General features: G+C 72.4%; 43 protein-coding genes (2 of these 43 running past the window's edge). 20 read left to right on the top strand and 23 right to left on the bottom strand.

Annotated features, from left to right (window positions below; genetic code table 11):
- The 7 genes from ACTWPP_RS13460 to ACTWPP_RS13430 form a co-directional block, all read right to left on the bottom strand.
- Nucleotides 1–1,069, bottom strand: the 5' portion of a protein-coding gene (locus ACTWPP_RS13460) for a TetR/AcrR family transcriptional regulator (RefSeq protein ID WP_443104551.1). 128 nt of this gene lie to the left of the window's left edge; 1,069 of the gene's 1,197 nt are visible here — the first part of the coding sequence; the start codon lies at nucleotides 1,067–1,069; its stop codon lies off the left edge, out of view.
- A 213-nt stretch (nucleotides 1,070–1,282) separates the two neighbouring features.
- Nucleotides 1,283–2,536, bottom strand: coding sequence for an ABC transporter substrate-binding protein (locus ACTWPP_RS13455; RefSeq protein ID WP_443104550.1), 1,254 nt, complete (start codon nucleotides 2,534–2,536; stop codon nucleotides 1,283–1,285).
- A complete protein-coding gene (locus ACTWPP_RS13450) occupies nucleotides 2,529–3,692 on the bottom strand; it encodes a branched-chain amino acid ABC transporter permease (protein ID WP_443104549.1) in 1,164 nt (387 codons plus the stop codon). Before ACTWPP_RS13450 ends, ACTWPP_RS13455 begins: the two co-directional genes overlap by 8 nt.
- Nucleotides 3,685–4,575 (bottom strand): branched-chain amino acid ABC transporter permease, encoded by an 891-nt coding sequence (locus ACTWPP_RS13445; protein ID WP_443104548.1) that lies wholly within the window; start codon nucleotides 4,573–4,575, stop codon nucleotides 3,685–3,687. Before ACTWPP_RS13445 ends, ACTWPP_RS13450 begins: the two co-directional genes overlap by 8 nt.
- Nucleotides 4,572–5,387, bottom strand: a complete 816-nt coding sequence (locus ACTWPP_RS13440) for an ABC transporter ATP-binding protein (protein WP_443104547.1) — start codon at nucleotides 5,385–5,387, stop codon at nucleotides 4,572–4,574. The genes ACTWPP_RS13445 and ACTWPP_RS13440 overlap by 4 nt, the downstream gene beginning before the upstream one ends.
- Nucleotides 5,384–6,190: an ABC transporter ATP-binding protein gene (locus tag ACTWPP_RS13435; protein ID WP_443104545.1), complete on the bottom strand. Its 807-nt coding sequence runs from the start codon at nucleotides 6,188–6,190 to the stop codon at nucleotides 5,384–5,386. Before ACTWPP_RS13435 ends, ACTWPP_RS13440 begins: the two co-directional genes overlap by 4 nt.
- A gap of 133 nt (nucleotides 6,191–6,323) precedes the next feature.
- Nucleotides 6,324–7,511, bottom strand: coding sequence for a lipid-transfer protein (locus tag ACTWPP_RS13430; RefSeq protein ID WP_443104544.1), 1,188 nt, complete (start codon nucleotides 7,509–7,511; stop codon nucleotides 6,324–6,326).
- Nucleotides 7,512–7,809: 298 nt separating this feature from the next.
- Between ACTWPP_RS13430 and ACTWPP_RS13425 the strand changes: the two genes are divergently transcribed.
- A complete protein-coding gene (locus tag ACTWPP_RS13425; RefSeq protein ID WP_443104543.1) occupies nucleotides 7,810–9,348 on the top strand; it encodes a class I adenylate-forming enzyme family protein in 1,539 nt (512 codons plus the stop codon).
- Between the two features lie 162 nt (nucleotides 9,349–9,510).
- Nucleotides 9,511–11,094 carry a tannase/feruloyl esterase family alpha/beta hydrolase gene (locus tag ACTWPP_RS13420; protein ID WP_443104542.1) on the top strand — a complete coding sequence of 528 codons (1,584 nt, stop codon included), beginning with the start codon at nucleotides 9,511–9,513 and terminating at the stop codon, nucleotides 11,092–11,094.
- 178 nt (nucleotides 11,095–11,272) lie between these two features.
- Here the strand turns inward: ACTWPP_RS13420 and ACTWPP_RS13415 are convergent, their stop codons facing one another.
- Complete coding sequence (locus ACTWPP_RS13415; RefSeq protein WP_443104541.1) at nucleotides 11,273–11,695, bottom strand: ArsR/SmtB family transcription factor; 423 nt, start codon at nucleotides 11,693–11,695, stop codon at nucleotides 11,273–11,275.
- A gap of 82 nt (nucleotides 11,696–11,777) precedes the next feature.
- Between ACTWPP_RS13415 and ACTWPP_RS13410 the strand changes: the two genes are divergently transcribed.
- Together ACTWPP_RS13410 and ACTWPP_RS13405 are read left to right on the top strand one after the other, a co-directional pair.
- The gene (locus tag ACTWPP_RS13410) at nucleotides 11,778–12,851 is read left to right on the top strand and encodes a flavin-containing monooxygenase (protein ID WP_443104540.1); all 1,074 of its coding nucleotides are present in this window, start codon (nucleotides 11,778–11,780) and stop codon (nucleotides 12,849–12,851) included.
- A gap of 288 nt (nucleotides 12,852–13,139) precedes the next feature.
- On the top strand, nucleotides 13,140–13,439 hold the full coding sequence (locus ACTWPP_RS13405; protein ID WP_443104539.1) for a hypothetical protein: 300 nt from the start codon (nucleotides 13,140–13,142) through the stop codon (nucleotides 13,437–13,439).
- Between the two features lie 263 nt (nucleotides 13,440–13,702).
- Here ACTWPP_RS13405 and ACTWPP_RS13400 read toward each other — a convergent pair whose 3' ends face one another.
- Nucleotides 13,703–18,388 (bottom strand): HAD-IC family P-type ATPase, encoded by a 4,686-nt coding sequence (locus ACTWPP_RS13400; protein WP_443104538.1) that lies wholly within the window; start codon nucleotides 18,386–18,388, stop codon nucleotides 13,703–13,705.
- 175 nt (nucleotides 18,389–18,563) lie between these two features.
- Between ACTWPP_RS13400 and ACTWPP_RS13395 the strand changes: the two genes are divergently transcribed.
- The 7 genes from ACTWPP_RS13395 to ACTWPP_RS13365 all read left to right on the top strand — a co-directional run bounded on the left by ACTWPP_RS13395 (nucleotide 18,564) and on the right by ACTWPP_RS13365 (nucleotide 27,189).
- Entirely contained in the window at nucleotides 18,564–18,758 is a 195-nt protein-coding gene (locus ACTWPP_RS13395) for a hypothetical protein (protein ID WP_443104537.1), read from the top strand.
- Nucleotides 18,759–19,021: 263 nt separating this feature from the next.
- A complete protein-coding gene (locus tag ACTWPP_RS13390) occupies nucleotides 19,022–20,515 on the top strand; it encodes a bifunctional aminoglycoside phosphotransferase/ATP-binding protein (protein ID WP_443104536.1) in 1,494 nt (497 codons plus the stop codon).
- A 37-nt stretch (nucleotides 20,516–20,552) separates the two neighbouring features.
- The gene (locus ACTWPP_RS13385; protein ID WP_443104535.1) at nucleotides 20,553–21,785 is read left to right on the top strand and encodes an acetyl-CoA hydrolase/transferase family protein; all 1,233 of its coding nucleotides are present in this window, start codon (nucleotides 20,553–20,555) and stop codon (nucleotides 21,783–21,785) included.
- Between the two features lie 362 nt (nucleotides 21,786–22,147).
- The gene (gene chvE / locus ACTWPP_RS13380) at nucleotides 22,148–23,278 is read left to right on the top strand and encodes a multiple monosaccharide ABC transporter substrate-binding protein (protein WP_443104534.1); all 1,131 of its coding nucleotides are present in this window, start codon (nucleotides 22,148–22,150) and stop codon (nucleotides 23,276–23,278) included.
- A 62-nt stretch (nucleotides 23,279–23,340) separates the two neighbouring features.
- On the top strand, nucleotides 23,341–24,879 hold the full coding sequence (mmsA, locus tag ACTWPP_RS13375) for a multiple monosaccharide ABC transporter ATP-binding protein (protein WP_443104533.1): 1,539 nt from the start codon (nucleotides 23,341–23,343) through the stop codon (nucleotides 24,877–24,879).
- Nucleotides 24,876–26,117, top strand: coding sequence for a multiple monosaccharide ABC transporter permease (gene mmsB, locus ACTWPP_RS13370; RefSeq protein ID WP_443104532.1), 1,242 nt, complete (start codon nucleotides 24,876–24,878; stop codon nucleotides 26,115–26,117). Before mmsA ends, mmsB begins: the two co-directional genes overlap by 4 nt.
- Before the next feature lie 58 nt (nucleotides 26,118–26,175).
- A complete protein-coding gene (locus tag ACTWPP_RS13365; RefSeq protein ID WP_443104531.1) occupies nucleotides 26,176–27,189 on the top strand; it encodes a LacI family DNA-binding transcriptional regulator in 1,014 nt (337 codons plus the stop codon).
- Here the strand turns inward: ACTWPP_RS13365 and araB are convergent.
- From araB to ACTWPP_RS13340, 5 genes are all read right to left on the bottom strand, one after another.
- Nucleotides 27,186–28,820 carry a ribulokinase gene (gene araB, locus ACTWPP_RS13360; protein ID WP_443104530.1) on the bottom strand — a complete coding sequence of 545 codons (1,635 nt, stop codon included), beginning with the start codon at nucleotides 28,818–28,820 and terminating at the stop codon, nucleotides 27,186–27,188. The genes ACTWPP_RS13365 and araB overlap by 4 nt on opposite strands.
- A 41-nt stretch (nucleotides 28,821–28,861) precedes the next feature.
- Nucleotides 28,862–30,358: an L-arabinose isomerase gene (gene araA, locus ACTWPP_RS13355; protein ID WP_443104529.1), complete on the bottom strand. Its 1,497-nt coding sequence runs from the start codon at nucleotides 30,356–30,358 to the stop codon at nucleotides 28,862–28,864.
- Complete coding sequence (locus ACTWPP_RS13350) at nucleotides 30,355–31,032, bottom strand: L-ribulose-5-phosphate 4-epimerase (RefSeq protein WP_443104528.1); 678 nt, start codon at nucleotides 31,030–31,032, stop codon at nucleotides 30,355–30,357. The genes araA and ACTWPP_RS13350 overlap by 4 nt, the downstream gene beginning before the upstream one ends.
- A gap of 73 nt (nucleotides 31,033–31,105) precedes the next feature.
- On the bottom strand, nucleotides 31,106–32,095 hold the full coding sequence (locus ACTWPP_RS13345; protein ID WP_443104576.1) for a LacI family DNA-binding transcriptional regulator: 990 nt from the start codon (nucleotides 32,093–32,095) through the stop codon (nucleotides 31,106–31,108).
- Nucleotides 32,096–32,237: 142 nt separating this feature from the next.
- The gene (locus ACTWPP_RS13340) at nucleotides 32,238–32,981 is read right to left on the bottom strand and encodes a hypothetical protein (RefSeq protein ID WP_443104527.1); all 744 of its coding nucleotides are present in this window, start codon (nucleotides 32,979–32,981) and stop codon (nucleotides 32,238–32,240) included.
- Nucleotides 32,982–33,176: 195 nt separating this feature from the next.
- On the opposite strand from ACTWPP_RS13340, the gene ACTWPP_RS13335 reads away from it, so the two are divergent.
- The 3 genes from ACTWPP_RS13335 to fdh all read left to right on the top strand — a co-directional run bounded on the left by ACTWPP_RS13335 (nucleotide 33,177) and on the right by fdh (nucleotide 39,165).
- Nucleotides 33,177–33,914 (top strand): SCO6745 family protein, encoded by a 738-nt coding sequence (locus tag ACTWPP_RS13335; protein WP_443104526.1) that lies wholly within the window; start codon nucleotides 33,177–33,179, stop codon nucleotides 33,912–33,914.
- Between the two features lie 140 nt (nucleotides 33,915–34,054).
- Entirely contained in the window at nucleotides 34,055–35,806 is a 1,752-nt protein-coding gene (locus tag ACTWPP_RS13330; protein WP_443104525.1) for a hypothetical protein, read from the top strand.
- A gap of 104 nt (nucleotides 35,807–35,910) precedes the next feature.
- Entirely contained in the window at nucleotides 35,911–39,165 is a 3,255-nt protein-coding gene (gene fdh / locus ACTWPP_RS13325; protein ID WP_443104524.1) for a formate dehydrogenase, read from the top strand.
- Here the strand turns inward: fdh and selD are convergent.
- From selD to selA, 3 genes are read right to left on the bottom strand one after another with little or no spacing between them, the layout of a single operon-like run.
- The gene (gene selD, locus ACTWPP_RS13320; RefSeq protein WP_443104523.1) at nucleotides 39,162–40,190 is read right to left on the bottom strand and encodes a selenide, water dikinase SelD; all 1,029 of its coding nucleotides are present in this window, start codon (nucleotides 40,188–40,190) and stop codon (nucleotides 39,162–39,164) included. The two genes, fdh and selD, sit on opposite strands and share 4 nt — an antisense overlap.
- Complete coding sequence (locus tag ACTWPP_RS13315; protein WP_443104522.1) at nucleotides 40,187–41,953, bottom strand: SelB domain-containing protein; 1,767 nt, start codon at nucleotides 41,951–41,953, stop codon at nucleotides 40,187–40,189. The genes selD and ACTWPP_RS13315 overlap by 4 nt, the downstream gene beginning before the upstream one ends.
- Nucleotides 41,950–43,263, bottom strand: coding sequence for an L-seryl-tRNA(Sec) selenium transferase (gene selA / locus ACTWPP_RS13310; RefSeq protein WP_443104521.1), 1,314 nt, complete (start codon nucleotides 43,261–43,263; stop codon nucleotides 41,950–41,952). Before selA ends, ACTWPP_RS13315 begins: the two co-directional genes overlap by 4 nt.
- A gap of 92 nt (nucleotides 43,264–43,355) precedes the next feature.
- Between selA and ACTWPP_RS13305 the strand changes: the two genes are divergently transcribed.
- The 3 genes from ACTWPP_RS13305 to ACTWPP_RS13295 all read left to right on the top strand — a co-directional run bounded on the left by ACTWPP_RS13305 (nucleotide 43,356) and on the right by ACTWPP_RS13295 (nucleotide 46,087).
- The gene (locus tag ACTWPP_RS13305) at nucleotides 43,356–43,874 is read left to right on the top strand and encodes a MarR family winged helix-turn-helix transcriptional regulator (protein ID WP_443104520.1); all 519 of its coding nucleotides are present in this window, start codon (nucleotides 43,356–43,358) and stop codon (nucleotides 43,872–43,874) included.
- Nucleotides 43,871–44,710 (top strand): hypothetical protein, encoded by an 840-nt coding sequence (locus ACTWPP_RS13300; protein WP_443104519.1) that lies wholly within the window; start codon nucleotides 43,871–43,873, stop codon nucleotides 44,708–44,710. The genes ACTWPP_RS13305 and ACTWPP_RS13300 overlap by 4 nt, the downstream gene beginning before the upstream one ends.
- A 102-nt stretch (nucleotides 44,711–44,812) precedes the next feature.
- Entirely contained in the window at nucleotides 44,813–46,087 is a 1,275-nt protein-coding gene (locus tag ACTWPP_RS13295) for a helix-turn-helix domain-containing protein (protein ID WP_443104518.1), read from the top strand.
- 22 nt (nucleotides 46,088–46,109) lie between these two features.
- Here ACTWPP_RS13295 and ACTWPP_RS13290 read toward each other — a convergent pair whose 3' ends face one another.
- From ACTWPP_RS13290 to pdxR, 4 genes are all read right to left on the bottom strand, one after another.
- Entirely contained in the window at nucleotides 46,110–47,867 is a 1,758-nt protein-coding gene (locus tag ACTWPP_RS13290; protein ID WP_443104517.1) for a fatty acyl-AMP ligase, read from the bottom strand.
- A gap of 29 nt (nucleotides 47,868–47,896) precedes the next feature.
- On the bottom strand, nucleotides 47,897–48,904 hold the full coding sequence (locus ACTWPP_RS13285) for an acyl-CoA desaturase (protein WP_443104516.1): 1,008 nt from the start codon (nucleotides 48,902–48,904) through the stop codon (nucleotides 47,897–47,899).
- 95 nt (nucleotides 48,905–48,999) lie between these two features.
- Nucleotides 49,000–50,292: a lipase family protein gene (locus ACTWPP_RS13280; RefSeq protein WP_443104515.1), complete on the bottom strand. Its 1,293-nt coding sequence runs from the start codon at nucleotides 50,290–50,292 to the stop codon at nucleotides 49,000–49,002.
- A gap of 111 nt (nucleotides 50,293–50,403) precedes the next feature.
- Nucleotides 50,404–51,810 carry a MocR-like pyridoxine biosynthesis transcription factor PdxR gene (pdxR, locus tag ACTWPP_RS13275; RefSeq protein ID WP_443104514.1) on the bottom strand — a complete coding sequence of 469 codons (1,407 nt, stop codon included), beginning with the start codon at nucleotides 51,808–51,810 and terminating at the stop codon, nucleotides 50,404–50,406.
- Between the two features lie 47 nt (nucleotides 51,811–51,857).
- Between pdxR and ACTWPP_RS13270 the strand changes: the two genes are divergently transcribed.
- Entirely contained in the window at nucleotides 51,858–53,036 is a 1,179-nt protein-coding gene (locus ACTWPP_RS13270; protein WP_443104513.1) for an MFS transporter, read from the top strand.
- Between the two features lie 72 nt (nucleotides 53,037–53,108).
- On the opposite strand, the gene ACTWPP_RS13265 is transcribed toward ACTWPP_RS13270, so the two are convergent.
- Entirely contained in the window at nucleotides 53,109–53,822 is a 714-nt protein-coding gene (locus tag ACTWPP_RS13265; RefSeq protein WP_443104512.1) for a hypothetical protein, read from the bottom strand.
- A gap of 189 nt (nucleotides 53,823–54,011) precedes the next feature.
- Here ACTWPP_RS13265 and ACTWPP_RS13260 point away from each other — a divergent pair, with 189 nt between their 5' ends.
- Entirely contained in the window at nucleotides 54,012–55,451 is a 1,440-nt protein-coding gene (locus tag ACTWPP_RS13260) for a hypothetical protein (protein ID WP_443104511.1), read from the top strand.
- 13 nt (nucleotides 55,452–55,464) lie between these two features.
- Here the strand turns inward: ACTWPP_RS13260 and ACTWPP_RS13255 are convergent, their stop codons facing one another.
- Entirely contained in the window at nucleotides 55,465–56,259 is a 795-nt protein-coding gene (locus ACTWPP_RS13255) for an IPT/TIG domain-containing protein (protein WP_443104510.1), read from the bottom strand.
- 169 nt (nucleotides 56,260–56,428) lie between these two features.
- On the opposite strand from ACTWPP_RS13255, the gene ACTWPP_RS13250 reads away from it, so the two are divergent.
- Nucleotides 56,429–57,671 carry the 5' portion of an ExeM/NucH family extracellular endonuclease gene (locus ACTWPP_RS13250; RefSeq protein WP_443104509.1) on the top strand. 446 nt of this gene lie beyond the right edge of the window, so the window shows 1,243 of its 1,689 coding nt (coding positions 1–1,243); the start codon lies at nucleotides 56,429–56,431; its stop codon lies beyond the right edge, outside the window.

Below are 57,671 nucleotides of genomic sequence, written 5' to 3'. Positions count from 1 at the left end.
CGGCTTCGCGCGCGGTGAGGTCTTTCCGCTGCTCACGTAAGAGCGAGGCCCATTCGAGCATGTATGCGTGTTGTTTCCGCTGTAGTGCGTGCCGCTCTTCCTCGGGGACGCTCAGCAACTCCGTGACCATGAGATTCAGCAACTGCGGATGACGGACGCCGAATTCGATGTAGGAGCGCAGGGCCGACTGCAAGGCGCGACTCGGACTGCCCGCGCTTTCCAGAGCGTAGTGAAGTCCGAGCCATAGCGTTTCCTGCGCGCGATTCAAAGCGACGAGGAGGATATCGAGCTTGTTAGGGAAGTAGTGGTACACGCTCGCGCCGGTGATGCTGGCGGCGGCTCCTATTTCGGATATCCCGACCGATTGAAATCCGTTGTGGCTGAAAAGACGTATCGCCACGGACAGCAGCGTTTCCCGGCGGGAGACCGGATGCAGCGGGGAGCGATCGCCGTCCGCAACGGGACCGTCCGCGGGGGCGGCGCTCTTCGTGGAGGTCAGCCCGGCCGCGCATACCGCGCGGGTGGCCTGGTCGAGCATGGCGACGAACCGGTCCGGTTTCAGGTCGACGGCGTGGTAGCCGGGGCTGGCCAGGACCGAGAGCACCGCCCAGCCCAGGAGGTCCGCATCGGCCGGGGTGACGTCCGGGCGTGCCCGGGTGATCGCCGCGGCGAGGCCGGCGCTGATTCCCCGCAGCGCCCGGCGCAACCGCTGCCGGTCGTCCTCGGTCAGGTTCCGCGCCTCACGTTGCCAGAGGACGCCGATCGCCCGCTCTTCCACGGAGAAGGTCGCCAGCGTGTCCAGCAGGTCGTCGAGGTCCACGTCGGTTCCGCCGAGGGCGCCCTCGAACTGTTCGAAGGTGGTCCACATCGCGCCGAGCAGCAGGTCCTGCTTGCTCCGGAAATGGCGATAGAGAGCCCCCGCCGTTATGCCGACGTCGTCGGCGATGTCGGCCATGCTCACGTTGCCGTATCCGAGTTCACGGAACTGCCGTGCCGCGGCGGCGACGATCTGCTGCTTACGGTCTTTGGGACGCCGCCGCGATTGGTGAATCGTGTCGTCAATCGCCATGGCACGCTCCCCGCCTTCCTCGCAAGATCACATCGCCTTCTGTCCCGGTCGATCGCGTTCGGGTGCCCACTGGGATGGTGCGGTGCCGGTGCATGTCTTCTGGACCCGAGTATCTCTCAGGGGAACCGGAGCGGTCCGTGCGCCCGGACGTGACACCAGCGGTGTCCTCAAGATCACGTCCAGGCGCACGAACACCTCCCGGCGCCGTGGTGGTCAGGACCGCGGAATTTCGTAGCCCGCCGCCAGGTCGGAGCTGAAGAACGGCTTGACTATCTCGAGGCCACCCGGCGCGTCCTTGCTGGGACGGCCGATGTAGACCTGCATGGAGGACGGCTTGCCGGGCTTGCTGAAGTCGAGCGTCGGGAAGAGGCCGCCGCTGTCGACGGCCTGGAGCCCTCGCACGGCTTCGGCGAGCCCGCCGCGGGTGAGGTCCTTGTCCGCGCACGCCTTCTCGAGCACATCACCGTAGATCTTGGCGCTCACGTATCCCCAGTTGATCCAGGGGTTCGGCGTGTCCTTGGGGAACTTCTCCTTGTAGGCGTCGATCAGTCGCTTGGCCGCCTCGGTGTCGGCGCTGATGGGGCCGGTCGAGGAGACGACCTGGACGTTGGCCTCCAGTGCGGATGCCGCGGGCGTGTCCAGAACGGACGGGTGCCAGCCGGGGTCACTCGTCAGGATGGGGACGTCGTAGCCGATGGACTTGGCGACGCTGGCCGCGGAGGCGACCTGCCGCGGGCCCGTGATGACGAAGACCGCCTTGGCGTCCTGCGACTTGAGCGCGGTGACCTGTGCGGTCAGGTCCACGTCCGTGACCTTGATCTCGGTCGGCAGCAGCGTCAGCCCGAGCTTCTCCGCGGCGTGACGGGCGCCCACGAGCGCGTTGTTGCCGGCCTCCCCCTCGAAGTAGACGTGCCCCACCTTGTCCCCGGCCTTGAGCTTCTTCGTCTCGGTCAGATGATCGAGGGCGGTGATCATCTGAACGTCGTAGGTCGCGCCCGGGATGATGAGTCGCGGATTGGACAGCAGGGTGGACGCCAGCGACGAGGGAACGGTGAGGACGTCGTCCTTGGTGATCTGATCGGACAGCGCGGCGGTGATGGGGGAACCGTGCAGGGTCACCATGCCGAGCGTCTGCGGCTCGATCGCGGTGTACGCGCTGACGGCCTTCTGCACGTCGTAGCCGTGGTCCTTGATGACCAGCTTGACGTCGCGCCCGCAGACGCCTCCGGCCGCGTTGAGCTCGTCGACGTACAGCTGGTTGCCCTGGAGGATCGGCTTGCCGAGCACGGCGATGGGGCCGGTGAGGTCGGTCAGCACGCCGAGGCTGATGGTGTCGGAGGTGACGCCCGGCCCGCCCTTGACGCCGCCGCTCTGGCCCCCTTCGGAGTTCGCCTTGGCGCTGCATCCGGAGGCGGCCAGTACCAGCGCCGCCACCGCGGCCGTGAACGTGAGGGTCTGTCTACGCATGATGTGCGCTCCTTGCCTGGACGAGGTCCGCTGGGGTTTCGGGCGCGGTCGCCGTGTCGCTCGGATCGGTGGGGCGCCGGCGGCGACCGGCGATGTCGCGTGCGCGGCGGGCGAGGGCGACCGTGCCCCGGGGTTCGGCGAGGATGACCGCCACGACCAGGGCGCCGAAGAGGAGCCGCGCGGCGACTCCGGGAGCGATCCCTTCCCCGCCGGGCTCGGCCAGGAAGGGGAGACGGTCGCTGTAGTGGGCGAGCGCGAGCGGCAGCGCGGAGACGAACGCGGCACCGAGCGCGGCGCCGGTGACGGACCCGAGACCGCCGATCACGATCATCGCGAGGAAGTCGATGGACAGCAGCAGCCCGAAGTACTCCGGGACGACGCGGCGGAACGCCAGGGCGAGCAGCACACCGGCGGCGCCGGCGAGCATCGAGGAGGCGGCGAAGGCCGCGGCCTTGTACCGGCGGACGGGGATGCCGAGGCATCCGGCGGCGATCTCGTTGTCGCGGACCATGAGCAGCGCGCGTCCGGGACGGGACCGTGTCACGTTCCAGACGAAGGCGCAGCTGAAGGCCAGGACGGCGAGCCCGAGGTACCACAGGCGTTCGGCGGCGCCCAGCGGCACGCCGAACACCGACAGCGTCACCTGGTCGGGATTGAAGGAGAAGCCGAACGTCTCCAGGTCGGGAACGGCCCGTCCGCTGAACCCACCGGTCACCGGTGAGACGTTGAACAGCAGGTGCTGCCCCAGGAACACCAGCGAGAGCGAGGCCAGCCCGAGGTAGATGCCGCGGAGCCGTCCCGCGATCGGTGCGAACAGCACTCCGGCGAGTCCCGCCGCCGCCACGGCCAGGGCGGCGGCCAGCGGTGCGGGCAGGCCCAGCCCGGATGTCGTGACGCCGCCGGAGGTCTCGGAGCCGCCGCCGAGGAAGGCGTACCCGTAGGCGCCCACGGCCAGGAAGAACGCGTGCGCCAGCGAGAGCTGGCCGGTGACGCCGACCAGCAGGTTCAGCCCGATCGCGCCGACCATCGAGGCCATCGCGATCAGCCCGACCTGGAGCCAGAAGGCCTGCAGGTACAGCGGCAAGGCCAGCAGCACCACCCCGAGCGCCGCCAGGGCGCCGGCCGCCGCCGGGCGGCGGATACGTCGGTCAGACACGGTCGAACTCCTTGGTTCCGAACAGGCCGGACGGGCGCCACAGCAGCACGAGGACGGCCACGATGTAGGGCGACACTGCGCCGATTCCGTTGCCGAGGAAGGCGAGGTTCTGCTCGTATCCGGCGACCACGGTGGCGATCAGGCCGATGACCAGCCCGCCCACGACCGCGCCTCCGGTGGAGTCGAGGCCGCCCACGATGACGGCGGGCACCGCGCTCAGCGCCAGCACCCCGGCGTGGGCGTCAACGCCCGCCGATGGGAATCCGGCGAGGAACACGCCGGCGACGGCGGCGAGTCCGGCGCCGATCAGCCACGCGGCGGCGGCGACACGTCCGAGGCGGATGCCCATGAGGGAGGCCGCCTCCCCGTCCTCGGCCGCGGCCCGCATCGCGACGCCCCAGCCCGTGTACTTGAAAGCGGCGAAGAACCCGGCGATGAGCAGGGCGGCCACGGCTGCGGCGGCGAGGCGCGCCTGCGGGACGGTGAATCCGGCCACCGTGACGACGCGGTCCGCCCACGGATCGCCCGTGGTGAGGACGCGAGACCCGATCCGGCGTGCCAGTTCGGTGGCGAGCAGGACGTCCACGCCGATCGTGAGGATGGAGGCGACGAGGTGGTCCTCCGAGCGGATCCGGCTCCACAGGACCCGCTGGACGATCACTCCGACGCAGCTGGCGGCGGCGATGCCCACGAGCACGGCGGGCCAGAAACCGATGTCGTCGTGGAGGTCGGCGGTGAGGAACACGCCGAGCAGCAGGATGGATCCCTGCGCGAAGTTGACCACGCGGGTGGCCTTGTAGATCACGACGAATCCCAGGGCGATCAGCGTGTAGATCGCGCCCAGCGAGAGCCCGATGAGCAGCAGTTCGATGAGCCTGGTCATGCCGGTTCCCTCCGTTCGGGCTGTGGCGTGCCGAGATAGGCCCGGACGACCTCGGGATCGGCGCGGACCTCCGCCGCCGGGCCGTCGGCGATGAGGCGGCCGAAGTCCAGGACGCTGACCCGGTCCGCGATCCGCATGACCACCGACATGTCGTGCTCGACCAGCAGCACCGCGATGCCGAGCCGGTCGCGGACGGTGACGACCGTCCGGGCCATCGCCTCGCTTTCGGCGGCGTTCATTCCGGCCACCGGCTCGTCGAGCATCAGCAGCCGCGGCTCGGTGGCCAGCGCACGCGCGACCTCCACGCGCTTCTGCTCGCCGTAGGAGAGGGACGCCGCGGGAACGTGCAGGCGGTCCGCCAGGTCCAGTTCGGCCGCGATCTCGGTGACGCGCCGGTGATGGGTGCGCTCCTCCCGCCGGGACCAGGGCAGTTGCAGGCCGGCCCCGATGAATCCGGAGCGGGTCAGGTGGTGGCGGCCGACCATCAGGTTGTCCAGGACGCTCTGCTCACCCGACAGCGCGATGTTCTGGAAGGTGCGCGACAGGCCCAGCCGGGTGATCCGGTGCGGAGCGAGCCGGGTCAGCTCGTCGTCCCCGAAGCGCACGGAGCCGGAGGTGGCTCGGTAGACGCCGGTGAGAACGTTGAAGCACGAGGACTTGCCCGCCCCGTTGGGGCCGATCAGGGCGTGAACGCTCTTCGGCTCCACGGTGAAGGACACCTTGTCCAGTGCCTTGATGCCGCCGAACGTGAGCGTCAGGTCCGTGACCCGCAGCCGTGGCGCGTTCTTCGGGGCCGTCCGTTCCCGCGTCATGGCCGCCCACCGTCCAGTGCATGCCCGTCCGGCGCCTGCCCGTTCGCCGCCGGCCCGGGGACGCCGGTCACGCCGGCATCGGAATCGCCCAGGTAGATGCGCCGGATGGCGTCCGAGGCGGCGAGTTCGGCCGCCCCGCCGGTGAGTGACACCGCGCCGACCTCCAGGACGTACGCGGTGTCGGACACGGCCAGCGCCATGGAGGCGTTCTGCTCCACCAGCAGCACGGCCGTGCCCTGCCGGTGCACCTCACGGATGACTTCGCCGATCCGCGTGACCATCTGGGGAGCGAGCCCGAGCGACGGCTCGTCCAGGAGCAGCAGTGAGGGCCCGGCCATCAGCGCGCGTCCGATGGCCAGCATCTGCTGCTCGCCGCCGGACAGCAGCCCGGCGGGCTGCTGCCGGCGGGCGGCCAGGACCGGGAACAGCTCGTCGACCCGTTCCCGGGCCGCGTTCCGGGTGGCGCGGTCGGCGGCGCCGATGCCGCCGGCGCGGAGATTCTCCTCCACGGTGAGCCGGCCGAATATCCGCCGGCCCTCCGGCACCTGAACGATCCCGTCCGCGACGATGTCGGCGGGAACGCGGCCCGTGATCGAGCGTCCCCGCCAGGTGATGGAGCCCGCGTCGATCGTGCCGCGGTGAGCCGGCAGGGTGCCGGAGACCGCGCGCATCAGCGTCGATTTGCCCGCGCCGTTGGCGCCGAGGACGCAGGCGACCGACGCGTCCGCCACGTGCATCGTGACGCCCCTCAGTGCCAGCACGGCACGGCCGTAGCGCACGACGAGCCGGTTGATCTCAAGCATCGGGACGCCTCCTTTCGTACAGAGCTGTTCCAGGGAAGGAGCGGCACACCGCCTGCTGGAAGGGACATGCGCCGGCCGGGAAGCCGGGCTCGCGGGTCTCGGACCGCCGGGCTCGTCGACGCGGGCGGGCGTGTCAGCCGGTCTTCTCATAGAGGGTCACGACGGCCGCGCCGCCGAGACCGATGTTGTGCTGGAGGGCCATCCGGACGCCGTCCACCTGCCGGGCGTCGGCCTCGCCGCGCAGTTGCCAGACCAGCTCGGCGCACTGGGCCAGCCCCGTCGCGCCGAGCGGATGGCCCTTGGACAGCAGCCCGCCGGAGGGGTTGGTCACCACCCGGCCGCCGTAGGTGTTGTCCCCGTCGGCGATGAACTTCTCGGCCGTTCCCTCCGGGGTGAGCCCCAGCGCCTCGTAGCTGAGGACCTCGTTGGTGGTGAAGCAGTCGTGCAGTTCCACGACGCCGACGTCCTCCGGCCCGACCCCGGTGGACTCGTAGACCTGCTGCGCCGCGGCCTTGGTCATGTCGTAGCCGACCAGCTTGGTGAGGTCCGACTGATCGAAGGTGGACGGGTAGTCGGTCGTCATCGCCTGGCCGCGGATCACCACGTCGGTGCGCAGTCCCAGGCCCCGGGCGTAGTCCTCGCTGCAGATCACCGCGGCGGCCGCGCCGCAGGTGGGCGGGCAGCACTGCAGCCGCGTCAGTGGTCCGCTGATGACCGGTGAGCCGAGGACCTCCTCCAGCGTCACCTCCTTGCGGAAGACGGCGTACGGGTTGTTGGCCGCATGCCGACGCGCCTTGACCGAGACCTCGGCGAAGACGTCCGGGGACATCCCATGGCGTTCGGCGTAGGCGGCGCCGGCGCCGCCGAAGTACTGGGCGGCGAACGGAGCGTCGGGATCCCAGCCGCGCGCGGCCTCGACGACCTGATCGAACTTCTCCACGGGGCTGGGCCGGTCCTGCCAATGCATGACCAGGGCCCCGGGCTGCATCTGCTCGAACCCGAGCGCGACGACGCAGTCCGCCGCCCCGCCGGCCACCGCCTGCCGGGCCAGCCACAGGGCCGAGGAGCCGGTCGAGCAGTTGTTGTTGACGTTGACCACCGGGATGCCGGAGAGGCCGACGGCGTACAGGGCCGCCTGCCCGCTGGTGGAGTCTCCGTAGACCCAGCCCGCGTACGCCTGCTGGACGGCCGCGTACTCCACCCCGGCGTCGGCGAGCGCGGCCCGCACGGCCCCGGCGCCCATCACGTCGTAGGACTCGCTCTGCCCCGGCTTGGCGAACGGGATCATCCCGACCCCGGCCACGCACACTCGCCGCTCCATGCCTGCCTCCAAGATCTCGCTGCCGCCACCGTGTCGGTGGAGTGGGCAGAGCCTAATCATGGTTTACATCTTGAAACAAGAGCGCACCTCGTGTCACTCTTCGAGAAGCAGGATCGAGCTGGCTCATTCTGCTGGAAAATCACTTAGCCCCTCATGTCCGTGAGGGGCGGAGTGCGTCCACGGCCGGACGTCCGACGCGGGGGCCCCCGCCTCGCCGGCACGTCCGGCCGTGGGTCCCGCAGCGTCGTCTGCCGCACTTCCGAACCGCAGGCCGGCGTCCAGGAAAGGCTGTGAGGTCATGAACTTGATCGACTACCTCGATCGCGGTGCGGTCCTGAACCCCGACCGGGACTGCCTGACGACACATGACGGCTCCGCCCGGCTGACCTACGCCGAGGTGGAGGACCTCACCCACCGCGTCGCCGCGGGCCTGGCCCGGGTCGGCATCGGACCCGGAAGCCGCGTCGGCGTGTACAGCCCGAACGACCCGATGGCGTTCGTCTGCGTGCTCGGCATCCTGCGGGCCGGGGCGACCTGGGTCGCCATGAACAGCCGCTCAACCCCGCGAGACCTGGGCGACCTGCTGCGACTGTTCGGGTGCCGCTCGGTGATACGCCACCCGTCCGTGCTCTCGGAGACCGACGAGCTCCTCAAGGGGCTGCCCGACGCGCAGCACGTCCTCGCCATGGAGGACTTCGAGGAGTGGACGGCCCCGGCGGGCACACGTGTGGATCGCACGCCGGCCGACCCGGAAGGCGTCGCCATGCTGGTCGGCACCGGAGGGACCACCGGGGCGCCCAAGGGCGTGCCCGTCAACAACCGGCAGATCCAGCTCATGTCGCTGGCGTTCAACGCCCACATGCCCGAGAGCCGACCGCCGGTTTACATCCTGGCGGCCCCCATGACCCACGCCGCGGGCCTGGCCGCCCTCCCCGTACTGGCGTCCGGCGGCACCGTCATCGTGCACCCGGGCGTGATCGCCGAGGAGATCTTCACGTCGATCGAGCGACACCGAGCGACACAGCTGTTCCTCCCGCCGACCGCCGTGTACACCCTGCTCGCACACCCCGACGTCCGCCGGCGGGACTTCTCGTCTCTGCGGTACTTCCTGATCGCCGCCGCGCCCATCGCCGCCGACCGGCTGGCCGAGGCGGTCGAGGTGTTCGGGCCGGTCATGACGCAGGTCTACGGGCAGGCGGAGTCGCCGTTCATCTGCACCTTCTTCGGGCCGGAACAGATCGCCGCCGCCGCGTCCCACCCCGAACTGCGGGACCGGCTGCAAAGCTGCGGCCGCCGGTCCCTGGTCGCCGACGTCCAGATCATGGGAGAGGACGGCCGGCTGCTCCCCGCGGGCGAGCGGGGCGAGATCGTCATCCGCTCCGACCTGGTGATGCGCGGCTACGACGACAACGAGGCCGCCACGGCCGAGACACGCCGTCCGGACGGCTGGCACGGCACCGGCGACATCGGATATCGCGACGCCGACGGCTTCGTCTACATCGTCGACCGCAAGAAGGACATGATCATCAGTGGTGGCTTCAACGTCTTCCCCGGGGAGGTCGAACAGGTCATCCACACGATCCCCGGGGTCAACGACTGTGCCGTGATCGGTCTGCCCGACGACAAGTGGGGCGAGTCGGTCACAGCCGTGGTCGAGCCCAGGAACGGGCACGAGATCGACCCGGACCTCGTCATCGCCACCTGCCGGGAGGCACTCGGACCCGTGAAGACGCCCAAGTCCGTGATCGTCCGGGAACTTCCGCGCTCCCCCGTCGGCAAGGTGCTGAAGCGGGTCCTGCGCGACGAGTTCTGGGAGGGCCGGACCCGCATGGTGTAGCCGGCCGCTGCCGGCGCCCCACCAGTGACACCTCAATCAGACCCGAAGAGGGACTGACGGCTTGGCCGGCGTCGGGGGACGGCCAGGCAACTCAATGCCAGGCCCAGTACGAGACCCGACAGGAATTTCATGCCCCGGACGAATCGGCGCGCCAGTCTCACGATGACAAGCCTGATCGCCAGCTCGGCGATGATCGGAGCGTCGGCGACCCCGGCGACGGCCACCCCGGACACCGACCACCGATGCACGGCGTTGAGCGACGCCCACATCTCCGCGACAACGATCACCCGTACCGTCCTCGTACCGGCGACCGGCTCCATTCCCGAACATTGCCTGGTCGACGGCTACGTCACAACGCCCGGTGACGCCTCAGTACCGAACAACCGCGTGAACGTCCAGGTCGGCCTGCCGACGGACTGGAATCACGACCTTCACTTCCAAGGGGTCGGAGGATTCGCCGGAGTCATCGGCCCGCTCGATACCGGCCTCCGGCGCGGATACGCTTCGGCTTCGACCGACACCGGCCACCGGGGCTCGGACCGGCTCGGCACCCCGACGCTCGACGGAAGCTGGGCGCTGGGCAACCGTCCGGCGCAGACCGACTACGCGTACCGCGGCACGCACGTCGCGACGGTCGCGGCCCAGGCCGTCACCACCGCCTACTACCGGCGCGCACCCCGCTACTCGGTCTTCAACGGCTGCTCGAACGGCGGCCGGCAAGGACTCGTCGAGGCCCAACGCTTCCCCGGCGACTACGACGCCGTGATCGCGGACGCCCCGGCGATCGACGTGGTCGGCATGCTCGCGACCTGGATCCGGCAGATGAAGGCACAGCTGGCGGCGAACGGTGACGCATGGCTTCCGCCGGGCAGGCTTCCCGCGCTCGCCGCGGCTTCGCTCAAGAGGAACGATGGGAAGGACGGCCTCGTCGACGGCCTGATCGGCGATCCCCGCAATGCCCGCTTCGATCCCGGCGTCCTGCGGAGCGACCGCGATCCGGGCGACCGCCTGACGAACCGCCAGGTCGAGACCGTGCGAGCCATCTACCGGGGGCTGCGGTCCGAGCCGGGCCGGCACCTGATTCCGGGCCAACCCATCGGCCACGAGGACGGCTGGACCCGATTCATCACGGGCACGATCCCGCCCGAAACCCTACCGAACGGCGGCACCGCCTTCCCCAGCGACCCCGCGGCGCCCTTCGCGTACAACGCGGCCCTGGAATTCCTCAGGTACATCGTGTTCTCAGACCCGAACTACGCACTGCAAGAGTTCGACATGAAGACCGATCTCCCCGCTCTCGACAAGGCGATCAGGCGGGACTACAACGCAGATGACCCAGACTTGACGGCCTTCGCGGCGCACGGAGGCAAGCTTCTCATCACCCATGGCTGGGCCGACCCCGCGCTCAACCCCCGGACCCTCATCCGCTACTACGGCAACGTCATCGACAAGACGAAGCCAGGAACCGTGAGCGACTTCCTCCGGCTCTTCATGGTTCCCGGAATGTTCCACTGCGGCGGAGGCCCCGGGACGACAGCCTTCGACGCACTGCCCGCGATGGAGAAATGGCTACGCCGGGGAATCGCGCCCGCCCAGATCCTCGCCACCAACCCCGCCACAGGACGGACACGGCCGCTCTGCCCTTATCCCCAGGTGGCTCGTCACCAGGGCGGCAGCATCGAAAAGGCCGAGAACTTCCGATGCGAGCCCCCACGCCCCCATGAGAAGCGTCCTGCAAGCAACTGAGAGGCCGAAGCGCGGAGGCGCACAAGTCGTCCGCGCTTCACCTTCTCCCCCACGGCTCCGCCCATCGTGATCCCCAGCGGAACCGCCTTGTTGTCTCCCTTTGACCGCCGCGATGGCGGCGTCCAGCGCCTCCAGGGGCCGGCGGTCGAGCGCTGAACGGACTGACCGGGTCGTTGGGTCAGGGGGTGGTGGGTGGGCAGCAGCTGCGGAGGTAGTCCTGGAGTTCGGTGAGGGATTTCTCGACGGTGGGGACGTCGACGCGGTAGCGGACTTCCTTGCCGACGCGGCGGGAGGTCAGTAGGCCGCCGCGGCGCAGGAGGGCGAGTTGCTGGGAGGCGTTGGACTGGCCGATGCCCATGCGCTGGGCGACTGTGCCGACGGTGAGTTCGACGCCGCCGGTGAACAGTTCCATGAGTTGCTGGCGTTGTTCGCCGGCCAGGGCTTTGAGGAAGTCGCGCAGCCTGTCGCCGGGCTGGACGGCGGCCGCGGCGCAGGATGGTGCGGCCGTCTGGTCGGTCTGGTTCGGCTGGTCGGTCTGGTCCGGCTGGTCCGGCTGGTCCGGCTGCGGTCCGGCCGGGGGGCCGGTTGTGGGCGCGGTCATGTTCGTCCCCCTTCCGCGGTGGTCATCGTAGCCCGCACATCAACAAATTGACACATTATGAAATGTTGATATGTTCGCGTCCATGAGCAGTCACTCCGATCCCGTCATCATCGTTGGAGCCGGCCAGTCCGGCCTGGCCGCCGCCCGCGCCGTCCAGTCCGCCGGACTCCGTCCGCTGGTCCTGGAGGCCGGCGCCCGTCCCGTCGGGTCCTGGGCCGGCTACTACGACAGCCTCACGCTGTTCTCACCGGCCCGCTACAGCGCGTTGGACGGCCTGGACTTCCCAGGCGACCCGGATCACCATCCGCACCGCGACGAAGTGATCGCCTACCTCGAACGCTATGCCGCGGCACTGGGCGCGGAGATCCGCACCGGCGTCCGCGTCACGTCGATCACCTCCGCCGGCGGCGCCTTCACCGTGCACACCGCCGACGGCCGGGAGCTGCGGGCGTCAGGCGTGGTGGCCACCAGCGGCACCCGGCCACTGGTGCCCGAACTGCCGGGTGAGGCGGGATTCACCGGCCGGCTGCTGCACGTGGCCGACTACGGCAACCCCAAGCCGTACGCGGGCAAGCGCGTCGTGGTCGTCGGCGCCGGGAACTCGGCGGTGCAGATCGGACACGAACTGGCCGAGGTCGCCACGGTGACCCTCGCCTCGCACGCCCCCGTCCGGTTCCTGGCGCAGCGCCCGCGCGGGCACGACGTCCACCACTGGTCGGTCACCAGCGGCTTCGACCACCTGCCGCCCGAGTGGCTCGCCCACGTCGTTCCCGGAAGGCTCGTCAACGACCCCGGCATCTACCGGCGCGCACTGGAGGACGGAACGATGGACCGCCGCCCGATGTTCACCGCGCTCGACGGCGACCACGTCATATGGGCCGACGGGTCGGCGGAGACCGTGGACGCGGTCATCCTCGCCACCGGCTACGTGCCCGACCTGCCCTACCTCGCCGAACTGGGCGCCGTCGACGCCAACGGAATGCCGCTGCACACCGGCGGGCTGTCGAGCACCCACCCCGGCCTGGGCTACCTGGGCCTGGAATTCCAGCGGTCGTTCGCGTCCAACACCCTGCGGGGAGTCAGCCGCGACGCCGATTACGTGATCGCCGCGGTAGCCGCCTACGCCGGCGGGGCACCCGCCGCCATCGGGCTGTAGCGGGCGGCTCGGCCGATGGCGAGCGCACGATCCTCCGGCGACCCGCCGGCGAAGACGTCAGCGATCGCCTCGGGTGAGGTTCGTGGGCTCACCGACGCCGTCCAGCGTCGGCCGGCTAGGCGTCGGCGGCGGCACCCGGTCAGCAGACGTGCTCCGACGACTCCGTGGCCGCACCTTTGTCGAACATCGCATCCGTCCCGCCCGAGTAGGCCGTGGGTAAAGAAGCGGTTAGCGGCGGCGTGCGGACTGTGACATCGGGTAGTCCGGCTGCGTCACAGGGGAGGAACAATGATCAGCACACTGCATAAATGGGGCATGCGGTCCAACGTCATGTACACGGCGGGCGTCGCCTCGATCGGGCTCGCGTTCGCCTCGTGGATCGCGTCCAACCGGCTCGAGGCCGCGGGCGTGGAACGTGCGGACAGGTGGGGCATCTTCGTCGGCGAATGGGCCCCGACGTTCTTCGCGATGGGCGTCGCTCTGCGCATGGAGGAGACGCGGGAGCAGGCCATGGAGGCCTCCGATCAACGCGCCGACACGGAGGACAGGATCGGCGGCTACGCTGCGAGGTCCTCGGCGATGCGGTAGCCGCGAACCGGCGGCCCACGGTGAGCGCCGGCGGGCGTCCCGCAGGTTCGCCGCCCCGCGAGCGGGGCTGCGGCCGGTCGGGCGTCCGCCGGTTTCCGCTGTGCGGTGGGGAACGTTCGGCGAGGCTCCCCGGATGCCGCCGGCCTTTCATGACGGGGTGCTGTCCACGGCAGCGGAGGGTTCAGGAACTATCAGTGGGACGACCGGAGCCGTGCCGCGTGCACGGCGACCGGCCGTCCTTCTTCAGTGCGCTCCGGCGGGCTTCAGTGCGCTCCGGCGGGCGTGACGGATGCGGCTCCGGCGGCGGCCGGTAGCAGCCGCGGGGCGATGGCGGCCCCCAGTGTCGCCGCCGCGGCGGCCGCCGTGACGACGAGCCAGGCGCCGGGTCCCAGCGGGGTGCAGCCGAAGAACCGGCTGAGGCCCGGCGTCTCGACGACCGCGAACAGCGCGCCCGCCGAGACCACGCAGGTGGCCATGACGAGGGGGCTGTGCCGGCGTGCGACGAAGGTCTGGCCGAGCTGGGCGCCGACCAGCGCCGCGAGGGCCATCGTGGACGCCCGGCGGCGCCCCCCGGGGATCAGGCCGGCCACCCTGCCGGCCTGCCAGGAGACCAGGGCGGCGGCCGCGGTGGCGGTGCCGCGCACGGCGAGCGCGGACCGCATGTCGTGGCCGCTGAACCCGCGGACGGGCGCCCCGCCGAGCGGCACCGCGGCGTCGGACCCGTGGCCGGCGGGTGTGAGCGCCACGGCCAGCGCCGGGAGCATGTCGGTGAGCATGTTCACCACGAGCAGCTGCCGGGTGCTGAGCGGGGCGTCTCCGCTCAGGGCCGTCCCGAGGATGGTGAACGACACCTCGCCCGCGTTGCCGCCGACGAGGATGGCGGCGGCGTCGCGGACGCTGTGCCACAGGGCACGGCCCTCGCGCAGCGCGTCCAGGATCAGCGCGTTGTCCGGTGCGGTGAGAACGAGGTCGGCCGCGGTGCGGGCCGCGCCGGAGCCGCGTCCGGCGACCGCGATGCCGACGTCGGCGCGGCGGATGGCGGCGGCGTCGTTGACGCCGTCGCCCGTCATCGCGACCACCCGGCCGGCCTTGCGCAGATCCTTCACGATGCGCACCTTCTGGGCCGGGGAGACACGGGCGAAGACGGCGGCGCTCTGGACGGCCCGGCGCCGCTCGCCGGCGGTCATGGCGTCGAGCTCGGTTCCGGTGAGGACCCGGTCGGCGTCGGGGATGCCGAGTTCGGCGGCGACGGCCGCGGCGGTCGCCGGGTGATCACCGGTGATCATGGTGGTGCGCACTCCCGCGGCGCCCAGCCGCCGCACCGCGTCCTCGGCGGTGGGGCGCGGGGTGTCGGCGATGCCGACGAAACCCAGCAGCGTGAGGCCCTCGATGTGGTCGGCGATCTCGCCGTGGACCCGGTCGGGCCCCGGGTCGGGGGCCTCGGCGACGGCGAGCACGCGCAGGCCCTGCCCCGCCAGGCGCCGGACGATGGCGGCGGCGGCACGCCGCCGCGCCGGGGTGAGCGGCTCGTCACGGTCGGCGGGGTCCCGGGGGGTGTGGATCCGGGCGCACTTGGCCAGGACCACCTCGGGTGCGCCCTTGACCGCGATGACCGCCCGGTCGCCGTCGCGTCCGAGTGAGGCGGAGAACCCGCGGGTGGCCTCGAAGGGCAGTTCCTCGTCCAGTGTCCACCGGGTGTCCGGCGGCAGATCGCCGGCGGACTCCAGCACCGCACGGTCGGTGGCGTGCGCGACCCGCCTGCCGTGCGGCGGCGGGCAGGCCCGCGCGGCGACCCGGAGGATGCGCCGCCCGTCGGCGCCGGTGAGCGGGAGCGGGCGGGCCGGGCCGGCCGCGCGGACCAGGCGGAGCCTGCCCTCGGTGAGGGTGCCGGTCTTGTCGAAGCACAGGGTGTCCACCCGGCCCAGCGCCTCGAGCGCGCGGGTGGAGCGGACCAGGACGCCGAGGCGGGACAGCCGCCGCGCCGCCGCGAGCTGCGACAGGGTCGCGACCAGGGGCAGTCCTTCGGGGACGGCGGCCACGGCGACCGCGATGCCGGATTCGAGGGCGCGGTGCAGCGGCAGGCCGCGCAGCATGCCCAGCGCCGTGACGGACGCGCCGCCGAGGAGGGTGGCGGGGAGGGCCTGGTGGGTGAGTTCGGCGAGGTGCGCCTGCATGGTGGACGAGGCGTCCGCCGCGCCGGCCAGTGCCGCGGCCCGGCCGGTCTCGGTGGCCTCGGCGGTGGCGACCACGAGGGCGACCGCGCCGCCGGCGACGACGGTGGTGCCCTCGTAGACCATGCAGTACCGGTCGGCCGGGTCGGCGCCCGGCGCCGGCTCGACGCTCTTGCCGACGGGCACCGACTCCCCGGTGAGCGTGGCCTCGTCCACTTCCAGCGACTCCGCCCACAGCAGCCGGGCGTCCGCCGGGACGACGTCCTCCGGGCGCAGGAGGATCACGTCGCCGATCCGCAGGCGGGCGGCCGGGAGCTGCTCGGTGGCGGCGGACCGCAGATGCGCGAACGCGTCCGAGTCCGCGGCGCCGGGCCGCGGGGGCCGGGCGGCGCCGTCCCGCAGGCGGCGGGCGCCGACCTGCTGCCCCAGGAGCAGTTCGCCCAGGACCCGCTCCGCCCGCATCCGCTGCACGCCCCCGATGAGGGCGTTGCCCGTCATGACACCGGTGACCAGCAGCGCGTCCACGCTGGAACCCACCACCGCGGACGCCGCCGCGCCGAGCGCGAGCACGGGGGTCAGCGGATCCTCGAGTTCCTGCCGCACAGCGGCGGCCAGGCGCAGTCCGGCGCCGGCCGGCCGGACCACCGTCCAGTTCAGCGGCGGCACCCCCGCCAGCCCGGCCCGGACGGCGGCGGCGCGCGACCGCGGGCTCGGCGCCTCGGCTTCCCCGGGCGCGGGTCCGGCGGCGGCGCGCGACAGCCGCCGGAAGACCTCCTCGGCGGTGAGGGCGTGCCAGGCGTCGCGGACGACGGGCGGCGGCAGCGGGCGGTGGTCCAGCCGCCGGGCGCTCACCGCGTTGGCCAGCATCGCCATCATGCACGCCACGTGCACCGGCGGGAGTTCCCGCCAGTACGCGATCCCCCGGCGCCGCGGCCGTCCCCCGGCGAGCAGCAGCGCGCCGAGCGCCGAGGCGCTCAGGGACAGCTCCGCGGCGCGGACGCTGGCGCGTCTCGCGGGCCGGACAGCCGTCAGCAGCCGCCACGCCTCGCCGAGTCCCGGCCCGCACACCACGTCGGCGCGCCAGCCGGCCGGCCCGTCGCCGCACAACACGCTCACTCCGACGTCGGCGGCGTCCAGCACCCGGTCCTGCCCGCGGGCGATCGCCAGCACTCCGTGGCCCTCGCGCTGCAGGGCACGCACGGAGTCCGCCAGGTCACGGGCGGCCACGGGAGAGTCGTCGCCCCAGGCGACCAGCTCCCTGGTGCTGGCGTGCTCGGTCAGGACGACCACGTCGGCCGCCTCGTGCGCCGCCGCCAGCAGCGCTTCGGCCAGCGGATCGAGCGAGCAGCCCACCCGGACGCGGCCGCAGCGCCGGCCCCGCCGGTCCAGCAGATCCAGCGCGGCGCCCCCCGGGTCGGCGGGACCACCGTCCGCCGCCCTGACCAGGCGCCATTCCGCGGCCGGGTCCTGGTCGCCGTCCCCGCCGCCGGGCCGCTCGGCCGGCCATGGACCGTGCCCGGCCAGGTCGCCGGGGTCGCGGCCGGCCAGCAACGCGCCGGCCACACGCCAGACGCCCCCGTCGTCCAGGCTCTCGCCGGTCGCGACCGCCGACAGCAGCCGCGGCTCCCCCGCGCACAGCACCGCGGAGTCGATGACGACCGCGCCGACCCGGTCGAGCCGGCGCAGCGCGGCCGGTTCCAGCACCACCGTGCCGCGGCCGGCCAGGTCGTGCGCCAGCACCGCGGCGAACGCCTCCCGGCCGTGCCGCGCCGCCTTGGGCATGGTCTCCAGCAGCAGATCGGCGGCGCGGGACGCGTCCCCCGTGCTCGCCAGGACGCCGGCTCCGCCCAGCAGGTGTCCCAGCTCCGTGCGGTTACCGGCCTTCTCGACCGGGCCGTCCGGGAGGGGGCACGGCCGCCTGACCCGGGTACCGCACTCCTGCGGCTGCCGCCCGGCCACCGCGAGATGCGGCTCACGACGCCGCCACGCCTCGCGGCGCGCCCCGATCTCGTAGAGCTGGAACACCCGGTGCACGGCGTCCGAGGCCAGCGGTGCCACGCCCTGCCCGGCGCCCTGGACGACGGCGTTGGCGGCCCCGAGCACGGCTTCGGTGCGCGGCCCGCCGAGGCGCCGCTCCACCACCGTCCGCACCCGGGGCATCGAGTCCACCAGTGACACGGCCGCCCGTACCGGGCTCGGCATCGGCGGGAGAGCCAGCAGCCTGCCGACCGCGGCCGCCGCCGTCCCCACGCAGTCCGCCGCGAGGGCGGACGTCGCCGCCGCCCATGCCATCTCATCGTCGGGGCGGCACGCGTGCGCGTCCTCGTCGAACCGGGCGGCGCCGTGCGCTTTCTCCACGCCCTGGACGGCCGCCACCAGAGCGCTCACGTCCACGTCGCCTTCCGCGTACGCCACCAGGACGTGACCGGTGACCGCGTTCACCTCGGCCCAGTCCACCCCGTCCAGCCGCTGCAGCGCCCCCGTCAGCGCCTTCACGTACCGCCGGTGCCGCTCCCCGCCGCCCGCCAGGCCGTTCACCTGGATGTGGACGCGTCCGCCGTGCGCCCACACGCGCCGTCCGGGGCCTCCGGCGGCCAGGGCCGCGAGCGCGCCGGCGACCCGGGATGCGCGGTTCGCCCCCCCGCCCACCGCCTGGCGCACGGGCCGCGCCCGCACACCCGCCTTCGCTCCTCGTACGGCCAGCGTGGACGCCGTGTCCGCCGCGGCGACCGGCACGCTCAGCACCGTCTTGGCCAGGGACGCGCCCGGAATCGCCACCGCCCGTTCCTCCTGCCCGAGGCTGACCGACCCACCGACGATCGCCGGTTACCCGTGCCCACGCTCTGTAAACAGCGGTCGGCCGCGGGGGGCGGTGGTCGTTAGAGCGGGGCGTCGCCGGGTAGCAGCGCGATGCAGGAAGAGCCGGTGATTCGCTGGGACATGGGGGCAAGAGATGACCACGCCTGAAGAGAACGCGCCGAAGACCGAGGACACGGACCAGGTCGTGATGAGGCCGGGTGGAGACCCCGATCGTGACCCGGACCGGGAACCCAGGTCACGGCCCGACGATCGCACTGAACTCGGCGCCGAGCTCGAAGACAAGATGTCGGAGAAGGGGCTGTCTCGCGACGACTTCTCGGAGTCTTGAGCACGCCCGGGGACGCCCGGTGCGGCGCTCCTCGGGTCGTCGCGGTCACTTGGGAACGGGAACCGTCCGATGGAGACCACCGCCTCCAGCAGCGCGTGCACCCGGTGGCGGGTGGCGCGGGGGTTTCCGGCCGCGCCTCTTCCGCCGTTAGCGCGGGCCGGTCCTGGGGAAGGGAGCGACAGCCGGCCGGCGGGTTCATCCGGTTCACCGTGCATCACGCCGACCATTTCTGAACGCGGGCGAGACCGCTGGAGGTCATGCCGATGAACGCCGCCGTGAGCGAGACCCACATCGGCGTGGTCTTCTTCGTGGGCGACCGGGCGTACAAGCTCAAGAAGCCGGTGGACCTGGGATTCCTCGACTTCAGCACTCGGGAGCAGCGCGAGAGGGCCTGCCATGAGGAGGTCCGGCTCAACCGGCGTTTCGCACCGGACGTCTACCTCGGCGTCTCCGACGTGCACGCCCCCGGCGACGGTGAGGTCTGCGACCATCTGGTCGTGATGCGGCGGATGCCGGCGGACCGGCGCCTGTCCGCGCTGGTCGAGGCGCACGAGCCGGTCGAGGACGCGCTCCGCGACACCGCACGCGACCTGGCGGCCTGGCACGCCGAGGCGCCACGCGGACCCGAGGTCACCGCCCAGGGCACCCGCGACGCCGTCCGAGGCCGCTGGAACGACAGCTTCGAGCAGGTGCGCCCCTTCCACGACCGGGCCGTGGACGGCGCGGCGGCCACCGAGGTCGAAGAACTCACGACCGCCTTCCTCGCCGGCCGCGAGGCGCTGTTCGACGCGCGCATCGCCGACGGCCGTGTGGTCGACGGGCACGGCGACCTGCTGGCCGACGACATCTTCTGCCTGGACGACGGCCCGCGCATCCTGGACTGCCTGGAGTTCGACGAGAAGCTGCGCAGCGTGGACGGCCTCGACGACGCCTCGTTCCTCGCCATGGACCTCGAACGCCTCGGCGCACCCGGCCTCGCCGAACGCTTCATCGACTGGTACGCGGGCTTCGCGGCGGACCCGGCACCGCCCTCGCTGCGCCACCACTACGTCGCCTACCGGGCATTCGTCCGCGCCAAGGTCGCGTGCCTGCGCTACGGGCAGGGCGTCCCCGAAGCGGCCGGCGAGGCACGCGCCTACACGGACGTCGCGCTGCGCCACCTGCGCGCCGGGAGGGTCGACCTGATCCTCGTGGGCGGGCTGCCCGGCACAGGGAAGACGTCCCTCGCCGGTGCGCTGGCCGACCGGCTCGGCTGCTCGCTGCTCAGCAGCGACCGCATCCGCAAGGAACTCGCGGGCCTCCCGCCCGAGGACTCCGCCGCCGCCCCCTACGGCACGGGGATCTACACACCGGAATGGACTGGACGCACCTACCGTGAACTGGCCGAACGCGCGGCGACCCTGCTCCGGATCGGTGAGACGGTCATCCTGGACGCGTCATGGTCCGCCAAGGAGGACAGGGACCTCCTCACCGCCGTGGCCGAACGCGAGCACGCGCACCCGACGTCCCTTCGCTGCGAGGCCCCCGAATCCGTCACCGCCGAACGCATGCGGGTCCGTGCCCGCTCGCGGGGCATCTCCGACGCCGACGCCGACATCGCCGCGGCCATGCGCGCCGATGCGGCACCATGGCCCGAGTCGGCCCGGATCGACACCGGCGGAACGGTGGAGAACGCCGTCGGACAGGCACTGGCCGTCGTCCGGCCGGCGGGCGCCGACCACCTCTGGCACCGCCGTCCGCTCCTGTCCCCCGACTGACTCGCCGGCGAAACGGAAACGACCGGAGGATCCACCGATGCGGGTGATCTCGGAGACCCACCTCGGCGCCGTCCTGTCCGGCCTGCCGGGACGGCCGCGGGTGGTGGCCGGGGGCAACTTCGCCACGCCCCGGAGGGCCCTGGCCGTCCTGGACGAGGCGCTACCGGAGTACCGGCTGTTCATGCTCAATGCCCAGGGCGGGCTCCCCGACCGCGACGGAGTGGAACTGGAGACCCCGTTCGTCGGCGCCGGGATGCGCGGCCGGGACGGCCTGCGGTACTACCCGTCGCGGCTGTCGCTGGTGCCCAACCTGCTCAAGGAGCTGCTGCCGCCGGACGTGGTGGTGATGCAGACGTCCGTGCCCGCAGGCGGGACGGTCTCGCTCGGCATCGAGGTGAACATCCTGCCCGCCGCCATCGAGGCCGTCCGGGAACGCGGCGGCCTGGTGATCGCCCAGCTGAACCCGCGGATGCCCTACACCTACGGCGACGCCGTGCTCGCCCTGGAGGACGTCGACTACGCCATCGAGACGGACGAGCCGCTCGCCACTCCCGTGCCGCGGCCGCCCGGCGAGGTCGCGCGGGAGATCGGGCGGCGGGTCGCGCGGCTCGTCCCCGAGCAGGCGACGCTGCAACTCGGGATCGGCGGCATCCCGGACGCGGTGCTGGCCTCGCTGCTGGACCGCCGGGGGCTCGGCGTGTGGTCGGAGATGTTCAGCGACGGTGTCCTGGCGCTGGAGAGGGCCGGCGCGCTCGACACCGCCGTGCCCATCACCTCCTCGTTCGCCTTCGGAGGCCGCGAGCTGTACGAATGGGCCGACCGCAACGAACGCGTCCGGATGCTGCGCACCGAGAAGACCAACGACCCCGGCCTGATCGCCCGCAGGCCACGCATGGTCTCGGTGAACTCCGCCCTCCAGGTCGATCTGTACGCCCAGGCCAACGCCAGCCGCGTGCGGGGGGTGATCTACTCCGGATTCGGCGGCCAGACCGACTTCGTCGTCGGCGCCCTGCACTCCCCCGGCGGACGCGCCGTCATCGCGCTGCCGTCCTGGCACCCCCGCGCGGACGTCTCCACCGTCATACCTCGCCTGTCCGGGCCGGTCACCTCGTTCCAGCACAGCTACCTCGTCAGCGAACAGGGCACCGCCGCCGTCTGGGGCCACGACGCGGCGTCCCAGGCGCAGCAGATCGTGGACGAGGTCGCCCACCCGTCCGCACGCGACGAACTCCGCGAAGAGGGCCGCGAGCTCGGTTTCCCGCTGCGCTGAGGGACGCCGGCTCCGCGCGCCCGTTCGTGTTCGTGCCGCATCTGGGCGCCGCGCGGCGCGGCGGGTTCCCGCCGGTCGCCCCGGGGCTCGGCCGCTGCCGTCTACTGACCTGAATGTTTGCGTTAACCAACTGAAGTGTCAATGAACGGCACGACGAAAGTGCGTTCGTGCTGGTGACTGCCCTACGGACCGGCGACGGACCGAGCGGTGGGCCGCGGGTGTTGACGCAGGTCGTGATAACGCTAACAATCGGTGGCGAGTTGGGTCACGGTTGTGACGCGGCGCACACCAGCCTCTTGACATGGCAGTGTGACCGGTAACAGCCTGTCCTGCGACCACCGGCAGCCACCCCGAGGTGAGACGTGAAGCGTAGGAAGCTCGTCAGCCTGGCGCTGGGCCTTGGGCTCGCGTTCGGCATGACCGCGTGCGGGTCGAGTGAGAAGGCCATCGACAAGGAGAAGGCCGAGAACACGTCGGCGAAGGGCGCCCTGGTCGGCGTCACGATGCCGACCCGCTCGTCCGAGCGCTGGATCCACGACGGCGACAACCTGAAGAAGCAGCTCGAACAGCTCGGCTACAAGGTCGACCTGCAGTACGCCGAGAACGACATCCCCACCCAGGCCAACCAGATCGACAACCAGATCACCAAGGGCGCCCGGCTGCTGATCATCGCCTCGATCGACGGCACCGCGATCACGACGCAGCTGCAGAAGGCGGCCGACAACGACATCCCGGTCATCGCCTACGACCGGCTGATCCGCAACTCCGAGAACGTCGACTACTACGCCACCTTCGACAACTACAAGGTCGGCGTGCAGCAGGCGACGTCGCTGCTGGTCGGACTCGGCCTGAAGAAGCCGGACGGCTCGGAGGGCACCGCGAAGGGGCCGTTCAACATCGAGCTGTTCGCCGGCTCGCCCGACGACAACAACGCGACGTTCTTCTACAACGGCGCGATGGACACGCTGAAGCCCTACATCGACAAGAAGACCCTCGTCGTCAAGAGCGGCCAGACGGACTTCAAGACGATCGCGACGCTCCGCTGGGACCCGGGACGCGCGCAGAAGCGCATGGAGGACCTCCTCACCCGCTCCTACGGCGGCGGAACGAAGATCCAGGGCGTCCTGTCCCCCTATGACGGCCTGTCGATCGGGATCCTGTCGGCGCTGAAGTCCAGCGGCTACGGGACCGAGGGGCAGCCGTACCCGATCGTGACCGGCCAGGACGCCGAGGTCGCCTCGGTCAAGTCGATCATCGCGGGCGAGCAGTACTCGACGATCTACAAGGACACCCGGCAGCTCGCCTCGGTCACGGTGAAGATGGCCGACGCCGTGCTGAAGGGCGAGAAGCCGGAGGTCAACAACACCAAGGACTACGACAACGGCGTGAAGGTCGTGCCGTCCTACCTGCTGAACCCGGTGATCGTGAACAAGGGCAACTACAAGAAGCAGCTCATCGACACCGGCTACTACACCGAGGACAAGCTGAAGTAACGCGCCGGGGGCGGCGCCCGGGGGCTGGGGCCCGGGGGCGCCCGCCGACCCCGAGGAGGAGCATGACCGACGCGATACTGCGGATGCGCGGCATCACCAAGACCTTCCCCGCGGTGAAGGCGCTGGAGGACGTCAACCTGGAGGTCCGCAGAGGCGAGATCCACGCGATCTGCGGCGAGAACGGGGCCGGCAAGTCGACGCTGATGAAGGTGCTGTCCGGCGTCCACCCGTACGGCGACTACAGCGGGGACATCGAGTTCGAGGGCGAGCCGTGCCGTTTCTCCGGCATCCGCGACAGCGAACGGCGCGGCATCGTCATCATCCACCAGGAGCTGGCCCTCAGCCCGTACCTGTCGATCGCGGAGAACATCTACCTCGGCAACGAGCGCCGCGGACGGTTCGGGCTCATCGACTGGAACCGGACGAACGCCGAGGCGGCGCGGCTGCTGGACCGGGTCGGGCTGCGGGAGAATCCGGTGACGCCGGCGATGGACCTCGGCGTCGGCAAGCAGCAGCTCGTGGAGATCGCGAAGGCGCTGTCGAAGCGGGTGCGGCTGCTGATCCTGGACGAGCCGACCGCCGCGCTGAACGACTCCGACTCCGAGCATCTGCTGGACCTGCTGCGCGGCCTGCGCGACGAGGGCATCACCTGCGTGATCATCTCGCACAAGCTGAACGAGATCCGAGCCGTCGCCGACTCGACGACGATCCTGCGCGACGGCCGGACGATCGAGACGCTCGACATGCGCGGCGACGTGTCCGAGGACCGCATCATCTCCGGCATGGTCGGCCGCGACCTGGACCACCGCTTCCCCGACCGCTTCGCCGACATCGGCGACGAAGTGCTGCGGATCGAGGACTGGACCGTCCACTCCCCCACCCAGCACGGCCGCGTCGTCGTGGACGGCGCCGGCCTGACCCTGCGTCGCGGCGAGATCGTCGGGCTCGCGGGCCTGATGGGCGCGGGCCGGACGGAACTGGCGATGAGCGTGTTCGGCCGCAGCTACGGCATCGGGATCACCGGCCGCGTCTACAAGAACGGCAGGGAGATCACCCTCCGGACGGTCACCGACGCGATCAGGCACGGGCTCGCCTACGCCACCGAGGACCGCAAGACCTACGGGCTGAACCTCATCGAGGACATCCGCCGCAACATCTCGGCGGCGGGCCTGCGCGGCCTCGCGAAGGGCGGCTGGGTGGACGACAACCGCGAGTACGAGGTCGCCGAGCGGTACCGCAAGGAGATGAACATCAAGGCGCCGAGCGTGCTGACCCCGGCGGGGCAGCTCAGCGGCGGCAACCAGCAGAAGGTCGTCCTGTCGAAGTGGATGTTCACCGACGCCGACGTCCTGATCCTGGACGAGCCGACCCGCGGCATCGACGTGGGCGCCAAGTACGAGATCTATTCGATCATCAACCGGATGGCCGACCAGGGCCGGGCGGTGCTGGTGATCTCGTCCGAGCTGCCGGAGCTGATCGGGATCTGCGACCGCGTCTACGCGATGGCCGAGGGCCGGATCACCGGCGAGGTGAGCCGGGCGGACGCGACGCCCGAGCGGCTGATGCAGTTCATGACCCAGACCGAGGAGACCACAGCATGAGCAGCGTGGCGCCGGCCGACCAGGCCGTGACCCCGCCGCCCGCCGAGCGGCCGAAGGCGGGCCGGACTTTGCCCGTCAACCTGCGGCAGAGCGGGATCTACATCGCGTTCGGGCTGATCGTCGCGCTGTTCGCGGTGCTCACCGACGGGCAGTTGCTGTCCCCGCAGAACATCTCCAACATCATCGTCCAGAACTCCTACATCCTGATCCTGTCCATCGGGATGATCCTGATCATCATCGGCGGGCACATCGACCTGTCGGTCGGGTCGGTGGTGGCGGTGACGGGCGCCATCGCGGCCGTGCTGATGGTCGAGCACAACGTGCCGTGGCCGCTGGCGGTCGTGCTGACGCTCCTGGCGGGCGCCGTGATCGGCGCGTGGCAGGGGTACTGGATCGCCTACTTCGGAATCCCGGCGTTCATCGTGACCCTCGCCGGGATGCTGGTGTTCCGGGCGCTGACCCTGACCGTCCTCGGCAACCAGGGCATCGGCCCGTTCCCGGACGAGGTCCGGACGATCGCGAACGGCTTCCTGTCCGGCTACTTCGGCAACATCGGGCTCGGCCCGCTCGGCGGCGCGGACCTGTTCACGCTGCTGGTCGCCCTGGCGCTGGTCGCCGGGTACGTCGGCCTGGGGTGGCGGAACCGGCAGGGGCGCATCCGGTACGGGCAGAAGGTGGAGTCGTTCACCGTGTTCGTGCTGAAGAACGCGCTGGCGGTCGTGGTCGTGATGTTCATGGCCGTGCAGCTGGCGCGGTTCAAGAACATGCCGTGGGTGCTCGTCCTGCTGGGCGTGCTCGTCCTCGGCTCCACGCTGGTGATGAACCGGGCCGTGTTCGGCCGGCACGTCTACGCGCTCGGCGGCAACCCGCTCGCGGCCCGGCTGTCCGGCATCAAGGTGAAGTCGGTGTCGTTCTGGCTGTTCGTCAACATGGGCGTGCTGTCGGCCATCGCCGGGATCGTGTTCGCCGGGCGGCTCAACCAGGCGGGCCCGACCGCGGGGAACATGTTCGAGCTGGACGCGATCGCGGCGGCGTTCATCGGCGGCGCGGCCGTGCAGGGCGGGGTCGGCAAGGTGATCGGCGCGATCACCGGCGGCCTGATCATGGGCGTGATCAACAACGGGATGTCGCTGCTCGGCGCCCCCAGCGAGCGGGTCATGCTGATCAAGGGCCTGGTGCTGCTCGCGGCGGTCGCGTTCGACATCTGGGCCAAGCGCCGCAGCGGGACGGCCCGCTGACCGGGCGGCCCGGCGGAGGGGCGGCCCGGCAGGGCGACCCGATAGATTCCGGAGCGACATGACCGCCACGCCACCACCGGCCCGGCCCGGGCTCCGCGACGTCGCACGGCTGGCCGGGGTCTCCCACCAGACCGTGTCCCGAGTGTTCAAGAACCATCCGATGGTCAACCCGAAGACCCGGGACCGGGTGCTGGCCGCCGCGGCGCAGCTGGACTTCCGGCCGAACGCGGCGGCGCGGGCCCTGGCCACCGGGCGGTCCCGCACGCTCGGCGTCGTCAGCTTCGACACGGCGCTGTTCGGTCCGGCGTCGATCATCGCGGCGATCGAGCGGAACGCCCGCGCCGCCGAGTTCTTCACCAGCGTCGCGAGCCTGGAGTCGCCGGGCCACGGCGCGGTCGCGGGGGCGGTGGACCGGTTCCGCGACCAGGGCGTGGACGGCATCATCATGATCCCCGGGCATGTCCCCCCGGACGAGGCGCTGCGGCACCTGCCGGACGATCTGCCGACCGTCCTGCTGGGGCCGCAGGCCCCCGTCGCGACCGTGTCGGCCGACCACTACCTGGCGCCCCGGGAGGCGGTCCGGTACCTGCTGGAGCTCGGGCACCGGACCGTCCACCATCTGCCGGGCCCGGCGAACTGGTGGGAGGCGAACGAGCGCACGCGCGGCTGGCGGGACGGGCTCGCCGAGGCGGGCGCGGACGTCCCCGACTGCGCGCCCGGCGACTGGAGCGCCCGGTCCGGCTACGAGCGCGGCCGGCTCCTGGCCGCCGACCCCGGCGTCACGGCCGTGTTCGCGGCCAACGACCAGATCGCGCTCGGGCTGCTGTGGGCGATCCACGAGAGCGGTCGCAGGGTGCCGGACGACGTCAGCGTCATCGGTTTCGACGACATCCCGGAGGCGGCGTTCCTCACGCCGCCGCTCACGACCGTCCGGCAGGACTTCACCGCCCTCGGCCGGCACTGCGTGGAGCTTCTCATCGCGCAGGTCACCGAGGGCGGTTCGCCGGCGGAAGTTCCGAGTCCGGTCCCGAGCCGGCTCCTGATCCGCCGCAGCACCGGCCCCGCGGCCTAGCCCGCGCGCAGGGCGCGGAGGCGGTGCATGATCTCGCCGTCGGCGAAGTGGTCGTGCAGGGAGCGGTAGATCTCGTAGAGGGAGTCGTAGGCGTCGGCGCGGGCCCTGTCCGGGGTGTACGCGGACGGGACGCGGCGGCCCATCGCGGCGGCGGCGGACGTGATGTCGGGGTAGGCGCCGGCGGCGACGGCGGCGTGGACGGCGGAGCCGAGGGCCGGGCCCTGCGATGAGCCGATCAGCGACAGCGGGCGGCGCAGGACGTCGGCGTAGACCTGCATGAGGAAGCGGTTCTTCATCAGGCCGCCCGCCACGACGAACTCGTCGACGGGGACGCCCGACGCCTCGAACGTCTCCACGATCATGCGGGCGCCGAACGCGGTGGCCTCGATGAGGGCGCGGTAGACGTCCTCGGGCCTGGTGGCGAGCGTCTGGCCGACGATCAGGCCGGACAGGTCGTGGTCGACGAGGACGGAACGGTTGCCGTTGTTCCAGTCGAGCGCGACGAGGCCGTGCCGTCCGACCGGCTGTTCCTCGGCGAGGGCGGTGAGGTGCTCGTGAACGGTCAGCCCGGCCGCGGCCGCCGCCTGGTCGTAGTGGGCGGGGACGCAGTTGTCGACGAACCAGGCGAAGATGTCGCCGACGCCGGACTGGCCCGCCTCGTAGCCCCACAGGCCGGGGACGATGCCGTCCGCGACGACGCCGCACATGCCGGGGACCTCGGCGAGCAGGTCGGACGACATGACGTGGCAGGTGGACGTGCCCATGATCGCGACCATCTGGCCGGGGCGGACGGCGTCGGCCGCGGCGGCGGTCACATGGGCGTCGACGTTGCCGACGGCGACGGCGATGCCTTCGGGGAGGCCCGTCCAGGCGGCGGCCCGCGCGGTCAGGGTCCCGGCGAGGCCGCCGAGGGGGGCCAGGTCGTGGCCGAGCTTGGCGGGGAAGTCCGCGAAGTCCGGGTGGAGGGCGGCCAGGAACTCGTGGGACGGGTACCGGCCGTCCTGGTGGATGCCCTTGTAGCCGGCCGTGCAGATGTTGCGCGACTCCCGGCCGGTCAGTTGCCAGACGATCCAGTCGGCCGCCTCGATCCAGCGTTCGGCCAGGCCGTAGATTTCGGGGTCCTGCTCCAGCAGCTGCAGGGCCTTCGCGAACTCCCACTCCGAGGAGATCTTGCCGCCGTAGCGGCGCAGCCACGGCTCGCCGCGCTCGGCGGCGAGTGCGTTGATCCGGTCGGCCTGCGGCTGTGCCGCGTGGTGTTTCCAGAGTTTCGGCCAGGCGTGCGGCCGTTTGGGGTGCAGGTCGGACAGCGGCGTCCCGGCGGCGTTCGCCGGCAGGACCGTGCACGCGGTGAAGTCCGTGCCGATGCCGATGACCTGGGACGGCGATACGTCCGCGACGGCCAGCGCCTTCGGGACGGCGGACCGCAGAACGTCCAGCCAGTCCCGGGGGGCCTGAAGGGCCCAGTCGGGGTCGAGGCGCACGCCGGCCGGCAGCGCTTCGTCGATCACCCCGTGGTCGTACTCGTGCACGCCGTCGCCGACCTCGGCGCCGTCCCGGACGCGGACGAGCACCGCCCGGCCTGACAACGTGCCGAAGTCGACGCCGACGACGTACCGGTCTTCCGCGCTCATGGGCTCCTCCTTGTCACAGACCTGTCCTTACAGCCCACTCGTCACAGGCCCCCCGCCAAGCGGTGGTACGCCTGGTTCCAGCGGATCTCCTTCGTGAACTGCCGCAGCGTGGTGCCGGCGTCGATGGTGAGCAGCTCCACCCCGGCCATCTCGGCGAGATCGTCCAGCTCCTGCGTGCCGAGCGCGGCCGACAGGACGGTGTGGTGCGGCGCCCCCGCGGTCAGCCACGCCTCGGTGGACGTGCGCAGGTCGGGCAGCGGGCGCCACACCGCGCGGGCGACCGGCAGCATCGGCAGCGGCTCCGGCGGCGCGACGACCTCGATCTCGTTGGCGACCAGGCGGAACCGGTCGCCCATGTCGGCGAGGCCGGCGACGACGGCGGGGCCGGGCTCGGCGTCGAACACCAGCCGGACGGGGTCCTCGCGCCCGCCGATGCTCAGCGGATGGATCTCCAGCGAGGGACGCCCGGCGGCGATGGACGGGCAGACCTCCAGCATGTGCGCGCCGAGGATCAGCTCGTTGCCGGGTTCGAGGTGGTAGGTGTAGTCCTCCATGAACGACGTGCCGCCGGTGAGGCCGGCGGCCGCGGCCTTCAGCGTGCGCAGCAGCGTCGCGGTCTTCCAGTCGCCCTCGCCGCCGAAGCCGTAGCCGTCGGCCATGAGCCGCTGGACGGCGAGGCCGGGAAGCTGCCGGAGCCCGCCGAGGTCCTCGAAGTTCGTCGTGAACGCCTTGAAGCCGCCGTCGTCGAGGAACGTGCGCAGTCCGAGCTCGATCCGCGCGCCGTAGCGGAGGGAGTCGTGGCGTTCGCCGCCGGGGCGCAGCTCCGGGACGATGTCGTAGAGGTCGTCGTACTCCTTGACCAGTTCGGTGATGTCGCCGTCCGGGACGGCGTCCACGACGTCGGCCAGGTCGTTCACGCCGTAGGTGTTGACGGAGACGCCGAACCGGAGCTGGGCCTCGACCTTGTCGCCCTCGGTGACGGCGACGTCCCGCATGTTGTCGCCGAACCGGGCCAGCTTCAGCCGCCGCAGTTCGTGGAGGCCGGCCGCCGCCCGCGCCCACCCGGAGACGCGCACCGCGACCGACGGGTCGGTGACGTGCCCGGCGACGGTCTTGCGGGAGACGCCGAGCCGCGACTGGACGTATCCGAACTCGCGGTCGCCGTGGGCGGCCTGGTTCAGGTTCATGAAGTCCATGTCGATGGAATGCCAGGGCAGCTCGACGTTCGCCTGGGTGTGCAGGTGGAGCAGCGGCTTGGTCAGCACGTCGAGCCCGGCGATCCACATCTTCGCCGGGGAGAAGGTGTGCATCCACGCGATCAGGCCGACGCAGGAGTCGTCGGCGCCGGCGTCCAGGCACGTCCGGCGGATGGCGTCCGCGCCGGTGAGGACGGGCAGCCACTTCACGGTGACCGGCAGCGCCTCCCCGAGCCGCGCGGCGATCGCCGCGGACTGCTCGGCGACCTGCCGGAGGGTGTCCTCGCCGTACAGGCCCTGGCTGCCGGTGAGGAACCAGATCTCGCGGTTCGGAAAGCTCATGGTCGGCCCCTCTGCCCGTAGACGTTCTGGTAGCGGTCGTACAGCCGGTCGATGTCGCCGGCGGCCATCGGGAGCGGTTCGCCGAGCTGGCGAGCCAGGTGGACGGTCCGGGCGACGTCCTCGCACATCACCGCCGCCTTGACCGCGGCGCGGGCGTCGGCGCCGATCGTGAAGACGCCGTGGTTGCGCATCAGCACGGCGGGGCTGCGGCGGCCGGCGAGGGTCTCGACGATGCCGCGGCCGATGTCGTCGCCGCCGATGAGCGCGAACGGGCCGACGGGGATCTCCCCGCCGAACTCGTCGGCCATCGCGGTCAGCACGCACGGGATCGGCTCGTCCCGCGCCGCCCACGCGGTCGCGTAGGTCGAGTGGGTGTGCACGACTCCGCCGACGTCCGGGCGGTGCCGGTACACGTAGGCGTGCGCGTACACGTCGCTGGACGGCTTGAGCGGCGACTCGCCGATCGGCTCGCCCTCCAGGTCGCACAGCACCATCGCTTCGGGGGTGAGCTGCTCGTACGGGACGCCGCTCGGCTTGATCAGGAAGGTGTCGGCGTCGACCCGCGCCGACACGTTCCCGGCCGTCCACACGACCAGCCCGCCTTCGGCGAGGAGCTGGTGCAGGACGGCCAGCTCCGTGCGGAGCGCGGCGGTCCCGCCGGCTGGCTCTGGCATCTCGGCTCCGTTCTGTTAGCGCTAACATCATAGGGCGTGACGAAGGTCTGGGCTCGCGGGACGGACGGCGGGGTTAGGTACGGCGGCGGACCCCGGTGCTCTCACGGACGACGAGTTCGGGTTCGACGACCCGGCGCGACCCGGACTCCAGGGACCCCCCGATCCGGTCGAGCAGCAGGTCGAAGGCCCGCCGCCCCACCTCGGCGAAGTTCTGCCGGACGGTGGTGAGCGGCGGCGGGAAGTAGGCGGCCTCCGGCACGTCGTCGAAGCCGACGACGCTGACGTCGCCGGGCACGTCCCGCCCGGCCTCGCGCAGGGCGCGCAGCAGGCCGAGCGCCATCGCGTCGTTGGCGACGAAGACGGCGGTGACACCGGGGTCGGCGGCGATCCGCCGGCCGTACTCGTAGCCGGACCGGGCGCTCCAGTCACCTGCGGGCGGCGGCGGGGCGTCGCGTCCGGCCGCCTCCAGCGCGCCCCGCCAGCCGTCGACCCGCCCGCTCGCGTCCACCCAGTCGGCCGGGCCGGCCAGGTGCATGACGGTCTCGTGGCCGAGGCTGAGCAGGTGCCGGACGGCGCGCTCGGCACCGGCCCGGTGGTCGACGGCGACGACGGGGAACGGCACGTCCGCGCCCGCGCCGACCGCGACGAGCGGGGTGCCGGCCGGCAGTTCCTTCAGCCCGTCCGCCGCCGACTCGTGCGGCGCGACGACCATGATCCCGTCCACCGACTGGGCGCGCAGCCGCTCCACGCCCTCGCCGATCGAGCGGCGGTTCAGGGAGCTCAGGCTGACGATGCTGACGTTGTAGTCGTGCTCGCGGGCGACCTGCTCGATGCTGAACAGCGTCGACGCCGGGCCGTACAGCGTGGTGTCGAAGCTGACCACGCCGAGGACCCCGGACCTGCCGGTGGCCAGCACCCGCGCCGCCGAGTTCGGCCGGTAGTCCAGGGCCCGCACCGCCGCCATCACCCGGGCGCGGGTCTGCGGCCGCACCTTCTCGGGCGAGTTCAGCACGCGCGACACGGTCATCGCCGAGACGCCGGCCATCGCGGCCACGTCCTCCATCACCGCCAGCCGCCGGCCGTCGGGCGCCTCCGGTGATTCGGCGGCCACATCGCCTCCCCCAGCCTTTGAACCGCTACACGACCGAATGTTTGCGCTAACTAACCCGGATGTCAACACCGCCGCGCATCGGCCGCCGGCGGTTTCAGGCCCCCGGCCACTCGGCGGAGGGGGCGGGGGCGCCGCGCCCGGTCCGCGATCCCGCGTAGGCGAGGCGCCGCAGCCGCATGAACGGCCCGATCGGGCGCAGCCCCGGCAGCGCGTTCAGGACGGGGTCGAACGCGACGGTGGCCGGATCGTCATCGCGCCGCGGCGTGTGGACGACGAGGACCGCCACCGGCGTCCACCGTCCGAGCGGCGCCGCCGTGGCCAGCGTGAACGTCAGCGGCTCGGCCGCCACGGCCGCGTCCAGGCGGCCGACGTCCGCGGGCAGCCGGCGGCACCCGGCGGGGAACAGGCCGAGGACGCGCGTCCGGCCGCCGACGTCGTAGGGAAGAAGCGTCGTGTACGGGCCGGGCAGAAACGCGCGGCGGGGCCGGAGCACGTGCCGCGCCACGGGCAGCATCCCGGTGCTCGCGAACAGCAGGTCCACCGCCAGGGCGCCGTGGCGGACGCGCAGCGCGACGCCGACGATGTCGGGAAGGCCGCCCGGAAGCCCGGTGCTCTTGGACAGCCGCGCGATGACCTCGTGCTCGCCCGGCTCGCTCAGCGGCCCGGCGCCGGCGGGCGCCCCGGCCGGGACGCGCAGGGTCGCCGTGTACGAGCGGCCCACCCGGTGCAGGGACCGCCCACCGCGCAGCCGCGACACCTCCTCGGCTCCCTTGGCGGCCGTCGCGGTCGTGGCCGCGGCCACGCGATGGCGTCCCCGGCCGGTCCTTGCGGTCTGCATCGGCTTTCCCCGTTCCCCAGTCCGGTGCCGCCAGGTGCGGGTGAGCGGCGTAGGACGCGGCGTCCTTACCCCAGGTCACCGGCGTTACTCGGGCGCGCCGGAAGGGCGTCCGCCGAATCCGGTTCGGACCCCGACGGCCGGCCGCTTCCGACCACCAGTAGCCTTCGCCTCACCTACGAGCGGAGGAGAGCTTCCATGGGCGAGTTGAGTGCGCTGGAGACCACGCGGGCCGCCGACCAGATCATCCACGACATCGGAGCGAAGTGGATGCTCGACAAGGCGACGTGGGCGCACGGGAAGAAGCACGGGTTCGACAACCCCTTCGCGCACTACTTCGCCGGGCGGTGCGGTGTGCTGGGGGACGTCGAGGCCGACGTCGTGATCGCCGCGCTGGGCTGGTTCGCGCCGGAGCTCGTCCGGCCCATGTGGGACGAGGGCGTCGCGGTCGCCGGGGCGCGCGAGGCCGCGCGGCGGTACGCGCTCGCGTGCGCGGACTGGGGCCGCGAGCACGTCCCGGACGACCCGCGCCTCTGCGAGCTGGCCGAACAGGTGGTGCGGGCGGCCGAAGGGTCGGGGCTGCCGCTGTTCAGCGGGTGGCGGGCCGAACCCCTCCCCGAGGGCGGGCCCGCCCGCCTGACGCACGTGCTCCACCTTTTGCGGGAATGGCGCGGCGGGCTGCACCTGGTCGCGACGACCGCCGTCGGGCTCGACCCCCTTGAGGCCGTCCTCGCCGCGAACCCGCCCGAACGGGCCCGGTTCCTCGGCTGGCAGGGCGACCTCCCGAACTGCGACGCCCACAAGCCCCGGCGCGCGGAGGCCGAGGAGATCACCGACAGGCTGTCCGCCACCGTGTACGAGCGGGCCCTGTCGCCGTCCGAACGCGCCGAGTTCGCGGACCTGGTCGGCAGGGCGGGGACGGCCGTCCTCGGCTGAGCCGTTCTCCGAGGCCGGAGCGCCGGCTTGTCAGAGGGGAACAAGGGCGGCATAGAGATTATGCAAATGAACGACTGTCGCAAGAAGAACGACAGGTTCATCGTTGCCCCGTAACCGATCACGTACGAAGGGAGCACGTGATGGGGCGGCATCCCCTCCTGCCCGTCCGCGTCCCGTCGCGGCGGCTCGGCGCGTTCGCGGTGCTGGCCGCGTCCGCGCTGGCCGTCGGCGCGGCGGCGGCCATGCCGGTGGGCGCGCGGGAAACCGGCCGGTCCGAGACGCCCGTCGCGTCCGGCTCGCCCGTCACCGAGGTCAGCGAGTCGGTGGTGCGGGTCAAGGTACCGCTGCCGGAGTCGGCCGGGCCGCACCCCAGGGCGTGCGACTGGCTGTCCTACCTGCGGTTCCGGCACAAGGACGGGCCGGCGGACTCCGCGAAGGCCGATCGGATCCTGATCGCGCAGCCCGGCATCCTGGAGGGCGCGGGCGCGTTCGACAGCGTCGCGCGGAACACGGTCGCCGCCGCGGCCCGGAGCGGGAGGCACATCGAGTTCTGGGCGCTCGACCGGCGTTCCAACTGCCTGGAGGACCGCACCGGCGTCCGGGCCGGGTTGGAGGCGGAGGACGTCCACCTCGCGGTCGACTACTACTACCGGCAGAAGGAGGTGGACGGGAGGAGGTTCGCCGGTTACCAGACCAACGACCAGGTGAAATGGCTGCAGAACGTCGGGCTGGAGCAGACCGTCCGCGACCAGTACGACCTGATGGTCAGGGAGCTCCCGGACCAGAGGACGCGCAAGCGGAAGACGCTCTGCGGCGGACATTCACTCGGCGGCGTCCTGACGGCCTACTTCGCCGAATGGGACTTCGACGGAAACCCCTCCACCACGGACGACGCCGGGTACAACCAGTGCTCCGGCTACTTCGCGCTGGACACCCGGATCGAGAAGGGGCTGCCCGGAATGGGCGGCGAGGTCCCGGCCGACTGGATTCCGCTCATCGAGTTCGGCGCGGGCGCCGTGCGGGCCGGGCTGGAGACGGGGATCATCCCGCGGGCCCTGTCGGCCCCGGCCGTGGTCAACACCGAGACGATGAACCTGCTGGCGATCGCGGGCCTGGCGGCCAACCTCGATCCGGGCGGCGAGTCCGACCTGCCGGCCTACATCCCGTCCGGATTCAACCAGGACATGACGTACCGGCTCCTGTTCTCCAAGGACTACCCGACGTTCCTCAAGGGCTCGCCGAAGATCCAGGACTTCAGGTTCACCAACGCGGCGGCGCTCGGCGGGCTGCTGGACGACCACTCCCAGCCGCTCGCCTTCATACAGGCCAGCGTCGGCTTCTGGGACGGCGGCAGGATCGTCGACAAGGAGTTCCCGGCACCGAACAACCTGGAGGAGCTCGGGCTCGGCGGCCTTACGCGGCTCCTGGGCAAGGAGAAGAAGGCGATCCCGGACGAGCCGAACGGCCCGCTCTACACGTGGCGGAACTACGACCGTGTCGGCGCCCCCGACGACCCCGTCCACGAGTCCAGGGACGGCACCCCGTTCACGTCCGCGGGCAAGGAGGTCACCGACCTCGCCGAGCTGGCCCGCAGCCTGTCGGAGCACCCGCTCGACTTCACCGAGCACTACTTCCCCACGAGGATGGTCACCGACATCGCGCTGGCGAGTTCACCCGGCATCGCGGACGACGCCGTCCACGAGGGCGGCATCACCGCCAACCCCACCATCAACCTGGAGGCCGGTGACGGGCTCGGGTTCAGCGACCCGCAGCCCGGCGACATCATCGCGCCCGGGTACCAGCACCTCGACGTGCTGACCGCGTCCGCCGTGCAGAACAACGGCGAACCCGAGCCGATCTCGACGAACCTGGCCGCCTTCGCCGCCGGCTGACCCCGCGGTCCGCGCCCGGCCGGAGAACTCGTCCGAAGGCGGTGTTTCACGGGTCGGGCGCCGGGTAGGTGGACGCCGCGCACAGGTGAGAGGGGCGGTGTGACGTGGGCGTTCGCAGATGGATCGGGTCATGGCCCGTCTACCGCCAGTTCACCGGCGACGATCCGCTGGGCCGTGGGGCGGCCGCCAAGAGCGCGGGCACCGAACGGCTCGAAGCGAGGGTGAGCACCGCCGACAAGGTCGTGAAGTCCGTCTGCCCGTACTGCGCGGTCGGCTGCGGGCAGGACGTGTACGTCCAGGACGGCAAGGTCACCCAGATCGAGGGCGACCCGGATTCACCGGTCAGCCGGGGGCGGCTGTGCCCGAAGGGCGCGGCGAGCCTCCAGCTGACCACCGGGTCGGCCCGCGAACACCAGATCCTCTACCGGCGTCCGCACGGCACCGGCTGGGAGCGGCTCGATCTCGCCACGGCGATGGACATGATCGCCGACCGGGTGATCGAGGCGCGCCGGCACGGCTGGCAGTGGGAGAGCGACGACGGGCTGCGGGTGCGGCGGACGCTGGGCTTCGCGAGCCTCGGCGGCGCGACGCTCGACAACGAGGAGAACTACCTGATCAAGAAGCTGTTCACCGCGCTCGGCGCGGTACAGATCGAGAATCAGGCGCGCGTTTGACACTCCTCCACGGTTCCCAGTCTGGGAACCTCGTTCGGACGCGGCGGCGCGACCACCTTCCAGCAGGATCTGCAGAACGCGGACTGCATCGTCATCCAGGGCTCGAACATGGCCGAGTGCCATCCGGTCGGGTTCCAGTGGGTGATGGAGGCGAAGGCGCGCGGGGCGAAGCTGATCCACGTGGACCCGCGGTTCACGCGGACGAGCGCGCTCGCGGACGCCCACGTCCCGCTGCGCGCGGGCAGCGACATCGCGTTCCTCGGCGGGATCGTCAACTACGTCCTGCAGAACGAGAAGTACTTCCGCGACTACGTCGTGTCCTACACCAACGCCCCGGTCATCCTGACGGAGGAGTTCCGCGACACCGAGGACCTGGACGGCGTGTTCTCCGGCCTGGATCCGGAGGGGCGCAGCTACGACCACACGACGTGGCAGTACGAGGGCATGGAGGTCCAGTCGGCCGCCGGGCAGCGCGACATGCAGTACGAGGCCCGCCTGCGGTCCGTGTCCGAGGCGGGGCGCGGTGAGGCGCACGGGTCGGGCGGCGCGTCGATCGGCGTGGGCCACCCGGAGCGCGACCCGACGCTGGAGAACCCGAGGTGCGTGTTCCAGGTGCTCAAGCGGCACTACGAGCGGTACACGCCGGAGATGGTCGAACGGATCTGCGGCGTCCCGCGGGAGCAGTTCCTCAAGGTGTGCGAGATGGTCACCGACAACTCCGGCCGTGACCGGACGACCGCGTTCGCGTACGCGGTCGGGTGGACGCAGCACACGGTCGGCGTCCAATACATCCGGACGGCGGCGATCCTGCAGGCCCTGCTCGGCAACATCGGGCGTCCGGGCGGCGGCATCCTGGCGCTGCGCGGGCACGCGTCCATCCAGGGCTCGACGGACATCCCGACGCTGTTCAACCTGCTGCCCGGATACATCCCGATGCCGCACGCGCACACCAACCTGGATCTGGAATCGTTCGTCCAGGGCGAGTCGGCGCGCAAGGGCTTCTGGGGCAACATGCGCGCCTACATGGTCAGCCTGCTGAAGTCGTACTGGGGCGACGCGGCGACGGAGGACAACGAGTTCTGCTTCGACTATCTTCCGCGCCTGACCGGGTCGCACAGCACGTACGAGACGGCGATGGCGCAGATCGACGGGGTGTGCAAGGGCTACTTCCTGATGGGCGAGAACCCGGCCGTCGGGTCGGCGAACGCCAAGATCCAGCGGCTCGGGATGGCGAACCTCGACTGGCTCGTCGTCCGCGACTTCTCGCAGATCGAGTCCGCGACCTGGTGGAAGGACGGCCCGGAGATCGAGACGGGCGAGATGCGCACCGAGGACATCGGCACCGAGGTGTTCTTCCTGCCCGCCGCGACGCACACCGAGAAGGACGGCAGCTTCACCAACACGCAGCGGATGCTGCAGTGGCATCACCAGGCGGTGGAGCCCACCGGGGACGCGCGCAGCGACCTGTGGTTCATGTACCACCTGGGCCGGATCATCCGGGAGAAGCTCGCCGGCTCGTCCGACGAGATGGACCGCCCGGTCCTGGACCTGACGTGGGACTACCCGACGAAGGGCGACCTGGAGGAGCCGGACGCCGAGGCGGTCCTCGCGGAGATCAACGGCTACGACGGCGACGGGAACCCGCTGTCGTCCTACACGCAGCTCAAGGACGACGGGTCCACATCGTGCGGCTGCTGGATCTACTGCGGCTGCTACGCGGAGGGCGTCAACCAGCCCGCGCGCCGCAAGCCGGGCCGGGACCAGCACTGGGTCGCACCCGAGTGGGGGTGGGCGTGGCCGTCGAACCGCCGCATCATCTACAACCGGGCGTCCGCCGATCCGGAGGGCAGACCCTGGAGCGACCGCAAGGCGCTCGTGTGGTGGGACGCCGAGGAGGGCAAGTGGACGGGCCATGACGTGCCCGACTTCATCGCCGACCGCGCACCGGACTACAAGCCGCCGGATGACGCGACCGGCCCGGACGCGCTCGCCGGCACCGACCCGTTCATCATGCAGGCGGACGGCAAGGCGTGGCTGTACGTCCCGGCCGGGCTGATGGACGGCCCGCTCCCGACGCACTACGAGCCGCAGGAGTCGCCGTTCACGAACGCGCTGTACAAGCAGCAGCGCAACCCCGTCCGGCATCTGCTGCCGCCGCATCCCGACAACCGGTACGGGCCGAGCGGCGACGCGCCGGGCGCGGACGTGTACCCGTTCGTGGCGACCACCTACCGGCTCACCGAGCATCACACGGCGGGCGGGATGTCGCGGTGGCAGCCGTATCTGGCCGAGCTGCAGCCGGAGTTCTTCTGCGAGATCTCGCCGGAGCTGGCGGCGAAGCGGAGCCTGGAGCACGGCGGCTGGGCGACGATCGTCAGCCCGCGCGCCGTGGTCGAGGCGCGGGTCATGGTGACCGAGCGGATGCAGCCCCTCTCCGTGGACGGCCGGACGCTGCACCAGGTGGGCCTGCCCTACCACTGGGGCCCGAACGGCTACACCAAGGGGGACGCGGCGAACGAGCTGCTGCATCTCGTCCTCGACCCGAACACGCACATCCAGGAGGCGAAGGCCCTGTCGTGCGACATCCGGCCGGGCCGCCGCCCGCGCGGCCCCGCGGCGGCGGCGCTGGTCCGCGAGTACCGGGACCGGGCCGGCATCACCGACGAGACCGGAACCGAGGTCTAGCGGACGATCAGCGGGCGGCCCGCGGCGGGGATCAGTTCGCCGATGACGGGCGCGCCGGGGATCTCGCCGGCGATGAGGAGTCCGCCGGACGTCTGGGCGTCGGCGAGGAGCAGCCGCTCCTCCTCGCCCGCCTTGCCGAAGTCGGTGTGCGGGGCGACCCAGTCGAGGTTGCGGCGGGTGCCGCCGCTGACATATCCGGCGTGGGCGGATTCGCGGGCGCCGTCCAGATAGGGGACGGCGGCGGCGTCGACCACGGCGGTGACGCCGGACGCGCGGGCCATCTTGTAGAGGTGGCCGAGGAGCCCGAAGCCGGTCACGTCGGTGGCGCAGACGGCCCCGGCGTCCAGCGCGGCGGCGGACGCGGCCGCGTTCAGCTCGACCATGGCGGCGACGGCGTGTTCGAAGACCTCGCCGGTCGCCTTGTGCCGGTTGTTCAGGATTCCGATGCCGAGGGGCTTGGTGAGCGTGAGGGGCACGCCGGGTTTGCCGGTGTCGTTGCGGAGGAGTCGGGCCGGGTCGGCGACTCCGGTGACGGCCATGCCGTACTTGGGTTCCGGGTCGTCGACGCTATGGCCGCCGCCGACGTGGCAGCCCGCCCGGGACGCGACGTGCAGGCCGCCGCGCAGCACCTCCCGGGCCGACTCGAACGGCAGGACGTCGCGGGGCCAGGCGAGCAGGTTCACCGCGACGAGGGGGCGGCCGCCGACCGCGTAGACGTCCGACAGCGCGTTCGCGGCGGCGATCCGGCCCCAGTCGTACGGGTCGTCGACGACGGGGGTGAAGAAGTCGGCGGTGGCGACGGCGGCCAGGCCGTCCGGGGAGCCGGGGAGCCGCACGACCGCCGCGTCGTCGCCGGTTTCGAGGCCGACGAGCAGCTCTCCGGCCGGGGACTCGGGGGCCGCGTGCAGGCCGGCGACGACGGCTTCCAGCTCGCCGGGCGGGATCTTGCAGGCGCAGCCTCCGCCGTGCGCGTACCCGGTGAGCCTCTTCGCCGGTTCGGGCCGGTTCGTCTCGGCCTGCGTCATGTCGTCCTCTCGGTGCAGCGCCGCCGGAGGTCGTCGACCCGGACGGTGTAGCCCCGCTCGTCCAGATGCTCCAGCAGCGGGACGGCGACGCGGCGGGTGGTGCCGAGCGCGCGGCGCGCCTCGCTCAGCGTGAACGTGCCGCCGAGTTCCGCGAGCAGCGCGGCGGCGCGGGCGTCGTCGCCGGGCAGCAGGACGATCCCGTCGCCGAGTCTGAGGAGCGCGCCGGCCGCCGCGGCGGCCGCGAGCATCTTCGGGGTGAGGCCGAGTTCGGCGAGGCGGTTCGCCTCGGGTGCCCGGAACGGCGTCTCGGCCAGCTCGCGGCGGACGGCGTCGACCGCCTCCCGGACGGCCGGGGGCAGCTCGGGCGCGGTCGTCCGGCCGTAGATCCGGCCGTCGCGCCGCCGCAGCCCGGCCGCGAGCGCGTCCAGGAGCGCGCGGTCCGGCAGGCCGAGGGCCCGGCGGGCGGCGTCGGCGGGCAGCCCGGGATCGGCCGGGCTGGCGGCGGCGTGCTCTTCGACGGCCGCCACGAGCCGTTCGCGCAGCCGCTCCCAGTGGGCGGGGTCGGCGAGCCAGTCACCGGCGACGGGTTCGCGCGGGACGGGGACGCCCATCGCGACGAGGTCCGCCCGCGTGATCAGGCGGCGCCGGCGCAGTTCGGCGGCGCCGTCGGGGCGTCCGGTCAGCGGGGCCAGCTCCCGTGCCCGGGCCGCCGCCGCTCCTCGCCTGGCGAACGGCTCGGGGCGGACGTCGAGCACGGTCACCCCGGCCGGGACGCGGTGCCGCCCGGGGTCGCGCAGCAGCGCGATGTCGCCGACCCGCAACGGCAGCGGCCGCCGCAGCGAGATCCGCGCGGTGTCGTCGCCGAGCGGGCGGACGTGCACCGGCACCGCCGCCGAACCCACATGCAGGATCAGCTCGCGCGGCAGGTCGCGTGCCGGGTCGCCGCGCAGCCTCACGTCGATGACGTCGGCGGTGAGCCAGCGTCCCGGCGTCAGCAGGGCGTCGCCCCGGGCGATCTCCTCCGGAGCGCCGTGCAGGTTGACGGCGACGCGGGCGACGGCGCCCACGGTCCGCCGGTCCTCCTTGAGGCTTTGCAGTCCGCGCACGCGGGCGAGCCCGCCGCCGGCCGCGAGCCGGTCGCCGACGCGGATCGTCCCGGCACCGAGGGTTCCGGTCACGACGGTGCCCCGGCCCCTGATGGTGAAGACCCGGTCGACCCAGAGCCGGACATCGGCGCCGTCGTCGGGGGGCGGCGGCGGCCCGGCGAGCCGCTCCAGCGCGGCGCGCAGCTCCTCCACGCCCTCGCCCGTCGCGCCGCTGACCATGACCGGTTCGACCTTGCCGAGCGAGGTGGCCGCGATGCGGGCGAGCGCGTCGTCGCGCACGCGGTTCGCCGCCGCCTCGTCGGTGAGGTCGCGGCGGGTCACGGCGAGGAGGCCGTGCCGGACGCCGAGCGCGTCCAGGACCGCCAGGTGCTCCTGCGACTGCCGCTGCCAGCCCTGGTCCGCGGCGACCACGACCATGACGGCCGGGACGGGTCCCACCCCCGCCAGCATCGTCGCGACGAGGCGTTCATGCCCGGGGACGTCCACGAACGCGAGCCGCCCGCCGCCGGGCAGAGTCGTCCAGGCGAAGCCCAGGTCGATGGTCAGACCGCGCCGCCGCTCCTCCTCCAGCCGGTCGGGCTCCATCCCGGTGAGCGCGCGGACGAGCGTGGACTTGCCGTGATCCACGTGACCGGCGGTCGCGACGACGTGCATCATGACGCCGCCGCCCGGACGGCCTCGGCGATCTCGCCGTCCTGATCGGGCGGCACCGAGCGCAGGTCGAGCAGGCAGCGACGGTCCTCGACCCGTCCCATCACCGCCGGCGTTCCCCGCCGCAGCGGCGCCGCGCACCCTCCGGGCACCGACACGGCCGCGCTCGGCAGGACGACGCCCGGCGCGCCGCCGCCCCCGACCGCGGCCTCGCTCTCGACGGCCACCGCGTCCACCCCCTCGTCCCGCAATCGCGCGGCGAGCCGCCCGGCCCGCTCCCACAGCGCCGCCTCGTCCGCGTGCAGGGCCTCGTCCGTCGGGGTGCGGGGGCCGCGGACGGTGGCCTCCAGCGCGGCGAGCGTCATCTTGTCGACCCGCAGCGCCCGTGCCAGCGGATGGCGGGCCAGCCGCCGCACCAGGTCGTCGTGTCCGAGGACGAGCCCGCACTGCGGCCCGCCGAGCAGCTTGTCGCCGCTGGCCGTGACCAGGTGGGCGCCCGCCTTCAGCATGGACGCCGCGTCGGGCTCGTCCGGCAGGAGAGGCTCGTGCGCGAGAAGCCCGGACCCGATGTCGGCGACGACCGGGACGCCGAGCCCGGCCAGTTCGGCGACGTCCGCGCCGCGTGTGAAGCCCGTCATGCGGAAGTTCGACGGATGCACCTTGAGGATGAAGCCCGTCTCCTCGCCGACCGCCGCCGCGTAGTCGTCCGGTGTCGTCCGGTTTGTCGTCCCGACCTCCCGCAGCCGCGCGCCCGTGGCCGCGAGGAGTTCGGGGATCCGGAACCCGTCCCCGATCTCCACCATCTCGCCGCGGCTGAGCACGATCTCGCCGTCCCCCGCGAGCGCGGTCGCGGCGAGCACGAGCGCCGCCGCGCCGTTGTTGACGACGTGCGCCGCCTCCGCCTGCGGCACCCGTTCCAGCAGTGCCGCCAGCGCGGACCGGCCCCGCCGGGCACGCCGGCCGGTCTCCAGGTCGAGTTCGACGTCGGTGGCGCCCGACGCCACGGCGACCGCCTCCCGAGCGGCGTCCGACAGCGGCGCCCGCCCCAGGTTGGTGTGCAGCAGCACACCGGTCGCGTTGATCACGGGACGCAGCCCGGACGCGGTCACCGGAAGCGACTCCACCGCCGCGTCGGCCACCGCGCCGGGCGGGATCTCGCCCGCCCTGGCCCGCCGCTGCGCCGCGACGACGGCCGCCTTCACCACCCCGCGGCCGAGCCGTTCGACCGCCTCGGCGAGACGCGGTTCGCCGAGCAGCACGTCCGTCCGCGCGATCCGCCGCCGCCCGTCCCCGGCGGGCACTGTTCCATGATCCATCGCGCGACCTCCGCTGCGGCGGTACCCGCGGTCGCGGCATGCGAAACGGCCCGCTCTGGACGGCCCGGCGCGGGATATGTTATGCATGAGTCATGCATGAAAGACTGGCAAACCTGCTGGGGGCCGCATCGCTCGCGGTGACCGACCTCGTCCTGGCCGCGGCCACCGCGTCCGGGCGGGTGAGCGCGAGCGGGGCGGCGGCGCTGATCGTCCTGTCGGACGCGCCGGACCTGGGCGTCACCGAGCTGGGGCGGCGCGTCGGGCTGACCCAGTCCGCCGCCGCGCGGATGGTGGACGGCCTGCAGGCGGCCGGCCTCGCCGAGCGCCGCCGCCGGGAGGGACGCGCCGTCCTCGTGCGGCTGACACCGGCGGGCGAGGAGGCGGTGCGGGAGATGCTGGCCGCGCGCGGCGCACCGCTGGCCGAGGTGCTGACCGTCCTGGACGAGGACGAGCGCGAGACGCTCACCGCCCTCCTGGCCAAGCTCCTGGCCCGCCTGTACGAGGAGATCGGCGACGCCGATCTCATGTGCCGGCTGTGCGACCGCCGGTGCTGCACCACCGGGGCGGTGTGCCCGATCGGCCAGGCCGAGCGTGACGCGGGAGCCGCATGACGGGTGTCTCGCTCGCACTGGCGTCGGCGCTCTTCTACGGCGTCGCCGACGTCTGGGGCGGCCTGCTGTCGCGGCGGGCGGATTTCCGGGCCGTCGCGCTCCTCGGGCAGGCAGGCGGGCTCGTGTGCGCGGTGTTCGCCGCGCTGTTCGTCGCCGCGACCGGGCTGCACGCGGCAGATCTCGGGTGGGGCGCCATGTCGGGTGTCGGGACGGGCCTGGCGATGGTCTTCCTCTACCGGGGCATCGGCCAGGGGGACGTGAGCGTGGTCGTCCCGGTCAGCGCGGTCGGCGGGGTGGCGTTGCCGGTGGCCGCCGGAGTCGTGTTCCTCGGCGACCGTCCCTCGGCGGCCGCGTGGGCCGGGATCGCCGTGGTGCTGCCCGCGCTGTGGCTGGTCTCCCGGTCGCGTTCGGACGAGCACGGCAGGGTGCGCGCGGCGATCCTTAACGGGCTCCTCGCCGGCTGCGGGATAGGGATCCAGTACCTGGCCCTCGCCCAGGCCGGAGACGAGGCGGGACTCTGGCCCGTGGCGGCGGGCAGGGTGGCGGCCGTCCTCACCATCGCGCCGTTGATGTGGTCGGCGGAGCGCCGCCTCCCGTCCGGGACGATCTGGTGGTGGTCGGCGCTGAACGGAGGCCTCGCGGCCGCCGCGCTGGTGTTCTACCTGCTGGCCACCCGGGAGCAGTTGGTCGTCATCGCGGTCGTGCTGTCGTCCCTGTATCCGGTGGTGCCGGTGCTGCTCGGCGTCACCGCGCTGCGCGAGCGGCTGTCGGCCGCGCAGTCGTCGGGGCTGGCGGGCGCCGGGGTCGCGGTCGTGCTGCTCAGCCTGGCGCCGTAGCCGGTGCGGGGGTGCCGGGCGGTTTTATCACCCGACTGAGTGTCGTGAGGGGCCGGATGTGCCTAGCCTGGCGGCCCGGGTGTGCACTCTGGAGGTGACGCTTTGACCGAGCTGCATGTGAAACCCTCCGGCGGCATGTTATCGGCCCAGCCGTGGAGGGACGTCCCCCGGGAAGAGGCGCAGTGGATGCGGCCGCACCTTCCGGCTCTGGTCGACTCCATGGTCGAAGGGGTGCTGCAGCACGTTCCCGAGTACGGGCGGCGGGACGATCCCGTCTACATCGAGGTCCTGCGGCTCGCGGCGGAGCAGGGCATGGGGCACTTCGTCCGGATGATCGCCGACCCGGACGCGTCCTGGCAGGAGGTGCACCAGGTCTTCTTCGACATCGGATACGGGGAGGCCGTCGAGGGGCGCTCGCTGGAGCATCTGCAGAACGCGCTGCGGATCGCGTCCCGGACGGCCTGGCGGTACCTGTCGCGGGAGGCCGAGCGGCTCAAGAAGCCGCGCGAGCTGGCGATCTCGCTGACCGAGGTGAACTTCGCGTACCTGGACCAGCTGGCCTCCGCCGCCGCGCAGGGCTACGCGCGGGCGCGGGAGAAGGCGGCGGGCGAGCGGGAGCAGCGGCGCGGCCGGCTGCTGAGCCTGCTGCTGTCCGACCCGCCCGCGCCGAAGGAGATCGTCGCCGAGCAGGCGAACCTGGCCGGATGGGCACTGCCGGAGCGGCTGGCGGTGATCGTGCTGAGCCCGCGTCCCGGCAGCGGCGGGGAGGGCCCGGCGGGGCTGCCGCCGGGGCTGCTGAGCGGCCTGGACCGGGGGCGGCCGTGCCTGGTGATGCCGGACCCGGACCGCCCGGGCGGGCCCGACCGGCTCACCGCCACCCTCGGCGGGTGGACGGGCGCGGTCGGACCGTCGGTGCCCGCGGACAAGGCGGGCGTCTCCCTGCACTGGGCGCACCGGACCCTCGACCTGATGGCCGCCGGGCGGCTCGGACGGGCACCGGCCGCGGATCCCGGCGCGAACGGGAAGGCGCGGCGGCCCGGCCTCCTCGTCCACGCGGACCGGCACGTGCCGGACCTGCTGCTGCAGGAGGGCTGGACGCTCGCCGAGGCGGCGGCGCGGCGCAGGCTCGCGCCGCTCACCGCGCTCGGCCCGCACCGCGGCGGACGGCTGGCGGCCACGATGCTGGAGTGCCTCAGGCACGGCTTCAACGCGACCGACGCCGCCGAGGCGCTGCGCGTGCACCCGCAGACGGTCCGGTACCGGCTCGCGCAGCTCCACGAGATCTTCGACTACGACATCGAGGACCCCGCGCTGCGGCTGGAGCTGATGCTGCTGCTCCCCGTCTGGCTCCGCGAGGCCGGCGAGGAGCGGACGTAGTTCATCCGCCCTGGCGGGACGTTCATTCGCTCCTGATGGGAACCTCCGTCGCCGGCAGGGTCTCGTCGAGGTAGGCGAGGCGGCAGGCGGACCGCGCGATCTTCCCGCTGCTGGTGCGGAGGAGCCCGCCGGGCTCGATCAGCACGAAGTCGTGGACGCGCAGGTCGTGCTGCTGCTTCACCGCCGTCCGCACCGCCTGCGCCACCTCGCCCGGGTCGAGCAGCGCGATCGGCACCCGCCGGTTCCGCTCGGCGATCACGACGAGGCCCTCGGTCTCGCCGGTGTCGACGGACACGGCGCAGGTGTACTCGCTGCGGATCGCCTTGTGCGCGCCCGAGACCGTGAACTCGATGTCCTGCGGGTAGTGGTTGCGGCCGTCGACGATGACCAGGTCCTTGATCCGGCCGGTGACGAACAGCTCGCCCCGGTGCAGGACGCCGAGGTCGCCGGTGCGCAGCCACGGCCCGCCCGGCAGTTCGCCCGGGTCCTTGAGCTCGGCCTCGAAGGTCTCCCTGGTGGCTTCGGGACGCCCCCAGTAGCCCGCGGCGACGTTGGGGCCGTGCACCCAGATCTCGCCGACCCCGCCGTCCGCGAGCCGGTTCCCGGTCTCGGAGTCGACGATGACGACGTGCTGGCCGTAGGACGTCCCGCAGGCGATCAGCTGGATCGCGCTGGGCGCGCCGGCGGCGCACGGCTCGGCGACGCCGCGGCGGAGCCGCTCGTGGTCGAACGCCCGGCGCGTCGGCTCCCGGAAACGCGACGACGCCGACACGTAGACGGTCGCCTCGGCCAGGCCGTAGGCGCACACCTGCGCCTCGGGCTTCAGCCCGCAGTCCTTGAACGCCTCGTAGAAGCCGCTGAGCGTGCTCTCCCGGATCGGCTCGGCGCCGTTCATGAAGACCTGCACGCCGCTGAGGTCGAGGCCCTTCTTCTCGTCCTCGGTGACCTGCGCGGTGAGGTACTCGTAGGCGAAGTTCGGGCCGCCGGTGAACGCGTGGCTCTGCCCGCTGAGCAGCTCCAGCCAGCGGACGGGACGCATGATGAACGCGACCGGGTCCATGATCACGCCGGGGTTCCCGTACACGAGCGGCAGCGCGACGGTGGTGACCAGTCCCATGTCGTGGAACACCGGCAGCCAGTTCACCCCGGACGACTCGCGCGGGATGCCCTCGAACGTCCGCCACAGCTGCTCGGCGTTCGTCGCGAAGTTGCCGTGCGTGATGATCACACCGGCGGGGGTGCGGGTCGAGCCGGAGGTGTACTGCAGGTAGGCGACGTCGCCCGGGTCGATCGGCTCGGGCGTCCAGTCGAGCGTTCCGTCCACCTGGTCCGCGACGACGATCTCGGCGGGTTCGGGGACGGGGCCGCCGTCGATGAACGCCCTGACGTGCGGCAGCGACGCGCTCGTGGTGATCACGACGTCGGGTTCGGCGTCCCGGTAGACGGCGAGGAGCCGGTCACCGTGGCCGGGCAGGTCCGGCGAGAACAGCGGGACGCCGATGACGCGGGCGTACATCGCGCCGAGGAATCCGGTGACGTAGTGCAGGTCCTGCGGGGCGAGCAGCGCCACCCGCCGTCCCGGCCCGGTGGCGCGGCGGATCGCGGCGGCTATGGAGCGGGCGCGCCTGTCCAGTTCGCCCCAGGTGACGTGGAGGGCGACGCCGTCCGGGTCCGTCATGTAGTCCATGAACGTGTAGGCCCGGTCGTCGGGGAAGTCCTTGGCGAACCGGGACAGCCGCTCGATGAGGGGCGTCCGGTCGAGGGCGGGCAGTTCGGTCATGCTGCGTGGCTCCTGTACGGGGAGGCGGGTCAGGAGGAGACGGCGTCCGCGGCGCCTTTGTCACGGGAGGCGCGGTCACGGGAGGCGCGGTCACGGGGGAGGCGGCGGGCGGCGAGGCGCTCGTGGTCGGGCCATCGCACGTCCCAGACCCAGCCGAGCCTCTCGAAGATCCAGATGACGCGGGCGCTGATGTCGATCTGCCCCTTGAGGACGCCGTGCCGGGCGCACGTCGGGTCGGCGTGGTGCAGGTTGTGCCAGGACTCGCCGAACGACGGGATCGCCAGCCACCACACGTTGCGGGCCTTGTCGCGGGTCTGGAAGTCCGCCTTGCCGAACACGTGGCAGATCGAGTTGATCGAGAACGTGACGTGCTCGCCGGCGAACACCCGCATCAGGCCGCCCCAGAACAGCGCGGTGAGGGCGCCGTGCCAGGAGAAGGTGAGCAGCGCGCCGAGGCCCATCGGGACCAGGAAGGTGGAGAGGACGATCACGGCGTAGACCGGGTCGAGGGACAGGAACCGGATGTCCTTGTCCCTCAGCAGGTCCGGCGCGTACTTGCTGCGGGACGTCCTGTCCTTGCTGAACAGCCAGCCCATGTGGGCGTGGTACAGCCCCTTGGTGAGGCCCCGCACGCCCGGCCCGTACGCCCACGGCGAGTGCGGATCGCCCTCCTGGTCGGAGTACTTGTGGTGGCGGCGGTGGTCGGCGACCCACCGGACGACCGATCCCTGCATCGCCTGCCCGCCCAGGACGGCGAGCGCGATCCGCAGCCACCGCTTGGCCTTGAAGCCGCCGTGGGTGAAGTGCCGGTGGTAGCCGACCGTGATGCCGATCGCGTTGAGCGGATAGAGGAAGGCGAAGATGGCCACGTCCGTCCAGCCGAGTCCCCAGCCCCAGAGGAAGGGGACGGCCGCCAGCAGCCCGATGATCGGCGCGACCACGAACACCACGACCGCGATGCGCTCGGGCAACGGGACGGTGCCGGAGATGTCCGGCTGCGGGGTTCGGCTGCCAACGTCGGCGACGCCCGCTGTCATGTTCGGACTCCTTAGTGATTCGGGTTGCGGGGAGTCCCGCCACGGGATCCGGGCCGCCGGGTCGTCCGGCGGCCCGGCCCGCGGGCGGGGAGGGATCAGCAGTTGCCCTCGACGGGCTTGCCTCCGAACCGGTCACCGAGGAAGTTCGTCACGTCCCCGGCCGCGCCCCAGTCGGTGGTCAGGTGCTCGGTCGGGTAGTTGTTCTTCCATGTCGTGTTGATGCCGGCGTCGCAGTAGGCCTGTCGCGTGGCGTCCTCGGTCTCGTGCGGGATGATCTCCTCGAACCAGCCGCGGTACTGGAACACCGGGAAGCCGATCTCGTACTCGGCGCCCGAGGACGGGGGGCCGATGCCGACGCCGAGCTTCTGCCGGTCGACGAGTTCGCCCCACGTCACGCCGCCGGGGCCCTTCAGCGCGTAGATCTGCTCCAGCGACAGCCCGTCGGCGGAGAAGTCCTCGACCTTCGCGCCGAGGAACACCGCGAGCGTCCCGAACAGGCAGTGGGACCCCACGTCCTCGATGGCCTTCTCGCCCGCGTCGTTCATCAGCTCGGTGAACGGCATCTCCGGATAGGCGGCGTTCAGCCCGACGAGCGCGTCGGCGAGGAAGCCCGCGAACAGGCTGCCGTTCAGCTGCTTCGCGGTCAGCTTCAGGTCGCCTGGCACGCCGCCCGCCGCCGCGCCGACCACGTTCAGCTCCGGGGCGTAGGACGCGGCGAGCTGCGCGCCCCACAGCGCGGCGGCACCGCCCTCGGAGTAGCCGGAGATGCCGACGTCGCCGTCCGCCTTGAGCGTCCCGCCGGGGATCTGGCGGGACGTCCGGACGATGTCCAGCAGCGCGTGCCCCGCGTTGGCGCCCACCATGTAGGTGTGGACCTGCCCGTTCAGGTAACCGACGCCGTCGGTCGCGGCGACCGCGTAGCCGGCGTGCAGGAACAGCTGCAGGTTCGCGCCCTCGTACATGTCGACGTACTGTCCGGCCAGCTGCCTGGAGAACGCGCACTGCAGACCGGAGCCGAGCGTCCCGGGGTTGAACGCGACGGTCGGGCGGGAGCCGCCCTCCGCCCAGGGCGCGTCGGGGATCGCGACCGTCCCCGTCACCACGTTCCTGGCGCCCTTGACGTCCGTCGAGACGTACCGGACCTTCCACGCCTTCATCGGGACGTCGCCGGGGATGTTCGTCAGCTTCGCCGGGCGGCAGGCGAGCAGGTCGCCCGGGTTCCCCTGGACGGTGGCGGGCGGCGCCGCGTAGATCTCGGCGTCGGTGGCGTCGCAGCCGGGCGGCACGGCCGTGTCCCGGGGTGCGGCGATCGCCTGCGGCGCGGCGGCCGCGGGCACGGCGAGCGCCGCGCTCAGCACCGCGGCGGTGAACAGGCTACGAAGACGCATTCTCGCTCCAGGGGGCGGACCGAAACCGAATGCTGTCGACTGTGTCCCAGGGACCCGGACAGGCGGAATGAAGTCGCCTCACATGGTCGGCGGCGCGACTTAGCAATCAACTCAATAAACGAGAAGGTCGGCCACCGCCGCGATCCCGTCGCGGACGGCGGTCTCGCCGAGGTCCCCGAAACCGAGGACGAGTTGCGGAGGGCCGGCCGCGCCGGACGCCCGGTAGGTGCTCATGCCGTACAGGCCGACGGACCGTTTGCGCGCCGCGCCGACGACGTGCCGTTCGTCCGCCCCCTCGGGCAGGTGGGCGACGGCGTGGAAGCCGGCGTCCAGCCCCGTCAGCCGGACGCCGGGCGCGTGCCGGGCGAGCGCGTCCACGAGCGCGGCGCGGCGCCCGGCGTAGACGGGCCGCATGTGCCGCAGGTGCCGCCCGTACCGGCCGGACTCCAGGAGCGCGGCGAGGGCGAGCTGGTCGAGGACGGGTGAGCCGCGGTCGTCCAGCCGCTTGTCCTCGGCGACGGCCACGGCCAGCCCGGGCGGGCACATGATCCAGCCGAGCCGGACGCCCGGGGCCAGCGACTTGCTGACGGTGCCGATCCCGATGACGCGGTCGGGCGCCAGGCCCTGCACCGCGCCGACGGGCTCGCGGTCGTAGCGGAACTCCGCGTCGTAGTCGTCCTCGACGATGAGGGCGCCCCGCTCGCAGGCCCAGTCGGCGAGGGCGCGGCGGCGCTCGGGGGCCAGGACGACCCCGGTCGGCCACTGGTGGGCGGGGGTGACGATGACCGCGCGGGCCCCGCTCGCGTCCAGCGCGTCGACGTCGAGCCCGAGGGCGTCGACGGGCACGGGCACCGCCTCCACGCCGGCGCGGGCGGCGGCGGCCATGGTCGTCCCGTCGCCGTAGCCGGGATCCTCGAAGGCCACGCGGCGGACGCCCCTGCGGGCCAGGGTGCGCAGCACGATGTTGAGGCCCTGCGCGAACCCGGTGCAGACGACGATGTGCTCGCTTTCGACGACCGCCGCGCGGACCCGGCGCAGGTGACCGGCGAGGACGTCGCGCAGCACCTCGCTCCCGCGCGGGTCGCCGTAGCCGAGGTCGGCGTTCGACGCCGTGCGGGCGACCTCGCGCTGCGCCCAGCACCAGTCGCCGCGCGGGAAGGACGCCAGGTCGGGGACGCCGGCGGCGAAGTCGACACGGAGCCGGGGCGGCGGGGGTCGCGTGCCGGGCTCGGCCGGCCGGTGCACCCGGATCGGCGCGACCCGCGTGGCCGATCCCGCCCGGGTGCACAGGTACCCCTCGGCGGTGAGCTGGCCGTAGCACTCCTGGACGAGACCGCGGGAGACGCCGAGCTGCCGGGCCAGCTCGCGCGACGACGGCAGCCGCTCCCCCGCCTTCAGCCGCCCTCCGCAGATCGCATCACGCAGCCCGGTCTCCAGCTGGGAGCGCAGTGTCCCGGCGGCGTCCCGGTCAAGGGCCAGCAGCAGCTCCGGCGGTGAACCGGCCCACTCGATCGCCATGAAACTGGACCATACAGGAGGCCGGATCTGCCCATACGGTCGTGGGCATGAGCGAGACACTCGGGCGTCCGAAGACCACCCCCGGCGAGCGCCCGCGTCTGGTCGGCAGGCACCTGGCGCTGGTCTTCGCGGCGACGTTCACCACGCTGACGGGCCTGTTCCTGCTGCTGTCGGTCGTCCCGATGTACGCGGTCTCGTCCGGCGCGGGCGAGGTCGGCGCGGGCATGGCCACGGGCGCACTGATGCTCACCACGGTGCTCACCGAACTGGCCCTGCCGCGCCTGATGACGCGGTTCGGCCACCGTCCGGTGCTCGCGGCGGGGATACTGCTGCTCGGCCTGCCGCCGCTGGCGCTCATCGTCTCGGGACACCTGGCGACGATCATGGTCGTGAGCCTGGTGCGGGGTCTCGGCTTCGCGATCTCCGTGGTCGTCACGGGGGCGCTGGTCGCGGCGCTCGTCCCGCCGGAGCGGCGCGGTGAGGGCCTCGGCCTGTTCGGAGTCGCGGCGGGCGTGCCGTCGGTGCTCGCGCTGCCGCTCGGCGTCTGGCTCGCCGAGCACATCGGTTTCACGCCGGTGTTCATCGCCGGCTCCGCGGCGTCCCTCGCCGCGCTGGCGGCCCTGCCGGGTCTTCCGCGCAGGGCCGCGCCCCCGCCCGCGGCCGGGGAACGCCCGTTCGGCATCGTGGCGGGGCTGCGGTCCCCGGGGCTGCTGCGTCCCGCCCTGGTCTTCGCCGCGACGAGCATGGCGGCGGGCGTCCTGATCACGTTCCTGCCCGCCGCGGTCCCGGCCGGCGGCATCGCGGCGGCGGCGCTGTTCGTCCAGCCGGCCGTCACCACGGCCACCCGCTGGTGGGCGGGACGGGTCGGCGACCGGCACGGCGCCGGACGGCTGCTCATGCCCGCCCTGGCCGCCGCGGCGACCGGGATCGCGCTGCTGGCGCTGGTGCCGAGCCCGGCCGCCGTCTTCGCCTCAATGGTCCTGTTCGGCGCCGGGTTCGGGGTGGCGCAGAACGCCAGCATGTCGGTGATGTACGAGCGGGTGGCCCCTTCCGGCTACGGGACGGTCAGCGCCATGTGGAACATCGGCTACGACGGCGGCATGGGCGTCGGCGGCGCCGCGTTCGGAGTGGCCGCCGCCCAGACCGGCTACCCGGCCGCCTTCACGCTGACCGCCGTCGTCATGCTCCTCGCCCTGCCCCTGAGCGTTCACCGGCGGACGCGCTGAGCGGCCCGCCGGCGCGACCTCCCCGACCGCGGACGGACCCCGCCGGTCACGCCGCGGGAGGGCCGCCGCGTCTCAGCCGTGCGCGGGGCGCGGGGGTTCGGCCGACCGGGTCGGGCGGCTCCTGTCCGTGTGGCGCGGGACGTTGTCCGGGGAGCGCGGGGTGGTCTCGGCCGGCCGGGCGGGCTCGGCGCGCCGGTCGGGGCCCGCGTCGGCGTCCGCGTCGGCGTCCACGCCGGCGTCCGCGGGCAGGAGACCGGACGTCTCCAGGTAGTGGCGTCCCCGGGGGGTGAGGTCCCACGCGTTCTGCCGCCACTCCTTGCGGCGCCACACGACGCCCGCGGACAGCAGCTTGCGGCCGACGCGGCTGATCTCGGTCTCGTCGGTGCCGAGTTCGGCGGCGAGCTGCTGGTTGGACATCCCCTGGCGGCGGAACACGGCCAGCATGAAGCGGGCGGCGTGGCCGTCGGGCTGCAGCGCGAGCTGGAGGCCGGACGGGAGCCGCTTCAATGCCCAGTGGACGACGTCGATCAGCCCGAGGATGCGGCCGCGCTGCTCGCGCTGCGGGCCGTCGAGGGCGTTGACGTCCAGGTAGTGGCGGTGCAGCCACTGAAGCCCGTCCTGGCATTCGACCAGGGCGGGCTCGTCGGCGCTCAGCGACGCGTCGGTGATGAGCATGCCGAGCGCGCTGAAGTGGCCGTCGCTGATGACCTTCGCGTGTTCCATCGAGTCGATGAGGCGCCGGACCTCCGTCCGGCGGTCACGGGCGGAGTCGGTCATTGCGCTCATGGTCACACTCCCGGGTCGACGGGCACCGCCGGACATGTCCAGGGTGCGCTCTTGCCAAGTGAATGTCAAGTGACACAGACCGCGGTTCTGTAGCGGAGGACACTGAAAGCCGTGCGCGGTGGAGTTAGCATCGATCCACCACCCGTAACCGTGCGTGTCAATCCCCCGGGGGCGCTTATGACGGATCAGTTGGCTGCAGCCGCGTATCCGGCCGAACCAGCTGATCTCTTCGTCCAGCTCTACGACTCGATGCCGGACGACGCCTTCAAGAGCTGGACGGCCACGCGCTGGTACGCCGAGGAGCGGGTGCGGCGCAAGGCCGGCGAGATCGCCGACGGCGTGCTGGAGCACGGCGTCCTCGATCCCGCCGAGACCGCGCGGATCGTCTCGGTGCGCGGCGACCTCGGGCGGTTCACGATCCTGCTCGGGCTCGACATCGCGCTGGCCCACGCGAGCCCGTACGCGCCGTACCACGACGCCCCCGCGCTGGCCGGGGTCCTGGTCAACTACCTGACCGAGGGGAAGCTGAACGGCCCCGGGACGACGGGCGCGCTCCTGCCCCGGTGCGCGTTCCCCGGCCGGCCTCGCGGGACGCGGTCCAAGGCGGAGTTCTTCGGCGTCCACCGCGTCTCCCAGGCGGAGTGGGAGCGGATCGACCACGCCGTCCTGCCCGCGGTGAACGACCCGCACTTCAGCCGGGACGAGCCGGTCACGGTCGGCTGCGCGCCCGTCCTCGAGACGTTCGACGACGTCGACATCGAGTTCGAGGAGCGGCACGGGATGACCGTCTACCGGCTGCGCCCGATGGACTCGTCCGGGATCCGCAGCCGCATCAAGGCGATCGTCCGGCGGCTGGACGAGTCCGGCGCCCAGCTCGCCGTGATGCCGGAGGCGTCGCTGTCGGACGCGCTGCTGGAGCACTGGAAGGAGGTCGCGTTCGACACCGCCGGACGCGACCGGGACCGCCGCCCGCTGCGGTTCCTGCTGCTCGGCAGCGGCCCGCTCGGCGGTGAGGATCCGCCGCCGAACCGGGCCGTCCTCCTCGACCGCTGGACGGGGCAGGAGCTTCTCGTCCAGGACAAGCTGTCCGGTTTCACGCTCGACTCGGGGCAGATGAGGCTGTGGCGGCTGCCGGACGCGCCGCCCACCGGCACGGCCGTGGAGTACGCCCGGCCCGGCACGCGGATCGGCGTGCTCGACTCGTCGCTCGGCCGGCTCGCGGTGCTGATCTGCGAGGACCTCGGCCGGTCGATCGGCTGGGAACGCGAGCTGGAGGCATGCGGGGTGTCGCATCTGCTCGTCCCGATCTTCTCCAAGCCGATCCTGGAGCACCGCTGGGAGGACCAGGGCGCCGAGCGGCAGGTCGTGGGCCTCGGGAGCTGGGTGACGGTGTCCAACAGCCTCGCGGTCGGCGCCGCCATCCCGGACGAGGACCTGCCCGGCACCCGCTACACGTGCCTCGTCGCCGGCCCGAAGAGCCTGGACCGCAGCGCCTACGTGACCGAGCGGCAGTTCGGCGTCGCGCGCACGGGCGCCGAGCTCGGCCGCCTGCCCACGTCCGAGCTGCCCCGCGTGTTCCCCGGCGCCGCCTACGACGTCTGGCATCCCCACTGGCAGGACGCGAAGTAGGTCGCGAGCGGGGTCACTCGACGGTGAAGGGCTCCGGGCCGGTGACGCGGCCCGCCGGGGTCGTCACGACCGGAGGGCCCGTGGTGGCGCCCGGCGGAACGGCCGTCCGGATGAGCGTGTCCGTCGCGTCGGAGATGCGCGACTCGGCGGCGCCGAAGCGGACGGCGGTCGCGGAGGCCAGCCCGGTGCCGTGGACGGCGACCGCGGTGCCGACCGGGCCGCCCGCGGGTTCGATCGCGGTGATCCGGGGCGCGAGGGCCTGGTCGCGGCCGGGCGGCGCGGAGGCGAGCAGGGTGGAGAAGACGCTGCGGAGCTTCTCGGACGTCTCGCGGGAGAACAGCCCGACGAGCGCGGCGATGGCGGTGATGCCGTACGGGTTGATGTCGGACGCGCCGCCCGCGGGGGAGGTCAGGCCGCCGCGCAGGACGAGGTAGACGATCAGCCCGAGCAGCGCCCCGACGAACGGGAGCAGCAGGTACATCATCAGCCAGCTCCGGCGCAGCGCGCGGTTGCCGACGTACCAGTAGAACGACCGCAGGACGTGCACGGCCGAGCCGAGCGCTCCGGCGGCCATGACGATCACGAACAGGCTCGTCTCCCGGGACAGCGTGGGCGACCATCCGAGCAGCTCGACGGTCGTGGTCCGCGCGGGGATCTCGGTGCGGCCGTCGGGGGCGACCTTCGGTGCGGGCGGCCACGCCTGGACGAGGACGATCACCAGCACGGCGGTCAGGACGAGGAGGACGACGGCGGCGGCGACGATGTCGCGGGTGCGGGCGTACTCGGATCCGACCGGCGACTCGGTCACGGTTCTCCTTCTGCGCGGTGCCTTCTGCGCTGATATCGAGGGCGGGCCGGGCGGTGTTTCGTCATGTCCCGGTCAAGGGACACTCTCGATTCCGACAATCCATTGCAAATTGGTGGAGTCTTCATTAACGGTTCGCAGGTCGACGAACGCACGGCTCTACCCTCCGGCCATGCGCCGAACAGCAGCAGCACTCGCGACCGTCCTGACCGCCGGGCTCGCCGGCGGCGTCCAGACGGCCGCCGCGGCGGAGCCGTCCACCTGCGGCACCCCCGCCGACCACCAGATCGCCGAGGTCCAGGGCAGCGGCGACACGAGCCCCGTGAACGGGCGGACCGTCCGCGTCGAGGGCGTCGTCACCGCGGACTTCCAGCGATCCGACCAGCTCAGGGGCTTCTTCGTCCAGGACCCCACCCCCGACGCGGACCCGGGGACCTCCGACGGGCTCTTCATCTACTCGACGGCCGAGGTCGCGGAGGGCGACCGCGTCCTCGTGACCGGCAAGGCCGTCGAGTACAACGGGCTCACCGAACTGTCGCCCGTCACGGCCGTGGACGTGTGCGGGAAGGGCCGCGTGGCCCCGGAGCGCGTCCGGCTCCCGCTGCGGGGAGGCGCTGAACGGGAGCGGTACGAGGGGATGCTGCTGCGGTTCGGGCAGCGGCTCACCGCGACCGAGACCTACACGCTCGGACGGTACGGCGAGGTGAGCGTGTCGGCCGGCGGCCGCCTCTTCCAGCCGACCGACGGGCACGGCTCGACCCAGGCGGAGAACGACGCGCGGAGACTCCTCGTCGATGACGGGTCGAACGTCCAGAACCCGGACACGATCCCGTACACCGACCCGCGCGTCCTGCGGATCGGCGACTCGGCGTACGGGCTGACCGGCGTCCTCCACTACGGGTTCGGCGAATACCGCCTGCAGCCGACCAGGAAGGCACATTTCGCCAACACCAACCGGCGGCCGAACAGGCCCCGGCACGTCGGCGGCGACGTGCGCGTCGCCGCCTTCAACGCCCTCAACTGGTTCACGACGCTGAAGGAGCGCGGCGCCGACACGGCGGAGGAGCAGGAGCGCCAGGTCGCCAAGCTGATCGCGGCGCTCAAGGGCCTGGACGCCGACGCCGTCGGGCTCATGGAGGTCGAGAACAACGGCGACACCGCTGTGAAGGCCCTGGTCGACCGGCTCAACCAGGCCGTCGGCGCCGGGACGTACACGTGGGTGAAGCACCCCCACCCGGGGACGGACGCGATCCAGGTCTCGATCATCTACAAGCCCGCGAAGGTCACACCGGTCGGCGCCCCGCGGTCGTCCGAGGACCCGGTCTTCGACCGTCCGCCCCTCGTGCAGACGTTCAGGCCCGCCTCGGGCAGGACGCCGTTCACGATGATCGTGAACCACTTCAAGTCGAAGGGCT

This window comes from Actinomadura sp. 3N407, assembly GCF_052245875.1.
GTDB lineage: Bacteria > Actinomycetota > Actinomycetes > Streptosporangiales > Streptosporangiaceae > Spirillospora.
Note: the sequence above shows the minus strand (reverse complement) of the source record. Positions and strands in the feature narration are given on the sequence as shown.

Bases quoted from the DNA above. Each gene is read 5' to 3' on its own strand.
- selD (WP_443104523.1), bottom strand. From the start codon at position 40,190: ATGACGCAGGCCGAGACGAACCGGCCCGAACCGGCGAAGAGGCTCACC.
- ACTWPP_RS13265 (WP_443104512.1), bottom strand. From the start codon at position 53,822: ATGAGCGCAATGACCGACTCCGCCCGTGACCGCCGGACGGAGGTCCGG.
- ACTWPP_RS13280 (WP_443104515.1), bottom strand. From the start codon at position 50,292: ATGCGTCTTCGTAGCCTGTTCACCGCCGCGGTGCTGAGCGCGGCGCTC.
- ACTWPP_RS13405 (WP_443104539.1), top strand. From the start codon at position 13,140: ATGATCAGCACACTGCATAAATGGGGCATGCGGTCCAACGTCATGTAC.
- mmsB (WP_443104532.1), top strand. From the start codon at position 24,876: ATGAGCAGCGTGGCGCCGGCCGACCAGGCCGTGACCCCGCCGCCCGCC.
- ACTWPP_RS13440 (WP_443104547.1), bottom strand. From the start codon at position 5,387: ATGACGCGGGAACGGACGGCCCCGAAGAACGCGCCACGGCTGCGGGTC.
- ACTWPP_RS13415 (WP_443104541.1), bottom strand. From the start codon at position 11,695: ATGACCGCGCCCACAACCGGCCCCCCGGCCGGACCGCAGCCGGACCAG.
- ACTWPP_RS13430 (WP_443104544.1), bottom strand. From the start codon at position 7,511: ATGGAGCGGCGAGTGTGCGTGGCCGGGGTCGGGATGATCCCGTTCGCC.
- ACTWPP_RS13365 (WP_443104531.1), top strand. From the start codon at position 26,176: ATGACCGCCACGCCACCACCGGCCCGGCCCGGGCTCCGCGACGTCGCA.
- ACTWPP_RS13300 (WP_443104519.1), top strand. From the start codon at position 43,871: ATGACGGGTGTCTCGCTCGCACTGGCGTCGGCGCTCTTCTACGGCGTC.
- ACTWPP_RS13390 (WP_443104536.1), top strand. From the start codon at position 19,022: ATGAACGCCGCCGTGAGCGAGACCCACATCGGCGTGGTCTTCTTCGTG.
- ACTWPP_RS13385 (WP_443104535.1), top strand. From the start codon at position 20,553: ATGCGGGTGATCTCGGAGACCCACCTCGGCGCCGTCCTGTCCGGCCTG.
- ACTWPP_RS13410 (WP_443104540.1), top strand. From the start codon at position 11,778: ATGAGCAGTCACTCCGATCCCGTCATCATCGTTGGAGCCGGCCAGTCC.
- ACTWPP_RS13425 (WP_443104543.1), top strand. From the start codon at position 7,810: ATGAACTTGATCGACTACCTCGATCGCGGTGCGGTCCTGAACCCCGAC.
- ACTWPP_RS13315 (WP_443104522.1), bottom strand. From the start codon at position 41,953: ATGATGCACGTCGTCGCGACCGCCGGTCACGTGGATCACGGCAAGTCC.
- araB (WP_443104530.1), bottom strand. From the start codon at position 28,820: ATGAGCGCGGAAGACCGGTACGTCGTCGGCGTCGACTTCGGCACGTTG.
- ACTWPP_RS13350 (WP_443104528.1), bottom strand. From the start codon at position 31,032: ATGCCAGAGCCAGCCGGCGGGACCGCCGCGCTCCGCACGGAGCTGGCC.
- ACTWPP_RS13290 (WP_443104517.1), bottom strand. From the start codon at position 47,867: ATGACCGAACTGCCCGCCCTCGACCGGACGCCCCTCATCGAGCGGCTG.
- ACTWPP_RS13420 (WP_443104542.1), top strand. From the start codon at position 9,511: ATGACAAGCCTGATCGCCAGCTCGGCGATGATCGGAGCGTCGGCGACC.
- ACTWPP_RS13285 (WP_443104516.1), bottom strand. From the start codon at position 48,904: ATGACAGCGGGCGTCGCCGACGTTGGCAGCCGAACCCCGCAGCCGGAC.
- ACTWPP_RS13395 (WP_443104537.1), top strand. From the start codon at position 18,564: ATGACCACGCCTGAAGAGAACGCGCCGAAGACCGAGGACACGGACCAG.
- ACTWPP_RS13445 (WP_443104548.1), bottom strand. From the start codon at position 4,575: ATGACCAGGCTCATCGAACTGCTGCTCATCGGGCTCTCGCTGGGCGCG.
- ACTWPP_RS13340 (WP_443104527.1), bottom strand. From the start codon at position 32,981: ATGCAGACCGCAAGGACCGGCCGGGGACGCCATCGCGTGGCCGCGGCC.
- ACTWPP_RS13345 (WP_443104576.1), bottom strand. From the start codon at position 32,095: ATGGAGGACGTGGCCGCGATGGCCGGCGTCTCGGCGATGACCGTGTCG.
- ACTWPP_RS13305 (WP_443104520.1), top strand. From the start codon at position 43,356: ATGCATGAAAGACTGGCAAACCTGCTGGGGGCCGCATCGCTCGCGGTG.
- mmsA (WP_443104533.1), top strand. From the start codon at position 23,341: ATGACCGACGCGATACTGCGGATGCGCGGCATCACCAAGACCTTCCCC.
- ACTWPP_RS13330 (WP_443104525.1), top strand. From the start codon at position 34,055: ATGGGGCGGCATCCCCTCCTGCCCGTCCGCGTCCCGTCGCGGCGGCTC.
- ACTWPP_RS13455 (WP_443104550.1), bottom strand. From the start codon at position 2,536: ATGCGTAGACAGACCCTCACGTTCACGGCCGCGGTGGCGGCGCTGGTA.
- araA (WP_443104529.1), bottom strand. From the start codon at position 30,358: ATGAGCTTTCCGAACCGCGAGATCTGGTTCCTCACCGGCAGCCAGGGC.
- selA (WP_443104521.1), bottom strand. From the start codon at position 43,263: ATGGATCATGGAACAGTGCCCGCCGGGGACGGGCGGCGGCGGATCGCG.
- pdxR (WP_443104514.1), bottom strand. From the start codon at position 51,810: ATGGCGATCGAGTGGGCCGGTTCACCGCCGGAGCTGCTGCTGGCCCTT.
- ACTWPP_RS13335 (WP_443104526.1), top strand. From the start codon at position 33,177: ATGGGCGAGTTGAGTGCGCTGGAGACCACGCGGGCCGCCGACCAGATC.
- ACTWPP_RS13435 (WP_443104545.1), bottom strand. From the start codon at position 6,190: ATGCTTGAGATCAACCGGCTCGTCGTGCGCTACGGCCGTGCCGTGCTG.
- ACTWPP_RS13270 (WP_443104513.1), top strand. From the start codon at position 51,858: ATGAGCGAGACACTCGGGCGTCCGAAGACCACCCCCGGCGAGCGCCCG.